The sequence below is a fragment of the Sphingomonas trueperi genome, assembly GCF_011927635.1.
Lineage (GTDB): Bacteria > Pseudomonadota > Alphaproteobacteria > Sphingomonadales > Sphingomonadaceae > Sphingomonas > Sphingomonas trueperi.
On record NZ_JAATJB010000003.1, the window covers coordinates 1 to 57,671 of the forward strand.

The 57,671-nt window shown below is 67.8% G+C and carries 44 protein-coding genes and 1 tRNA gene (1 of these 45 running past the window's edge); 16 read left to right on the forward strand and 29 right to left on the reverse strand.

The window, feature by feature from the left end; translation table 11 throughout:
- Nucleotides 1-313 precede the first annotated feature (313 nt).
- The 11 genes from GGR89_RS05835 to GGR89_RS05885 form a co-directional block, all read right to left on the reverse strand.
- Nucleotides 314-1,546: a tyrosine-type recombinase/integrase gene (locus tag GGR89_RS05835; protein ID WP_125977732.1), complete on the reverse strand. Its 1,233-nt coding sequence runs from the start codon at nt 1,544-1,546 to the stop codon at nt 314-316.
- Nucleotides 1,547-1,742: 196 nt separating this feature from the next.
- Nucleotides 1,743-1,818 (reverse strand) — tRNA-Thr (locus tag GGR89_RS05840).
- 186 nt (nt 1,819-2,004) lie between these two features.
- On the reverse strand, nt 2,005-4,683 hold the full coding sequence (locus GGR89_RS05845) for a TonB-dependent receptor (RefSeq protein ID WP_241213574.1): 2,679 nt from the start codon (nt 4,681-4,683) through the stop codon (nt 2,005-2,007).
- A gap of 77 nt (nt 4,684-4,760) precedes the next feature.
- Nucleotides 4,761-5,765 carry a glycosylasparaginase gene (locus GGR89_RS05850; protein ID WP_125977736.1) on the reverse strand — a complete coding sequence of 335 codons (1,005 nt, stop codon included), beginning with the start codon at nt 5,763-5,765 and terminating at the stop codon, nt 4,761-4,763.
- A gap of 245 nt (nt 5,766-6,010) precedes the next feature.
- Nucleotides 6,011-7,933, reverse strand: coding sequence for an alpha-L-fucosidase (locus GGR89_RS05855; RefSeq protein WP_125977738.1), 1,923 nt, complete (start codon nt 7,931-7,933; stop codon nt 6,011-6,013).
- The gene (locus GGR89_RS05860; RefSeq protein WP_125977740.1) at nt 7,930-10,134 is read right to left on the reverse strand and encodes a hypothetical protein; all 2,205 of its coding nucleotides are present in this window, start codon (nt 10,132-10,134) and stop codon (nt 7,930-7,932) included. The genes GGR89_RS05855 and GGR89_RS05860 overlap by 4 nt, the downstream gene beginning before the upstream one ends.
- On the reverse strand, nt 10,134-12,455 hold the full coding sequence (locus GGR89_RS05865; protein WP_125977760.1) for a GH92 family glycosyl hydrolase: 2,322 nt from the start codon (nt 12,453-12,455) through the stop codon (nt 10,134-10,136). Before GGR89_RS05865 ends, GGR89_RS05860 begins: the two co-directional genes overlap by 1 nt.
- Nucleotides 12,455-13,894: a glycoside hydrolase family 125 protein gene (locus tag GGR89_RS05870; RefSeq protein WP_206434334.1), complete on the reverse strand. Its 1,440-nt coding sequence runs from the start codon at nt 13,892-13,894 to the stop codon at nt 12,455-12,457. Before GGR89_RS05870 ends, GGR89_RS05865 begins: the two co-directional genes overlap by 1 nt.
- Nucleotides 13,891-16,452, reverse strand: a complete 2,562-nt coding sequence (locus GGR89_RS05875; protein ID WP_125977742.1) for a glycoside hydrolase family 3 C-terminal domain-containing protein — start codon at nt 16,450-16,452, stop codon at nt 13,891-13,893. Before GGR89_RS05875 ends, GGR89_RS05870 begins: the two co-directional genes overlap by 4 nt.
- A complete protein-coding gene (locus tag GGR89_RS05880) occupies nt 16,452-19,040 on the reverse strand; it encodes a beta-mannosidase (protein WP_125977744.1) in 2,589 nt (862 codons plus the stop codon). The genes GGR89_RS05875 and GGR89_RS05880 overlap by 1 nt, the downstream gene beginning before the upstream one ends.
- Entirely contained in the window at nt 19,037-21,358 is a 2,322-nt protein-coding gene (locus GGR89_RS05885; RefSeq protein ID WP_125977746.1) for a beta-N-acetylhexosaminidase, read from the reverse strand. The genes GGR89_RS05880 and GGR89_RS05885 overlap by 4 nt, the downstream gene beginning before the upstream one ends.
- A 254-nt stretch (nt 21,359-21,612) precedes the next feature.
- On the opposite strand from GGR89_RS05885, the gene GGR89_RS05890 reads away from it, so the two are divergent.
- The 3 genes from GGR89_RS05890 (at nt 21,613) to GGR89_RS05900 (ending at nt 26,157) form a co-directional block, all read left to right on the forward strand.
- Nucleotides 21,613-22,350 (forward strand): GntR family transcriptional regulator, encoded by a 738-nt coding sequence (locus tag GGR89_RS05890; RefSeq protein ID WP_125977764.1) that lies wholly within the window; start codon nt 21,613-21,615, stop codon nt 22,348-22,350.
- A 34-nt stretch (nt 22,351-22,384) separates the two neighbouring features.
- The gene (gene galA / locus GGR89_RS05895; protein WP_125977748.1) at nt 22,385-25,270 is read left to right on the forward strand and encodes a beta-galactosidase GalA; all 2,886 of its coding nucleotides are present in this window, start codon (nt 22,385-22,387) and stop codon (nt 25,268-25,270) included.
- A gap of 116 nt (nt 25,271-25,386) precedes the next feature.
- Nucleotides 25,387-26,157, forward strand: a complete 771-nt coding sequence (locus GGR89_RS05900; RefSeq protein ID WP_125977750.1) for a J domain-containing protein — start codon at nt 25,387-25,389, stop codon at nt 26,155-26,157.
- Nucleotides 26,158-26,251: 94 nt separating this feature from the next.
- Here GGR89_RS05900 and GGR89_RS05905 read toward each other — a convergent pair whose 3' ends face one another.
- Complete coding sequence (locus GGR89_RS05905) at nt 26,252-26,695, reverse strand: hypothetical protein (RefSeq protein WP_125977752.1); 444 nt, start codon at nt 26,693-26,695, stop codon at nt 26,252-26,254.
- 143 nt (nt 26,696-26,838) lie between these two features.
- On the opposite strand from GGR89_RS05905, the gene GGR89_RS05910 reads away from it, so the two are divergent.
- Nucleotides 26,839-27,189, forward strand: coding sequence for an STAS/SEC14 domain-containing protein (locus GGR89_RS05910; RefSeq protein ID WP_125977754.1), 351 nt, complete (start codon nt 26,839-26,841; stop codon nt 27,187-27,189).
- 16 nt (nt 27,190-27,205) lie between these two features.
- On the opposite strand, the gene nagE is transcribed toward GGR89_RS05910, so the two are convergent.
- From nagE to GGR89_RS05950, 8 genes are all read right to left on the reverse strand, one after another.
- Entirely contained in the window at nt 27,206-28,921 is a 1,716-nt protein-coding gene (gene nagE, locus GGR89_RS05915; RefSeq protein WP_125977756.1) for an N-acetylglucosamine-specific PTS transporter subunit IIBC, read from the reverse strand.
- Nucleotides 28,918-31,398 carry a phosphoenolpyruvate--protein phosphotransferase gene (gene ptsP / locus GGR89_RS05920; protein WP_167712788.1) on the reverse strand — a complete coding sequence of 827 codons (2,481 nt, stop codon included), beginning with the start codon at nt 31,396-31,398 and terminating at the stop codon, nt 28,918-28,920. The genes nagE and ptsP overlap by 4 nt, the downstream gene beginning before the upstream one ends.
- An 86-nt stretch (nt 31,399-31,484) precedes the next feature.
- Entirely contained in the window at nt 31,485-32,618 is a 1,134-nt protein-coding gene (gene nagA, locus GGR89_RS05925) for an N-acetylglucosamine-6-phosphate deacetylase (RefSeq protein WP_125977966.1), read from the reverse strand.
- A complete protein-coding gene (locus tag GGR89_RS05930) occupies nt 32,615-33,664 on the reverse strand; it encodes an SIS domain-containing protein (protein ID WP_125977968.1) in 1,050 nt (349 codons plus the stop codon). Before GGR89_RS05930 ends, nagA begins: the two co-directional genes overlap by 4 nt.
- Before the next feature lie 65 nt (nt 33,665-33,729).
- A complete protein-coding gene (locus GGR89_RS05935; RefSeq protein WP_125977970.1) occupies nt 33,730-34,464 on the reverse strand; it encodes a copper homeostasis protein CutC in 735 nt (244 codons plus the stop codon).
- A 45-nt stretch (nt 34,465-34,509) separates the two neighbouring features.
- Nucleotides 34,510-35,424: a hypothetical protein gene (locus GGR89_RS05940; protein ID WP_241218075.1), complete on the reverse strand. Its 915-nt coding sequence runs from the start codon at nt 35,422-35,424 to the stop codon at nt 34,510-34,512.
- On the reverse strand, nt 35,367-35,714 hold the full coding sequence (locus tag GGR89_RS05945) for an MmcQ/YjbR family DNA-binding protein (RefSeq protein WP_125977972.1): 348 nt from the start codon (nt 35,712-35,714) through the stop codon (nt 35,367-35,369). Before GGR89_RS05945 ends, GGR89_RS05940 begins: the two co-directional genes overlap by 58 nt.
- Nucleotides 35,707-37,026 (reverse strand): replication-associated recombination protein A, encoded by a 1,320-nt coding sequence (locus tag GGR89_RS05950; protein ID WP_125977974.1) that lies wholly within the window; start codon nt 37,024-37,026, stop codon nt 35,707-35,709. Before GGR89_RS05950 ends, GGR89_RS05945 begins: the two co-directional genes overlap by 8 nt.
- Nucleotides 37,027-37,276: 250 nt before the next feature.
- Here GGR89_RS05950 and ubiM point away from each other — a divergent pair, with 250 nt between their 5' ends.
- The 3 genes from ubiM (at nt 37,277) to GGR89_RS05965 (ending at nt 39,658) form a co-directional block, all read left to right on the forward strand.
- Nucleotides 37,277-38,449, forward strand: a complete 1,173-nt coding sequence (gene ubiM / locus GGR89_RS05955; RefSeq protein WP_125977976.1) for a 5-demethoxyubiquinol-8 5-hydroxylase UbiM — start codon at nt 37,277-37,279, stop codon at nt 38,447-38,449.
- 201 nt (nt 38,450-38,650) lie between these two features.
- Entirely contained in the window at nt 38,651-39,262 is a 612-nt protein-coding gene (locus tag GGR89_RS05960; protein WP_125977978.1) for a PadR family transcriptional regulator, read from the forward strand.
- Nucleotides 39,263-39,334: 72 nt separating this feature from the next.
- The gene (locus GGR89_RS05965) at nt 39,335-39,658 is read left to right on the forward strand and encodes a DUF2218 domain-containing protein (RefSeq protein WP_125977980.1); all 324 of its coding nucleotides are present in this window, start codon (nt 39,335-39,337) and stop codon (nt 39,656-39,658) included.
- Between the two features lie 62 nt (nt 39,659-39,720).
- On the opposite strand, the gene GGR89_RS05970 is transcribed toward GGR89_RS05965, so the two are convergent.
- On the reverse strand, nt 39,721-42,237 hold the full coding sequence (locus GGR89_RS05970) for a TonB-dependent receptor domain-containing protein (RefSeq protein WP_125977982.1): 2,517 nt from the start codon (nt 42,235-42,237) through the stop codon (nt 39,721-39,723).
- A 224-nt stretch (nt 42,238-42,461) separates the two neighbouring features.
- On the opposite strand from GGR89_RS05970, the gene GGR89_RS05975 reads away from it, so the two are divergent.
- Entirely contained in the window at nt 42,462-43,745 is a 1,284-nt protein-coding gene (locus tag GGR89_RS05975) for a sensor histidine kinase (RefSeq protein ID WP_125977984.1), read from the forward strand.
- 1 nt (nt 43,746) lies between these two features.
- Here GGR89_RS05975 and GGR89_RS05980 read toward each other — a convergent pair whose 3' ends face one another.
- Nucleotides 43,747-44,898 carry a glycosyltransferase family 4 protein gene (locus tag GGR89_RS05980; RefSeq protein WP_125977988.1) on the reverse strand — a complete coding sequence of 384 codons (1,152 nt, stop codon included), beginning with the start codon at nt 44,896-44,898 and terminating at the stop codon, nt 43,747-43,749.
- 95 nt (nt 44,899-44,993) lie between these two features.
- Here GGR89_RS05980 and GGR89_RS05985 point away from each other — a divergent pair, with 95 nt between their 5' ends.
- Nucleotides 44,994-45,212, forward strand: coding sequence for a hypervirulence associated TUDOR domain-containing protein (locus GGR89_RS05985; protein WP_125977990.1), 219 nt, complete (start codon nt 44,994-44,996; stop codon nt 45,210-45,212).
- A 300-nt stretch (nt 45,213-45,512) separates the two neighbouring features.
- Here GGR89_RS05985 and GGR89_RS05990 read toward each other — a convergent pair whose 3' ends face one another.
- Nucleotides 45,513-47,018 (reverse strand): S10 family peptidase, encoded by a 1,506-nt coding sequence (locus GGR89_RS05990; RefSeq protein WP_125977994.1) that lies wholly within the window; start codon nt 47,016-47,018, stop codon nt 45,513-45,515.
- A 73-nt stretch (nt 47,019-47,091) separates the two neighbouring features.
- Nucleotides 47,092-47,592: a GNAT family N-acetyltransferase gene (locus GGR89_RS05995; RefSeq protein WP_125977996.1), complete on the reverse strand. Its 501-nt coding sequence runs from the start codon at nt 47,590-47,592 to the stop codon at nt 47,092-47,094.
- 280 nt (nt 47,593-47,872) lie between these two features.
- On the opposite strand from GGR89_RS05995, the gene GGR89_RS06000 reads away from it, so the two are divergent.
- Both GGR89_RS06000 and GGR89_RS06005 read left to right on the forward strand, forming a co-directional pair.
- The gene (locus GGR89_RS06000) at nt 47,873-48,496 is read left to right on the forward strand and encodes a CAP domain-containing protein (protein ID WP_241213671.1); all 624 of its coding nucleotides are present in this window, start codon (nt 47,873-47,875) and stop codon (nt 48,494-48,496) included.
- A gap of 402 nt (nt 48,497-48,898) precedes the next feature.
- Nucleotides 48,899-49,180 carry a hypothetical protein gene (locus GGR89_RS06005; protein ID WP_125977998.1) on the forward strand — a complete coding sequence of 94 codons (282 nt, stop codon included), beginning with the start codon at nt 48,899-48,901 and terminating at the stop codon, nt 49,178-49,180.
- A gap of 328 nt (nt 49,181-49,508) precedes the next feature.
- Here the strand turns inward: GGR89_RS06005 and GGR89_RS06010 are convergent, their stop codons facing one another.
- From GGR89_RS06010 to radA, 3 genes are all read right to left on the reverse strand, one after another.
- On the reverse strand, nt 49,509-50,132 hold the full coding sequence (locus tag GGR89_RS06010; protein ID WP_125978000.1) for a L,D-transpeptidase family protein: 624 nt from the start codon (nt 50,130-50,132) through the stop codon (nt 49,509-49,511).
- On the reverse strand, nt 50,132-50,752 hold the full coding sequence (locus tag GGR89_RS22010; RefSeq protein ID WP_209092153.1) for a hypothetical protein: 621 nt from the start codon (nt 50,750-50,752) through the stop codon (nt 50,132-50,134). The genes GGR89_RS06010 and GGR89_RS22010 overlap by 1 nt, the downstream gene beginning before the upstream one ends.
- A 366-nt stretch (nt 50,753-51,118) precedes the next feature.
- Nucleotides 51,119-52,498, reverse strand: a complete 1,380-nt coding sequence (radA, locus tag GGR89_RS06020) for a DNA repair protein RadA (RefSeq protein ID WP_125978306.1) — start codon at nt 52,496-52,498, stop codon at nt 51,119-51,121.
- Nucleotides 52,499-52,602: 104 nt separating this feature from the next.
- Here radA and GGR89_RS06025 point away from each other — a divergent pair, with 104 nt between their 5' ends.
- From GGR89_RS06025 to GGR89_RS06045, 5 genes are all read left to right on the forward strand, one after another.
- Complete coding sequence (locus GGR89_RS06025; protein WP_125978308.1) at nt 52,603-53,181, forward strand: CvpA family protein; 579 nt, start codon at nt 52,603-52,605, stop codon at nt 53,179-53,181.
- 124 nt (nt 53,182-53,305) lie between these two features.
- On the forward strand, nt 53,306-53,740 hold the full coding sequence (locus tag GGR89_RS06030; protein WP_126002865.1) for an iron-sulfur cluster assembly scaffold protein: 435 nt from the start codon (nt 53,306-53,308) through the stop codon (nt 53,738-53,740).
- The gene (locus tag GGR89_RS06035; RefSeq protein ID WP_125978312.1) at nt 53,740-55,521 is read left to right on the forward strand and encodes a cation:proton antiporter domain-containing protein; all 1,782 of its coding nucleotides are present in this window, start codon (nt 53,740-53,742) and stop codon (nt 55,519-55,521) included. Before GGR89_RS06030 ends, GGR89_RS06035 begins: the two co-directional genes overlap by 1 nt.
- 15 nt (nt 55,522-55,536) lie before the next feature.
- Complete coding sequence (locus GGR89_RS06040) at nt 55,537-55,878, forward strand: DUF423 domain-containing protein (protein ID WP_125978314.1); 342 nt, start codon at nt 55,537-55,539, stop codon at nt 55,876-55,878.
- The gene (locus GGR89_RS06045) at nt 55,875-56,234 is read left to right on the forward strand and encodes a hypothetical protein (RefSeq protein ID WP_125978316.1); all 360 of its coding nucleotides are present in this window, start codon (nt 55,875-55,877) and stop codon (nt 56,232-56,234) included. The genes GGR89_RS06040 and GGR89_RS06045 overlap by 4 nt, the downstream gene beginning before the upstream one ends.
- 45 nt (nt 56,235-56,279) lie before the next feature.
- On the opposite strand, the gene GGR89_RS06050 is transcribed toward GGR89_RS06045, so the two are convergent.
- Both GGR89_RS06050 and GGR89_RS06055 read right to left on the reverse strand, forming a co-directional pair.
- Nucleotides 56,280-56,423 carry a DUF2256 domain-containing protein gene (locus tag GGR89_RS06050; RefSeq protein WP_125978318.1) on the reverse strand — a complete coding sequence of 48 codons (144 nt, stop codon included), beginning with the start codon at nt 56,421-56,423 and terminating at the stop codon, nt 56,280-56,282.
- Between the two features lie 4 nt (nt 56,424-56,427).
- On the reverse strand, nt 56,428-57,671 hold the 3' portion of the coding sequence (locus GGR89_RS06055) for a M1 family metallopeptidase (protein WP_167712790.1). The gene runs 634 nt beyond the window's last position; 1,244 of the gene's 1,878 nt are visible here — the last part of the coding sequence; its start codon lies off the right edge, out of view; its stop codon occupies nt 56,428-56,430.

Genomic DNA, 57,671 nt, shown 5'->3' on the forward strand with positions numbered 1-57,671 from the left:
CGAAGCCGAAGAGCAATATTATGCTGCCGCGGACAACCTCGATATGGCAGCGTGACTCACAACCCAACGCCTCCGGCAGACCCGGCGCGGTTCAGAATGAGGGCAATAGTTGGTTGAGAGACCCACCCAAAAGAGTGCCGCGACTCCGGCCTAAAAAGTACCAAATTGGTTCATCGGGCGAGGGTTCGTGTCCGGGTTTCGGACCAGATTTTTTGGTGGGCCACGAAGGGGCCACGGATCGCAGGTTCCGCCAAAACCCACGCTTTTCTGCGGGCTGCAGCGCCAGATGTGAGTCCTGTAAGCCGCAAAGCATCTAACAAGCCATCACCTCAGGAAAAGGCAGGATAGTCGCCCCGCTGCGCAGGCTATCCAGCAGGTCCGACCACCACTGTGCCATCGCCACGCGTTCCTTCCAGTGTCTGCCGCGATGGTAAGCCGCGCGGACCCTGTCGCTGTCGCCGTGCGCCAACGCGCGTTCGATGGCGTCGTAGGACCATTTGCCGGATTCGTTCAGCAAGGTGCTCGCCATCGCCCGGAAGCCGTGTGCCGTCATCTCGTCGCTGGAGTATCCGAGGCGGCGAAGTGCAGCGTTGAGGGTGTTGTCCGACATCGGCCGCGTGCGAGACCGCATCGATGGGAAGACATAGCCATTGGACCCGGTGATCGAGCGGATCTCAAGGAGGATGGCGATCGACTGAGTCGAGAGTGGGACATGATGTGGCTTGCGCATCTTCATCTTCTCGGCCGGGATGGTCCACACGGCGGCGTCCAAGTCGATCTCCTCCCACCGGGCATGGCGCAATTCCCCAGGGCGGACGAACACATGGGGCGCCAGCTGCAGTGCCCATTTGGTCATTCCCTGGCCTTCGTAGCTGTCAATGGCACGCAGCAGCTTCCCGACATCCTTCGCTTCGGTGACGGCGCCATAATGCGTGACGGTCGGCGTCAATAACGCGCCACGCAGATCCCGTGTCGGATCGGACTTTAATCGGGCAGTGGCGATCGCGTAGCGGAACACGGCGCTCGCCAACTGGAGGGTGCGCCGTGCGGTCTCCAGCTTGCCGCGCTTCTCGATCTTCCGGATCGCGGCTAGCGCATCGATCGGCTCGATCTCGTGGATCGGCATCTTGCCGATCGAGTTGTCGAGCAGGCTGAGGAGATATTCGCTGCGTGACGCGGTTGCAGGAGCCCACGCCCGGTCACCATCACGCCGTCTCTTTGAGCAGTATTCGTTGGCGACACGGGTGAAGGTAATTTCCGCAAGCGCTTCCTTCCGGAGCTTCTCGCGATGCCGCTCTAGAGCGGGGTCTTTCCCTTCTGCCAGAAGTTCTCGGGCGTCGTCGCGCAGATTGCGCGCGTCGCGCAGGCCTACCTCGGGGTAAGCGCCGAAACTGAGCTTCTTTTCGACGCCGTGGCGCTTGTACTTCATCCGCCAGAGGCGGGAGCCGGACGGCGACACGACGAGAAACAGGCCTAGCTCGTCGTACAGCTTGTAGGCCTTGTCGCGAGTCTTGGCCTTTCGAATTGCGATATCGCTCAGCGCCATGGTTCGGGCCTTTCGTAGCGAAGCCCGACCGGGTGGGGCCTCATGCCAAATTTTAGATCCGCAATCCTGGGAAAAGGGCCCCACTTGGCCTTGCGCTTCAGTGGAACTGAACGAGCGATCACGAACCGGACGGCCAAAAAATACCGCAGATTTCTGCGGTTTACAAAGCCGTATGGGATTTCCTGGGATCGAAAAATGGTGCCGGTTGCAGGAATCGAACCCGCGACCTTCGGTTTACAAAACCGCTGCTCTACCAGCTGAGCTAAACCGGCCCTGGCTTGCTGCGAAGCGAGGCTAAACCCGCATCTGCGCGGTTTGTCGCAGCGGGTCAAGCGGGAAGGGCCTGACGGCGACCGCGCCTGCAACACGGCTCCCGCCGGCAGGTGCTGGCGGAGCGCTGTCGATACGCTCGATGGGCTGCGCTCCCAGGGTTTTACCCCGAGAACGCAGCGCATCGGTTACATGCGGAAGCTAACGCTTGCCGCAAACACTCGACCGTTCTTGTAGAAGGCGGTCGGAGCATCCTTGGTGCCGCTGTACGAATAATAGGTTTCGTCCAGCAGGTTTTGTGCGTTGACGCTCACCGTCACCTGCTCGGTCAGCTTGTACGCGATCGAAGCGTCGAGCTGGTGGTAGCCGTCGGTGCTGTCGACCGAGTTGAGGCGGCCGATGCCGGTGAAATAGTGGCTGCGCCAGTTCCAGCTCACGCGCGCCTGGAGCGGCCCCTTTTCGTAATAGGGGATCACGTTGATGGTGTGGCGCGACAGATAGGGCAGGTTGAGCACGTTGCCGTCAGCGTCCGATCCAGCGTCGTCCTTGGCGTAGGTATAGTTGGTCTGGATGCCGAAGCCGCCCCAGATCGGGGTCTGGAACGCCACCGACACGCCGTTCACGGTCGCGTCCGATGCGTTGACCGGCAGGTTCACCTGATAGGTCGCCAGCTGCCCGGTCAGCTGGTTCAACAGCGTCTGCACGCTCGTCTTGGAAACGATGTACGAGCTGATCTCGCGGCGGAAATATTCCACCGAGAAGAGGCCGCCCGGACGGAAATACCATTCCGCCGAGAGCTCGTAGTTGCGCGATTCATACGGCGCCAGGTTGGGGTTGCCGCCGCCTGCGGTTAGCTGGGTATCGTTGCGGCTGAACGAGCCGGCCAGTTGATTGTAGCGCGGACGGGCGATCACGTCGGCAATGCTGCCGCGAACCAGGAAAGTCGGCGTGACCTGATAGGCGACGTTGATGCTGGGCAGGAACTTCAGATAATCCGTCGTGGTCCGCGTCGGGATCGGTGTGGACGAACCGTTCAGGAAGGTCGCATAGTCCGAGATGTCCTTGGTATAGACCATCCGATAACCGACATTGCCGCGCACCGGGCCGCGCTCGAAATCGAGCTGGGCATAGGCCGAGCCATTCTGTTCGCGGACTCGGTAGGACGAACCATAATCACGCCCTGCGTCGACATAGATGCCGCTGTTCAGCGCATCAATCACCGCGTCGCCCGTCAACGTGGCAAAGCGGTTCGAATTGCCGGTGGCGTTGAGGCCGTCGAACAGGCCTTCCGGCGACAGCACATATTTGTAGTTCGCTAGCGTGATCGGGCTGGTGAAGTATACGCGCGAACCGAACGCATCGAGGCGGTTGATGTGATCGGAATATTTCACGCCCAGGCGCACCTTGGTGAAGATGCTGTTGTCCACGTCCGCCGCCATGTCCAACTGGCCATAGCCTTCCTCGTCGAGCGTCTGGCTGCGGCCGATGCCGCCGATCTGATAGGCGTTGATCACGCTGCCGTCAGGCAGGGTCGTCGGCCGCAGGTCGCTGCGGAAGAAGGCGTTCGGGTTGGTCGGATCGGTCGCGAAGGTCACGTCGGAGCTGTTCGCCGAATAGGCGTAGCTGAACGGCATGTTGCTCTGGACGTTGAACAGATACTCCGGATCGGTGCCGCCCGTCGCCTTCGTCCAGCCGCCGTTCGCGCTGAGCGTGACCTTGCCTACCGTCCAGTCGGCGGCAAGGTTGACGCTGGAGGTGCGGACTTTCGTCTTGCGATAGTTGTTGTCCAGCTGGGCGCTGGTCGACGGCAGCGTCGTCGATCCGAACGAGGCGTTGGTGATCAGCCCGTTCGAAACCGTTGCCGAGTTCAGCGCACCGGTGGCCCAGCCCGGCACGACATATTCGGACTGGCTGAAATTGTTGTAGGTGCCGTCGATGTGCAGCCCGGTGAGGGTCAGGTGCAGCGCGTCCGACGGATTGTACTGCACGGCAACCTGGCCGCCGATGCGTTCGCGGGTCTGCTTGAAATAGGCATGGTTGATGCCGTACGGATAGCGCGCATTGGCGAGATCCTGCAGCGAGCCGCCGGTGATCTGCGCGTTCGGGTTCTTCAGCGAAAGATTGCCGTTGGCGTCGGTATTCAGGAAGTCCTTGCCCGAGGCATAGCCGAAATATTCGATGCCGGCACGCGCCAGCGAATCCTTGTCGTAGGTCGCGGCTGCGAGAATGCCGAAATTGCCGGCGTCGTTATGCCAGCTGTAGAGCAGCGAACCGCGCGGATTGCCCAGGTCGGACCGGTCGTTGTACGAATAGCCAGCCGAGCCGATCAGCGTGTTCGGCTTGAGGTCGAGCGGCTTGCGGGTGTGCACGATCACGGTGCCGCCGAGGCTGCCCTCATCGATGCGCGGCTCGGGCGACTTGAACACTTCGATGCGCTCGACGATTTCCGGCGCAAGCAGCGAATAGTTGAAGGTGCGCGATGTCACGTCGCCAGGCGCACCACCCCAGTCTGCGGATGCGATGTTGTGGCCGTCGATCAGGATGCGGTTCAGCGCCGGATCGGTGCCCTGGATGGCGACCTTCTCACCGATGCCGAACTGGCGGTCGATGCTGACGCCCGGAATGTGCGACAGCGATTCCGCGACATTGCGATCGGGGAACTTGCCCACGTCCTCGGCGGTGATGACGTCGACGACAGCATTGGCGTTGCGCTTCACCTCGATCGCGCGACGAAGGCTGCCGCGGATGCCGGTGACGACGATTTCGTCGCCGCCGCTGGCGCCCTGGCCGCCGTCCTGGCCTTGTGCAGGAGCCGGTGCAGAATCCTGCGCGAACGCCGGAGCGGCGGCCGCGAAACTGGCGATCAACAGGGCCGCAACACAGGACGAATCCTTAAATCCTAGCAACTTACTACGCATAAACCCTATGTCCCTTTTTTCTGAAACTACGATGCGACGGTGGCGGCCTGCCCAAGGCTTGCCGCCGTATGCACGGATGTTTGCCCCCCAAGATCGGTAACCGCATAAGTAAAGCCCGGCTGGAGCGCGAAGGCGCCGACCCGGCCGTGGCGGTCGATGGCGAGGAACGCGACCTGCGCGTCCTTCACGGCATCGCCGCGCAATTTTGCGATGTGCAGCACGGCCTCGCGGCAGGCGGCCATCGGATCCATGCCCGCGCGCATCGACGAGACGACGCGCGCCGAACCGGCGATCCGCGTCACTTCCTCGCCCACGCCGGTGGAGGTCGCGGCACCCACATCGGGCTCGACCATCAGGCCGCACCCGGCCTGGGGCGAATCCCCGACGCGGCCGCGCAGCTTGAAGGCCATGCCCGAGGTGGTGCAGGCGCCCGCCAAGCGGCCATTGGCATCACAGGCGACAATACCAATCGTGTCGTGGTCCAGCGCTGAGCCGCGCTGATTTTCTATATTGGCTACAGGCTTGTACTGGGCAGTCTTAAGCCATTCGCGCCACGCCGCCTCGGCCTCGGGCGTCAGCAGGCGGGTCTTGGGGAACCCCTGGTCGAGTGCGAACTGGCGCGCGCCTTCGCCCACCAGGAAGGTGTGCGGGGTCTTCTCCATGACGCGGCGCGCCACCGAAATCGGGTGGAGGATGTCCTCCAGCGCGGCCACCGCGCCGACATTGCCGCGATCGTCCATGATGATTGCGTCGAGCGTTACACGGCCGTCGCGATCGGGATAGCCGCCCAGGCCCACCGAGTGGTTTTTCGGGTCTGCCTCGGGCACCCAGCCGCCGGCCTCGACCGCGTCGATTAGCGAGCCGGTCTTCTTCCACTGGGCATAGGCAGCGGCGTTCGCGGCCGCGCCGAAGTCCCAGGTCGAGACGATCAGCGCGCGCGGCGCCGATGCCTGCGCGATCGCCGCGCCCGCGGGCAGCACGGCTGCACCCGCCAACCCCAATTTCAACGCCTCGCGCCGATCCAGTCCCATCGATGCATCCCCATGCAGCGCCGTTGCGCCGCTCTCCTCGTTGCACGCGACGTCACATTGCTGTCACCGCGCAGAAGGGATGCTGTCATAGGTCCCATCGGTATACAATACCAAATAAAGAAACTGGTTTTATATATGACAGCCGATGGTCTCATCCGTTACGTTTTTTGAGTCCAATGTTGCCCAAACGCAACGGGCCGGAGCGCAGCACCCGCGCCCCGGCCCGCTTGCAGCCCGTAATCGACTCAGCGCGGCGCGGTGAAGCCGCCGATCTCGGCGATGGCGAGCTTGGGCTCGGCCAGCGCGGTCTCGGCGAAGCGGAGGCGCAGATAGCGGGCCGGGCGCGCCTGCGCAAAGCCGATGCGCTGGGTGGAAAGCGCATAGGCGATGTTGCTGAACTCGCCGCCCGCGGCAGGCTGCCAGGCCTTGCCGTCCATGCTGACCTCGGCCGTATAGCCCTTGGGCGGGGCGGCATCGGTCATCACGTGGCGCGACGGCGTCAGGCTGAAGCCGGCCAGCGCGGTCTCGCTGCCGAGATCGATGGTCACCTCCACCGGTGCGCCGGGCTTGGGGGCGGGCACGGTCCAGATCGTGCCGGGGTCGCGATCGAGGAGCTTTTCGGCGCCGGTGCCGGGCGCGCTCACGATCTTCCAGTTGCGCGTGTCGATCACCGTCGGGTCCGACGAGACGATCGGCGCGACCGGCACCGGCGCGACCGAGCGGAACAGCGCAAACTCGCTGATCGCGGGGCAGGCGGGCGCCTCGAGGATGCGGAGCCGGACGCGACGCGGGGCAATCGGCTGGGGGAGCCGCAGGATGCGCTGGGCCGAGATGCATTGCTTCTCGGCGAGCTGCTGCCAGGTGCCGTCGATCTCGGCATCCACCGCGAACCGCGCCACGCGGACGCCGAGCGGCAGATATTCGCGCAGCCGGATCACGTCGAAGCGGGTGCCGGGCTTGAGGTCGAGCGTCAGCGTCGGCGTCGTCGTGCCGTCGGGGGTGGACCAATAGGTCTCACGGTTGCCGTCGAGGACCCGCGACGCTGCGAAGGCCGCGCCCCGGGTGGCGCTGGCATGCGCGACCGCGCCCTTGGCGAGATCGGTCGCGAAGGTAGCGCGGATCGCGTCGCCGAAGCTCTTGAGGATCTTCACGTCCTGGTCGGCGATGCGGCCGCGGCGATCGGGCGGCAGGTTGAGGTTGAGATTGGTGCCCCGGCCCACCGACTCGTCATAGAGCTGCACCAGCCGTTCGGGGCTCTTCACCCGCGAATCCTCGTCGGCATGGTAGAACCAGCCCGGCCGGATCGAGACGTCGGTTTCCGCCGGCCACCAGAGCGCGCCGCCGCGCACGCCCGAATTGCCCTCGCTCTGGACATAGGGGTGGTTGGGCATGGTCGGCCAGCAGGGATCGCCCGCCACGCCGTCCTCATTGCCCACCCAACGGATGTCGGCGCCGAGCGGATCGAAGGTGCAGGCATCGGGCTGGAGCTGGTGGACCAGCGCCACGATCGACGGCCAGTTGTAATAGGCCGGGGCGTCGATCTTCCGCGTCTCGCGCGCGCCGCCATAATAGCCGTCGCCGCCATTGGCACCGTCGAACCACACTTCGAACAGTTCGCCATACTGGGTGCAGAGCTCGGTCAGCTGGGCGCGGTAATAGGCAATGTAGGCGGGCCGGCCGTACTCGGGATGGTTGCGGTCCCAGGGCGAGAGATAGACGCCGAAGGCCAGCCCGGCGCGCTTGCACGCATCCGACATCTCGCGGACGATATCGCCCTGGCCATTCTTATAGGGGCTGTTGCGGATGCAATGCTCGGTCAGTTTGGTCGGCCACAAGCAGAAGCCGTCATGGTGCTTGCACACCAGGATCAGGCCCTTGAGCCCGCCCGCCTTGGCCGCCGCGACGATCTGATCGGCGTTGAAATCGCTGGGGTTGAAGGTCTTGGGATCCTCGTCGCCATAGCCCCATTCCTTGTCGGTGAAGGTGTTCATCGAGAAGTGGATGAAGGCATATTGCTCGCGCTGATGCCATTTCCACTGCCGCGCCGACGGCGTGGCGCCATAGGGCTTGGGCGCGGGCGTCCTGGCGGCGGCGCTGGTCGCGGCATGGGCGAGCGCCGGGGTGGCGATGCCGGCGGCGACGAGCGCGCGGCGGGAAAGGGTCGTCATTTGCGTTCTCCGGAGAGGGGTTCGGGGATGAGCCAGGTCTCGGCGACCTGATGGCCACGGCCGCTGCCGCCCATGCCGGCAGGCCGCGTCCAGGCGAGATCGAGCGTGCTGCCGCGCGTGGCGGCAGCGGGGATGGGGATGTCCACCGTCATCGGGTTGGTCTTGCGATCGAGCGGCGGGTGAAGCTCGATGCTGCCATTGGCGACGAGGCGCATCGGTAGCCAATAGTCCTCGCCGGCATAGGTGGCGACGAGGCGGTAGCGGCGTTTGGGGTCGAGCCCGGTATAGTGGAGCCGCAGCGGGGCGTCGTACAGGCTTTCGGCATAGCTGATCCACGACATCCGCCAGCCCTGGTTTGGCGTGCGATCGGCGATGCCTTCCACGGCGCCGTGGAAGCGCAGTGGATCGGCGATGGCGCTGCTGCCGCGGGCGAGGTGGGGCGCGTTCCAGGGATCGCCGAGATCGTCGTAGAGCGCGCCTTCCTTCGCGCGCGCGTAGTCCGCGAGCTGCGCCGGGGTGCGGGTGGCAAGCTGCTTTTCGATCCACACGCGGTCGTTGAGATCGACATCGACGCGGTCGAGATTGGCGCCGCGCTCGACATTGGAGGCGCCGTACAGCTTTACGCTGAGCTGGAGCCTTGCGCCCTGCCACAGCCGCTCGGCGAGATCGAAGAGGCGGGTGCGCAGCGCGGGCACGGGCGCGGGATCGGCTTCGGCCAGCCTTGTGTGTGCCGTCGCGGCATCGGGGGCGGCAAGGGCGGCGGACTGGCGGGCGCGGGCGGCGATCAGGCGGTGGCGGACGATCGCGTCGTAGACCGCGCGGTAGCGGAGCGCGTCGACCCGCCAATCGGCCCACGTGGCCGGCTTGAGACCGTCCACCAGCGCCAGCGTCGCATCGATGCTGCTGTTCGCGGCGGGATCGCCCGTCCAATTGTCTTCGAGTGCGAACAATGCCTTTGCCGTTTCGGGATCGCCGACGAAACCGGTGGCATAGTCCCGCGCAAACGCTTCGGGCGTGGTCTGCGGGTCCCAGCCGAGGCGGAACCAGAGGAACTGGTTCGCATCGTCGTTCACGCCTTCGGAATAGGTGACGAAGCCGCTGCTGCCGGGATCGAGATGGCGGAACAGCGACGTCATCGCGCGCGGGCGCGGGTTGATCGGCTCGCGGCCCTCGGTGAGCGCGAAGGCGGGGCTCCAGCGATCGACCGGCACCTGCGCGTGCATGGTGTGGGCGATGTCGGGATAGAGCAGCAGCTGGTAGCCGGCGGGCAGATGGTGCCGCTGGACGGCGGCCGGGTCGCGCGTCTGGGGCCCGGCGAAGATGCCGGTCAGCCAGCGCGGGCGGCGCGCAAGTTGGGCGTAGAAGGCGTCGAGTCCCGCCGCGTCGAAGCCCTGCGTCGAGATCCACACGCCGGCGGCTGGATTGCGTGCGTGCAGGGCGGCGGCTTCGTCGGCGACCAGCGGGAAGAGCCGGTCCGGCGCGGCATGGCCCGGATCGCCGCCGGGGACGTAGAGCGCATCCACTCGCGGCAGTGCGCCGAGCAGCGCGCGGAAGCGGCCCAACTCGGCATCCCGCTCGGCCTGCGTGTCATAGTCATGCAGGTTCGGGTAATAGAGCGCGAAGTCGATGCCGAGCCGGTGCGCGATGTCGCCGATCCCGCGCAGCGTCTCCAGCGGCGGGGCGGGGAAGAGCGGGCTGGTGGCATCGTCGTCGGAGACCGGCGCGATGACCTGGACGCCGCTGGCGCCCCACAGCGCGAAATCCTCGATCCGGCGGCGGAACATCGCCAGCGTCCAGGCATCATAGCTGTTGTTCTTGGCGCGATAGCCGATCTGGGTGAGCCGCACCGGCCGCGCCGGCGCGCTGTCGTAGTGCAGTGGCCGCGCGCCGGTCCGCAGATACCAGCCCGCGCCATAGACCAGCCCGCGCGCGCCCTGCGCGGTGATCACCAGCGTGTCGCCGATCCGGCGGACGGCAAAACCTTCGCGCGGCAGGTACCTCGGCGCGACCTTGCGCCATGCCGCCCGCCGAGAAGCGGGGAGGGCTGCCTCAACATTGTCTCGCGGCGCCAGCAGCACCCGCGCGCACGGCGTGTGCCGCTCCTCCAGCCGCGCACGCAGCAGGTCGGCCGCCACGGCGCCGCCGGAGCCGGCGGCGACGCAGGATGCCGTCGTCGTCAGGAGCGCGGCGGCGAGCAACATCAGGCGGGCGTGCGGCCGTTGGAGGGCGGCCGATCGGCCGGCGCGCGCCCGAACGCTGGGTTCGGCTTTGCCGACATGGTGAAGCGCAGCGTGCCGCCTTTCACCAGATCGGCGTGCGCGATCCAGCTTTTGGTCCACGGCTTGCCGTTCCAGGTGACCGCCGCGACGTAGGGCGTGTCGGCGCGGTTGCCCGGCGCCTCGATCACCAGCTTCCGCCCGTTGCCGACCGTTACCTCGGCCCGCTCGAACAGCGGCGAGCCGAACACATAGGCCGCCTCGACCGGGTCGACCGGATAGAAACCCAGCGCCGAGAAGACGAACCAGGCGCTCATCTGGCCGCAATCGTCGTTGCCGATGATCCCGTCGGGGTCGTTCCTGTACATCTCTACGCACAGCCGCCGCACCATCGCCTGGGTCTTCCAGGCCGCGCCGACATAGGCGTAGAGATAGGGCGCGTGCTGATCGGGCTCGTTGCCGTGCGCGTACTGGCCGACCAGCCCCGAAATATCCGGCGGCGCGTTGTCGGGCAGGGTGGAGGGGGCGTTGAACAGCGCGTCGAGCTTGGCCTCGAACTTGGCGTCGCCGCCCATGTGCCAGATCAGCCCATAGACGTCGTGCTGGTTAAGGAAGGTCGCCTGCCAGCCATTCGCCTCGGTATAGTCGCGCCACCAAGGCTTGGGCATATGGCCGAGCTGGATGGGGTCGTAGGGCGTCCACCAGCTGCCGTCGGCGAAGCGCGGACGTGCGAAGCCGATGCTGCTGTCGATCACGTTGCGCCAGTTGCCCGAGCGTTCGCGCAGCCGCGCGGCATCGCCCTTTTCGCCGATCGCTGCGGCGAGATGGGACGACGCCCAGTCGTCATAGGCATATTCCTGCGTCCGGCTGACGCTCTCGAACCATTTATCCGCAGGCACATAGCCCATGCGATCGTAGAGATCGCGGCCCTTGCTATTGTCCTTGTCGGGCGCGGTGAAATCGAAGCTGCGGCGGCGAATCGCGGGCCATGCGGCGGCATAATCGGCCTCGATCCCCTTGGCCTGCGCCTCGGCGAGCGGCACGACGCCGTGCCAGCCGATCATCGTGCCAGTTTCCTTGCCCTGGAGCGGCCAGACGAGCGGGCCATAGGGTGACTGGGCGGTCTGCCGGATCATGTCATCGACCAGCGACTTGGTGCGATCGGGCGCGATCAGGGTGAGGAGGGGGTGCAGCGCGCGATAGGTGTCCCACAGCGAATAGGTGCTGTAGGCCGCGCCGCCCTTGGGCACGCTGTGGATCTGGCCGTCCATGCCGGGATAGCGGCCGTCGACGTCGGAAAACAGCGTCGGGGCGAGTTGGGCGTGGTACAGCGAGGTACTGAGGATGGTACGCTGGTCGGCGGTGCCGCCCTCGACCTTGATGGCGTCGAGCGCCGGTTGCCACCGGGCGGTGGCATCGCGGCGGGTGCGATCGAAGTCCCAATGTCTCGCTTCGGTGACCAGACTGGCGCGGGCACCCGCGACGTCGACGCCCGAAAGCCCGCAACGCACGAGAATCGGGGCCTTTCCTGCGTCCGCATAGTGCAGGACGGCCTTGAGTCTCCGACCAGTGACCCGGCGGCTGCCGGCGGGCTGCTCGGCATCGTCATCGCCGTAGAAGGTGATGCGATCGGGCTGGCGCGAGAGCTGGAGCGCGAAGAAGATTGTGCGGCCCTTTGCCCAGCGGAAGACTTGTCGCCGGCCGGTGATCGTGCCGTCGGCCTCGACTTCCATCAGCGCGTCGGCGATCAGCGGCGGGCTGTCCGAACTGTCGAGCACCAAATGCGACAGATCGAGGAGGATATGCCCGGCGCCGGCCGGGAAAGTATAGCGATGCCAACCGGTTCGCTCGGTAACGGTCAGCTCCGCGCGCACGCCGTTGTCGAGCGCGACATGGTAATAGCCGGGCTCGGCATGCTCGTCCTGATAGCGCTGGCGATAGCCGGTCTCGGGCTTTTCGCGGGTGCCGGGCTGCAACACCACCGGTCCCCGAGCGGGGACAACGAGCAGATCGAGCATGTCGCCGATGCCGGTGCCCGAGAGGTGGGTGTGCGAGAAGCCGAGGATCGAGCCGTCGCTATGATAATAGCCCGAGCAGGTCTCCCAGCGCTCGACCCCCGTATCGGGGCTCAGCTGCACCATGCCGAAGGGCAATGTCGCCCCCGGATAGGTGTGGCCCGTGCCGCCGGTGCCGATGAACAGATTGGGTGCAGTGCGGCGCGGCGATGTCGCCGCGGCGGAACGCGGTAAAGCAGCGGCGGCAAGGCCGATCGCGCTGGAGCCGAGCAGATGGCGGCGGGAGAGGATCACAATGCTTCCTGAAGCAGCTTGGGTTGGACCGCAGCGAGATGGACCAGCAGTTCGCCGAACAGGCCATTGGCCCAGGCGAACCAGTCGCGGGTGAATTTGGACGGGTCGTTCTGGTCGACCGCCTCATGGATGAATCCCGTGCCCGCGTCGCTAGTGCTAAGCATTCGCAGAATATTGCGAAGCGTTCGCACATCGCGGTCATAGCTGAAACCGCGCATGATCAACGACATCGGCCAGACGTGGCCAAGTCCGACATGCGGTCCGCCGATGCCTTCGACGACCTTGCCGCGCGACCAATAGGGATTGGTCTCGCTCCAGCACGCCGCGGCGGTGCGCTGCCATAGCGGGTCGCTCCGATCGACGCAGCGGAGATAGGCGAGGCTCGAGAGCGACGGCACATTGGCATCGTCCATGAAGACCGCGTTGCCGAAGCCGTCCACTTCGTACGCTATCACCTCGCGCCCGTCGCGCAGCCGCATCGTGCCATATTCGCGCAGTGCGGCCTCGATTTCACCGGCGAGGGACATCGCGTCGTTCGCAAGCGCGGAATCCTGACGCGCTGCCATTGCAAGTGTGGCAAGTTCGCGCAGCACGGTCACCGCGAAGTGATTGGACGGGATCAGGAACGGATAGATGCACGCATCGTCCGAGGGCCGGAATCCGCAATGGATCAGCCCCACCGGGCGGCTGGGCGGGCCATAGCCGTCGAGCATCAGCGTTTCGGTCGGACGATCGCTGCTGCGCTGAAAGCGATAGGGGCCGGGACCATGCTTGCGCTGCTGCTCGCGGAAGGTGCGGATAATGGTGCGCGCGGATTCCGCCCACTGCGCGTCGAACGGCGAGGTGTCGCCGGTCGCCTTCCAATAATCATGCGCCAATCGAATGGGATAGCAGAGGCTGTCGATCTCCCATTTCCGCTCGGCGACGCCCGGCTTCATCTCGGTCTTGTCGTGCAGCGCCCAGCTCAGCTTGGTGTGGGCGTGCGGATCCGCAAGGAACGCGTTGGCATAGGGATCGAGCAGGATGCACCGCGCCTGGCGGGCGATCAGGCCCTGATAGAGCCGGCGCAGATCGGCGTCTTCTCGGGCGAGGTGCAGATAGGGCCGCACCTGCGCCGAGCTGTCGCGCAGCCACAGCGCGTCGATGTCGCCGGTGATGACGAACGCATCGGGCTTGCCGTCCACCACGCCCATCTTCACCGTGGTATCGAGCGTGTTGGGATAGCAGTTGCCGAACATCCAGCGCAGCTTGGGATCGGCGATCTTGCTGGAAACACGCGCGATTTCGCGTTCGACCGCCTTGCTGACGAAGCGCCGGTCGGCCGGCGCGGGGCGCTTGCTGATGAAGTCCGGCTTGTCCGCAGCGAAGGCGGGCGTGGCGGCGAGCGAGAGGCCCGCGCCGAGCAGGGTGCGACGATCGATTATTTTGGCGATCATTTCGGCAGCACCTGCGCGTCGCCGTTCAGGGTGAATTCGGCCCATTGGCCTGCGCCATCGCCCGGCTGGCCGCCGCCGATCCACACGCGATAGGTGCCCGGCAGCACCCGGCGGGTGCCGTCGCGCGCGACGCTGCTGATGCTGCGCGGATCGAGCGTGAACGAGAGGCTCGCCGATTTGCCGGGCGCGAGCGAAGCGCGCTGGAAACCCGCGAGCTGGCGCTGAAGAACGGGCGTGGTGAACCCGCCTGGTTTGCCCGCGTCGGGCGTGACGACATAAACCTGCGCCACTTCCTCACCGCTGCGGTTGCCCGCATTGGTGAGCCTGGCGCTGACCTGCACCGGCTGGCCGATGCCGGCCGCCTTCACTGTGACATCGGCATAGGCGAACTTGGTGTAGCTGAGGCCATGGCCGAAGCCCCAGAGCGGCTTGCCGGTGAAGTAGCGATAGGTGCGCTCCTTCATGCCATAGTCCACGAACGCCGGCAGGTCGTCGACCGAGGCGTAGAAGGTCAGCGGCAGGCGGCCCGAGGGATTGTTCTTGCCCGCCAGCGTCTCGGCGATCGCGGTGCCGCCTTCTTCGCCCGGATACCAGGCTTCGAGGATCGCGTCCGCGAGGCTCGGATCGACCGCCACCGGGCTGCCGCTGGTGAGGACCAGGACCAGCGGCTTGCCGGTCTTGCGCAGCGCCTTGAGCAGTTCCAGCTGCGGGCGGGGCAGCGCGATGTCGGTCCGGTCGCCGCCGACGAAGCCGGGGATCGAGACGCTGAGCGCCTCGCCCTCGAGGTCGGGCGACAGGCCGAGCACCGCGACGATCGTATCGGCGTTCTTCGCGACCTCGAGCGCCTGGGCGAGCATCGGCTCGGCCGGCGGCTGCCACATCAGGCGGACGCCGAAATCCTCGCTGCGATGGTCGATTTCCATGCGGAAGGGCACGGGACGACCGTCGCTCGCCACCTTCATCGAGACGCGCGCCTTGCCGAGCGGGCCGTCGTGCAGCAGCTTGCCGTCCACCCACAGCCGCACCGCGTCGTGCGTGGTGCAATCCTTCCAGCAGGGGGGAATGTCGATCGCAAGCTCATACTCGCCCGCGCCCGGGGGCGTGAACTCGCCGCTCCAGCGCACCGCGAAGCCGGTGGGATTAAGCCCCGGCAGCGGCGCGGCGCGGGTATAGTTGAAGTCGATCCGACGGTCTTGCCGCGTGGCGACCGGCGCGCCGCTCACCGTCGGCGAGGCGAAATACTCCGCCTTGAGCCCCGGCTTGCCGTCGGCGCGGAAGGCGGTCTCGGGCATGATCACCGCGCCGGCCTCGGCCAGCTGCGAGCCTTGCGCGTACAGGACGCGCTCCGTGCCGAACTGGCGGCGGATGCCGTCGAGCGGGGTCACCGGGTCCTTGGCGGTGCCGTGGTAATTGCCCTCCAGCACGCCGAGATCATCGGCATTGGCGCCGATCACCGCGATGCGCCCGCCGGTCGTGAGCGGCAGGCGGTCGCCGTCATTCTTGAGCAGCACGATCGCCTTGCGCGCGGCCTCGAGCGCTAGCGCGCGCTGCGCCGGGGTGCCGCGTTCGCTGGGCTTGATCTTGCTCCACGGATTGGCGCCGCCAAAGGCGATGCCGAGTGCGCGGCGGGCGTCGAGCGCCCGCTTCAGCGCCACGTCGACCTCCGCCTCGCTGACCAGCCCGCGCTTCACCGCCTGCGGAAGCGCGGCATAGGTGTTGCCGCAGTTGAGGTCGTTGCCGCCCTTGATCGCGACCGCGGCCGCCTCGGCGGCGTCGAGGGTATAGTGGTGGAAGCTGTGGATGTTGGCCACCGCGTCGCAGTCCGACACGGTGAGGCCGGTAAAGCCCCAGTCCTTGCGCAGCTTGTCGTTGAGCAGCCCGCCCGATGCGCAGGCCGGGGTGCCATGGATCGAGTTGTACGCGCACATCAGCGACTGCGCCTTGCCTTCGATGATCGCGAGGCGGAAGGCGGGGGTGTAGGTCGATTCCAGGTCCTGCGGGCTGGGGTCGACGTCGAAGCCGTCGCGGCCCGCCTCGGGCCCGCTATGCACCGCGAAATGCTTGGGCGTGGCGAGTACCTTGGGGTGTGCCGGGTCCGGCCCCTGCAACCCCTGGATGAAGCCGATCGCGAGATGGCCAGCGAGGAAGGGATCCTCGCCGTACGTTTCCTGGCCGCGGCCCCAGCGCGGATCGCGGAAGATGTTGATGTTGGGCGACCAGATCGACAGCCCTTCATAGATCTTGCGATCGGCGCTGACCGGCTTGGCGTTGAACTTGGCGCGCGCCTCGGTGGCGACGGTATCGCCCACCTTGTGGAGCAGCGGCACGTCCCAGGTCGCGGCGAGGCCGATCGCCTGCGGGAAGACCGTGGCGTAGCCGTCGCGGGCAAGGCCGTGCAGCCCCTCGTTCCACCAGTCATAGGCGGGAAGGCCGATTATGGGATCGGCGGGCGCGGTGCTCTGGAGCTGCGCGGCCTTCTGCTCGATCGTCATCTTGGCGATGGCGGCGGCGACCGGATCGGGGTCGCCAGCGAGGAGAAGCAGGGGAAGGAGGGGCATCAACGGGGTCCCAGCGTACGGAGGGTAAGGGCGCGGGCGAGCGTGGCAGCATTCGCCTCGGACGTGATGGTGAGGGTGCGGCTCTCGCCCGGCAGCAGGTCGAAGCCGTTGTCGCTCGGCTGGGCGACGGTGGCGCCAAAGTCGAGCATCACCGCGCGGGCGAGCGCGCCGGCGGTGACGGTCACCTGCTTGCCCTGCCAGCGGACGGAGAGACGCGGGGCCGGATAGGCCATGTCCTTGGGCAGCAATCGCTCGAGCATCACGCGCGAGACCGGCTTGCCGTCGATCCACAGCTCGGCGACGGCGTAGCTGTCGGCGGGCGCGGCGGTGCCGAACAGGTCGGCATCGGCGATCGTGGCGAGTTCGAGCGCGCCCGGCGACAGATCGACCTTTTCGGCCTTCGTGCCCAGCGGCTTGCCGTCCATGGTGAAGCCGCGCACCCGCCATTCGGCGGCGATCAGCTTGGTCGCGTCGGACACGGCGGCGAGGCGCGTCGCGCTGTCCTTGTGCTCGGCGACGATCGCCTGGGGCGCGAACATCCGGCGCGCCTCGTACTGGAGCAGCTTCCATTGGCCGTCATAGTCGATGCTCGCCCAGCTGATCGCGGGCCAGGCATCGTTGAGCTGCCAGTAGAGCGAGCCCATGGTGATCGGCGCGCAGGCGCGGTGGTGGCGCGCGGCCATGCCGATCGCCTGCATCTGGTTCACCTGGGTGAGGTAGACGAGATCGGCGAAGTCGGCGGGCTTGCGCAGCCGCTGGTCGAGATAGAGCTGGAGGCGGCTATTGCCTTCACCCGCCAGGAACTTCTGATGCGCCTTGAGCACCGGGCTGTCGATCGCCAGCGGACCGTTGCCCGCGAAGCCGCGGATCGTCGACAGGTTCGGCATCGCCTGGAAGCCGTACTCGGACATGAAGCGGGCGCAGCCGCTGAGATAGTTCTCGACCGGCTTGGAGCCCGACCAGACATCCCAGAAATGGCGGTCGCCGGTGGCGTCGGTGTCGACCGGGCCGGTATAGTCGTTTGAGGGCGAGCCCGGCCAATAGGTGGTGCCGGGCGCTTCCTTCAGCACCGCGTCACGCAGCGTGCGGTCGAACAGCACGGCCATGCCGGCGCCGATCCGCTCCTGTTCGTCGGCGCCGACCTTCTTCTTGAACGCCTTGCGATCGGACCAGTTTTCCCAGCCCGACAGGATCTCGTTGCCGCCGTTCCAGCCGATAATCGACGGATGCGGCTGGAGCCGGGCGACCTGTTCCTCGGCCTCGATGCGGACATTCTCGCGGAACGCCGGGTCGGGCGGGGTGACCGAGCCGCCGAACATGAAGTCCTGCCACACCATCAGCCCGAGCTCGTCGGCCGCGGCGTAGAAGGCGTCGTCGAGATAGTATCCGCCGCCCCAGACGCGGATCATGTTCATGTTGGTGTCGCGCGCGTCGGTGAGCATGCGGCGCATCCGCGCTTCGGACACGTTGTTGGGGAACATGTCGAACGGGATCAGGTTCGCGCCCTTGGCGAAGATCGGCAGCCCGTTGACGCGGAAGCCGAAGCCGCCGCCCTGGGTGATCAGCTCGACGGTGCGCAGGCCGATGCGCTGCGACACGCGGTCGCTGACCGCGCCGTCTTCCTCCAGCACGGCCTCGACCTTGTAGAGCGGCTGCGCGCCGTAGCCCGCCGGCCACCAGAGCTGCGGCTTGGCCAGCGTCAGCGGCACACTGACCGCGTTCTCGCCCGCGGCGAGGGTGAGCGTGCGGCTCGCCTCGACCGTCTGGCCATCGGGGCCGGTGATGCGGGTGCGGACGGTGACGGCACGCGCGCGGTCGCCGAGCAGCTTCCAGCGCGCGACCAGCCGCGCCTCGGCGGGGTTGAGCGCTTCCTGGTCGACGCGGAAGCCGTCGATGCGGGCATCGTCCCACGCCTCCAGCCGCACCGGCCGCCACAGGCCGATCTTGACGATACGCGGCGCCCAGTCCCAGCTGTAATCATATTTGGGCTTGCGGATATAGGGCGAGGTCTGCTTGCCCTTGGGCTCGTCGCCGAAGGCGGAATCATATTCGCCGGGAAGCGGGAATTTTTCCGCCAGCACCCTCGGCTGCAGCGTCTTGATCGGCGAGGCGATGGTGACGACCAGCTCGTTCGCACCGGCCTTGAGCGCCTGCTTGGCGTCGACCCGCCAGCGGCGATGGGCGTTGTCGGTCTCGATCAGCTTGCGGCCGTTGAGCGTCACCGTGGCGAAGGTGTCGAGCCCGTCGAACACCAGGTCGAGATGGTCGCGCGCCAGCATCGCCGGGGTGATGGTGAGCGTGCGACGGAACTGCCAGCGGGTGAGGCCGGCCCATTGGATCGGCGCCTCGTTGATGCCCTTGTAGGGATCGGGCACGCGCTTCGCCGCGATCAGATCCTGCTGGACGCTGCCGGGCACCTTGGCGGGGAACCAGGCGGCTTCCTTCGGGTGCGCCCTGGCGGCGTCCGCGTCGCTGGGGTCGATGCGGACCTGCCAGGCGCCGTCGAGCGACACCGACTGGCGCGGATCGGCCCAGGCGGGGGTGACCAGTGCGAGGAGCGGGAGGAGGGCGAGCGCGCGGGCCTTCACTTCGCATTCTCCGTCAGCACGACGCGCTCGACCGTGTAAAACGGGTCACTGAGCGGTGAGGTAAACTGGAAGCAGAGATCCTCGTCGCCGCTCAGCTTGGGCAGGCTGCCGGAGAAGCGGAACTGCTGCGGCGCCTTGGCCGGATCGGGCAGCACGAAGGTGGCGACGACGATCGGCTTGACCGAAGGATCCTTGGCGGCGGCGATGCAGCGCGCGCGGACGATCAGCTCGCCGTAGGTGCTGACATTGTAATGCGCCCGCACCTTGTTGAAGTCGTGTGCCAGGCCATAGTTGCGCGGCGTGCGGGCGACATCGACCGTGAAGCCGGTCGCCACGTCCAGCGGCGCGGCCGGATAGGCGGTGCAGGTGTCGAACAGGTTGACGTTGAACACCGGCGCATTCTCCTGCGCCTCGGAATTGAGCGGCACGCGCAGGCCGAGCGCGCCCTTGGGGCAGGCGACCATGTCCGAGCTGGTGCGGGTGAGCAGCGCGGTGCGGCTGGTATCGAAGATACGCGGCGTCGCGGTGGCTACGCCCGCAGCGTCGAAGGCGGCGGCGGTGATCGTCGTGCCCGGCTTGAGCGTCAGCGGCGCCTTGTAGACCGGCGACTTGGGGCTCGGCTGCTTGCCGTCGAGCGTGTAGCGGATCGTGCCGAACCCGGTCTGGGTGGTCAGCGCCACCTTGGCCTGGTTGGCCCGCAGCGCTTCGCCGCGGGTGCCCTGGAGCTTGTAGTCGACTGCGAAGGCGCTGTCGGCGACTTCCATGCCCGAACGGCGCCAGCGCGCCATCTGCGGCTGGAGGCGCTGCACGAAGCCGCCAAAATCGCGCTTGTCCTTGCCCGACCAGGTGATCTCGGCGATCGCCGCCGCGCGCGGGAACAGCATGTGCTGCACCTGATAGGGCGTGATCAGATATTCGCTCCACGCATTGCCCTGTGCGCCGAGTACATGGCTGGCCTTGGCCGCGTCGATGCCGGCGGGCATCGGCTCGTATTTGTAGACATCGGCCAGCGTCTGGATCGACAGGCGGCCCGGCGGCTCGTCGCGGCGGTCGCTCTGCAGGCTGTCGAGATAGAGGGTGGGGGCGGGGGTCAGCACCACGTCATGCCCCTGGTTCGCGGCTTCCACCGCGCCCTTTTCGCCGCGCCACGACATCACCGAGGCCGATTTCGGCAACCCGCCTTCGAGGATCTCGTCCCAGCCGATCAGCCGGCGGCCATGCTGTTCGAGATAGGCGCCGAACTGGTCGATCATCCAGCTCTGCAGCCCGTTCTCGCCCTTCAGGCCGAGCGCCTTGATCTGTGCCTGCACTTCCGGCGAGCGTTCCCACTGGTCCTTCACCGCCTCGTCGCCGCCGAGGTGGACATAGGTACCGGGGAACACCGCCATCAGCTCGTCGAGCACTTCCTTGACGAAGGCGATGCCCTTCGGGCCCGGGTTGAAGAGGTACGGATTGACGCCCCAGTCGTGCGACACCTCGGGTTGGTCGCCGAAGATGCCGAGCTCGGGATAGGCGGCGACCAGCGCCTGGGCGTGGCCGGGCAGGTCGATCTCGGGGACGATGGTCACGCCGCGCTCGGCGGCATAGGCGACCAGCGCCTTGAGCTGCTCCTGCGTGTAGAAGCCGCCGACCTTGGGGCCGGGCGCGCCGCCGGTGCTCGGCGGGGTGCGCCAGCCGCCGATCTCGGTGAGCTTCGGATAACGCTTCACCTCGAACCGCCATCCCTGGTCGTCGGTGAGGTGGAGGTGGAGCGTGTTGAGCTTCACCGAGGCCATCTGATCGACCACGCCATAGACGAACTCGATCGGCTGGAAATGGCGGGCGACGTCGAGCATCAGCCCGCGCCAGCCGAAGCGGGGGGCGTCCTCGACGCTAAGCGCCGGCAGCTTCACCGGCTTGCCGAAGCCATGGTCGGGGCTGAGCAGCTGGGCGAGCGTCATCGCACCATAGAGCAGCCCGCGATCGCCCGAGGCGGCGATGCGCACGCCCTTGGCGTCGACGGTCATGCGATAGGCTTCGGCGCCTTGGATGCTCGCATCGCGCTCGAAGCGGATCGCGCCGCTGGTGCCCGTGGCGCCCAACGTCAGGCCGCGCTCCACCTTCACATGCGCGGCGAGCAGCTTGGCTGCGGCGGCGGCGGCGGTGTCGCTTGCCGGCGCGGCGATTGCGGTGCCGTTGCCCACGGTGAAGCTGCCCTTGCCCAGCGTCACGCTGGCGGGGAGGGGGGTGAGCGGCGGCACGGTCTGGGCGAAAGCGGTCGAGGACAGCAGCAGCGCCGCCCAGCCGGAATGCCTTGCCGTTTTCAGGAACGCACGCATCGGAAACTCCCCTCTTGTCGCGGCCGCCGAACGGGGCCGGAGCAAGGGTGTAACCAATTTAGATCCTATCGGGCAACAGGCTTGCGCACACGGACATAGTTCTTTGCATTTAGCCTCTTGACCTATGCCGTTGAGGCTGTTGGTATCATCGTACCAATGTAAGTCCGTAGGATCGCGTGTACGCGCTGCGGGAAACCTGCCGTAGATACGGTTGTCGGGGCTTTGGCAACGGTGTCGGGCAAGGGGGAGAGATGATGACGTTTTCGGACCAGATCGGCCGGTTTCGCGAAGGCAACCCGTCGCCGCTCTATCTGCAGCTGCAGCAACTGATCCGCGAGGCGATCAGCGGCAAGATCCTCAACCAGGGCGACGCGATCCCGCCGGAGCGCGATCTGGCCGTCGAATATGACGTGTCGCGCATCACCGTGCGCAAGGCGATCGGCGGTCTGGTCGAGGAAGGGCTGCTCACGCGCCGCCGCGGTGCGGGCACCTTCGTCGCCGAGCGCGTCGAGAAGAGCTTCTCCAAGCTTTCCTCCTTCACCGAGGACATGGCCGCACGCGGCCGCGCCGCCAGCAGCAACTGGATCGCGCGCTCCACGGGGCAGGTCACGCCCGAGGAAGCGATGGCGCTCGGCCTGTCGCCGGGCGCGGCGGTGCTGCGCTTCTCGCGCATCCGCTTCGCCGATGGCGAGCCGATGGCGCTCGAATTCTCGACCATCGCCGGCTACTGCTTGCCCTCGGTCGATGCGGTGGGGGACTCGCTCTACACCGCGCTCGAAGCCGCCGGGAACCGGCCGGTGCGCGCGCTCCAGCGCTTGCGCGCGGTGCCGTTCCTCGGCGAGCATGCCAAGATGCTCGGCGTCGATCCCGGCCATGCCGGCCTGCTGATCGAGCGCCGCGCTTTCCTGCGCGACGGCCGCCCGGCCGAAGTGACACGCTCCTATTACCGGGGCGATGCCTATGATTTCGTGGCGGAACTCAGCGACGTCTGAGCCGCCTGCCTGCCTGATTTTTGGAGATTGCTGCATGGATCGTCGCCAGTTGCTGCTCGGCAGCGCGGGGTTGGGGGCGCTTGCCTCGCTGGGACTGCCCGAGGCCGAGGCGGCCGCGCGCGCGGTGGAGGGCGACGCCTTTCCGATGCCCGCGCCCAAGACCGCATTGATGCCGCGCCTGCCCGACGGCGACCCCACCCGCACCCGCATCGAGCGCGGCTGGCGCTTTTATCAGGGCGACGTGCTGCCGGCGCCGCTCAAGGACCATGACGATACCTATGGCAGCGTGAAGGCAGGCAACGCCCGCGGTGCCGCCGCGCGCGATTTCGACGACAGCGAATGGGCCGAAGTGCGCCTGCCGCACGACTGGGCCTCGTTCCAGCCCTTCGAACAGACCGCCAATGTCTCGCAGGGTTATCGCAAGCGTGGGATCGGCTGGTATCGCCGCCGCCTGACGCTGGATCCTGCCGATCACGGCAAGACGATCGAACTCCACCTCGACGGCGTCGCCACCAACGCCACCGTATGGGTGAACGGCAGCGTCGTCGCGCACAGCTGGTCGGGCTATGCCAGCATCCTCATCGACATGACGCCGTTCGCGCGCTTCGGTGACGAGGACAATGTCATCGCCATCCGCGTCGATGCCGAGGCGATGGAAGGCTGGTGGTACGAAGGCGCCGGCCTCTACCGCCATGCCTGGCTGGTGCGCCGCGGGCCGGTGTCGATCGTCACCGACGGGGTACATTGCGATCCGCGCAAGACGGAGACCGGCTGGAACGTGCCGGTGACGGTGACCGCCGGCAATATCGAGCGCGCGCCGGTGGCGGTCGCGGTCGAGGCCGAACTGCTTGATCCGAGCGGCAAGCGGGTCGCCTTCGCCACCACCGCAGGCAGCGTGCCGGTGCTCGACCGCGCCGAGCTGGCGATGACGCTGTCGCTCGCCAACCCCAAGCTCTGGTCGGTCGAGACGCCGACGCTCTACACCGTCCACACCCGGCTGCTGCGCGATGGCAAGCTGATCGATGAGCGGCGCACGCCCATCGGCTTCCGCACCGTCCGCTTCGATGCCGACAAGGGGCTGTTCGTCAACGATCACCCGGTCAAGCTCAAGGGCGTGTGCATCCACCAGGACCATGCCGGCACCGGCGTGGCGCAGTATGACGCGCTGCTCGGCTGGCGGCTCGAGCGGCTCAAGGCGATGGGGTGCAACGCGATCCGCATGTCGCACAACGCGCCGACCGCCGAGCTGCTCGACTGGTGCGACCGGATGGGCTTCCTCGTCATGGACGAGAACCGCCACTTCAACCCGGCCCCCGATTACCTTGCCCAGCTCAGCTGGATGGTACGGCGCGACCGCAACCATCCCAGCGTGATCCTCTGGTCGGTGTTCAACGAAGAGCCGATGCAGGGCACCGAGGCGGGCATCGAGATGGTCCGCCGGATGGAAGCCGCGGTGCGCAAGCTCGACGACAGCCGGCCGGTCACCTCGGCGATGAACGGGTCGTTCTACAATCCGCAGAACGTCTCCTCGGTCGTCGACGTGATGGGGTTCAATTACTATCAGGGCGAGTATGACAAGTGGCACGCGCTGAACCCGACGCGGCCGAGCACCAGCTCCGAGGATACCAGCGCCTTCGAGACGCGCGGCGCCTTCGCCAGCGATCCCGCCAAGCATGTCATCACCTCCTATGACGACGAGGCGGCACCCTGGGGCAATACCCATCGCAAGGCGTGGCAGCTGATCGCGGCGCGCGAGTTCATCGCCGGCGGGTTCGTCTGGACCGGCTTCGACTATCATGGCGAGCCGACGCCCTATGAATGGCCGACCGCGTCTAGCTTCTTCGGCATCATGGACCTGTGCGGCTTCCCCAAGACCGCGTTCGGCATCCACAGCGCCGCCTGGATCGACGATGCGCCGGTGGTGTGGCTCGCGCCGCACTGGACCTGGCCGGGCAAGGAGGGGCAGAGCATCAAGGTATTCGTTGCCTCCAATGCCGAGAGCGTGACGCTGCTGCTCAACGGCAAGGCGATCGGCACGCAGAAGGTCGATCGGCTGCAGGGCAATGAATGGCAGCTGCCCTATGCGCCCGGCCGGCTGGAGGCGCAGGCGCTGCGCGGCGGCAAGGTCGTCGCACGGATGGTGCACGAGACGGTCGGCAAGCCGGTCGCGTTGCGGCTCACGCCTGCACGCACGGTGATGGCCGGCGACGACGAGGACGTGCAGCCGATCACCATCGACGCGGTCGACGCCAAGGGCCGGCACGTGCCGACCGCAAACCTGATGACGCACTTCTCGGTTGAGGGCGCGGCGATCATCGGTGTCGGCAATGGCGATCCGAACAGCCACGAGCCGGAGAAGGGCAATGCCCGCTCGCTGTTCAACGGCCTCGCGCAGATCCTGGTGCAGGCGGGGACCGGCCGCGGCAAGATCACCGTCAAGGCGAGCGCCGAGGGGCTGAAGCCCGCACTGCTGACCATTGACCGCGCTGACATCGCCCCGCGCGCGCAGGTGGGCGTCACCCCGCCGCTGATGGTGCTGGGCGACTGGCGCCGCTCGGGGCTCGTGGCCGACAAGCCCAGGCCGGGCCTGGTGCCCGACAACAACAGCTGGGCCTTCCTGCGCAGCGCGATGCCGACCCCGGCCGAGCCGCAGCCGGGCTGGCGCGTCTACAACAACCGTCTCACGCCGTGGAAGCGGATCGCCACGGGCGGCGGCACGCTGCGCTTCGCCAGCGTCGGCGGGCGTGCGGAATTGTGGGTCGACGGCAAGAAGCTGGCCGAGAAGACCGATGCCGCGCCCGCACCGCTGGAGGCGGCCTTCCCGGCGGGGAGCGGCCAGCGCACCGTCGAGCTGATCGTCCAGGCGCTGGCGGGGCAGGCATCGGGGCTGCTCGGTAAGGTTACCCTCACGCCGCGCTGACCGGATCGGGGTGGGGCGGTCGGGCCGGAACTCGATCGCCTCACCGCGCGCTTAACCATGGCCGTTCACGCCCGGTTGGTGGAGGCTCGATAGGGCTGCCGCTCCAGGGGGACGGCATGAATCTTCTCATCGGGTGGCTGGTCGGCGAGCGCGTCGGGCGTGCCTTTCGCGCGCATGATTTCGCGCGCGGCAATGCGCTGTGGGGACTGTTCCTGTGGTGGGCGGTCGGCTGGCTCGGCGCGACCGCGGCCTTCTACAATCTCGGCAAGGCCTGGGTGCTGCCCGGCTGCATCGGCGCGATGGGGGGCGCGCTGCTGCTGTGCCTGCGCCGGCCGCTTGCCTCTGGGGTCAAGCAGGCGATGCTCAACGCGATCGGCTATAGCGCGCGCTGGGTGATGGCGATCAGCGCCGGCTATGTCGCGCTGCGGATCGTCTGCGCGGCGATCTATGGCGAATTGCAGGCGCATGGGCTCGCCGGGCTGCCCTGGCAGAGCCTGCAATTCGCCTCGCTGCTGTTCGTCGCCGGGGGCAGCGTGGCGATTGCGGTTACGGGGATCTTCGCCGCCGACCGGCTGCGGCTGGCGCGCGAGGGCAAGGCGCGGCTCGGCTGGCGCGAAGCGGAGCGGCAGGCCTCGGACCGCGCGCAGGCCGCGGCAACGCCGCCGGTGGTGGCGGAGGCGTGCTGGTGGGCCGTCCTCGAAGTCGCTCCGGATGCGAGCCGCGCGGAGGTCGAGGCGAAGGGCCGCGCGCTGCTCAAGCAATATCACCCGGACCTCTGGGTTTCCGCGCCGCGCCACCTTAAGGCACAGGCCGAACACCAGACGATCCGCATCCTCCAGGCGCTCGCGGCGGCGCGGGCGGCGCGGAAGCCAGACTGCCCGGCTTGATCAGACCGTTTCATTCCGGGGCGGCCAGTCGACCCGCCGAGAGACGTGGATATACCGACGCTTCTGACCTTGACGCCTTCGGCTGCCGCCAGCTTTAGAATTCGAGCTTGAGCTCCTCGTTCAGCGCCAGAGCGGACCAGCGGCGAGAAAGGTCATCAAGCCGATCTCGAATCGCTTCCACATCCTCCGCCGAAATCGGTGCAACGCTGTGCCCCCGAGCTTCACACGCATGCTCATAGGTCGCAATCAAGTCCGTGACGGGCACACGACCGCCCCACATCTCGGCTTGGAATGTCTCGACCAAGCGCTCGATTGCGGCTTCGCTGTCGCCACCCTGCGCTGTGAAATCAGCCCGAAGTCCATCCTGCACGAGCGACAGGAACCCTCGATGCGCAAGCACGCTCTCCACCGCATAGTGAGCCATGTCGTGGGGGATGATTCCCTGCTTCGGGCAGGAGATTGTTTCCGAAACGCCGTCTTCCCTCACAACGGTGAGTTCATCAAATTTCCCGGCGCGCTTCACGAAGATCAGTTCCACAACGCAAAGCTATCAGCGTACCGAGCGATTTCCAGCATTTTCAGCTTGGGCGCTGCCCGCCGGCTTTTTACCAGAAACGGCTGTTCCCCTCGCGATATGCCGACTGAGCGTTGGCAAAACCATCTGCTGATTCGTCGGCGGCGATGTACACGATCCGTTTCCAGCCCGAGCGCAGCCTGCTCGACATCGCCTGGCATCGCATCTTCCTGCCCGATCAGGTGCCGGATTACGCCCGGCAGTCCCTGCAGCAGTTTCTCGCCCAGGGGCTGAGGCCGGGCTATCTGCTCCGCATGGACATGCGCGAAAGCGCCGTGCAGCCGTGCGACACGCTCGACTCCTTCGCGCGCAGCTTTCGCGATTTTCCCAAGGCCTCGCGCATTGCGGTGATGACGCAGCCCTATCTGCGGGCGTTTGCCAATGCCGATGCCGGGCTGAACTGGCTGCTCGATGCGCCGGCCAGCACGCCACAGGCGGACCAACGCCACAGCATCTGAACACGGCGCTGCAAGGTCAACCCCGCAGCGTAGCCAGAACCGCGTCGTCGCCGAGCAGGTGGATCACCGTGGCCGAGGGGCGGGCGAGCCCGCGCAGGCCGAGCGCCAGCAGCGCGTCGCCATCCACCTCGGCCGGGCTGTCGAGTTCGACGCGCAGGCGGTTGTCGTGCGCGCTCACCGCGCGGACGTTCGCCGCGCCGCCCAGCGCCGCCAGCGCCGCCGGCTGGAGCGCCACCGTCGGTGCGCTCGCAGGGGGCACGGCCTGTGCGGCAGGCGCCGACACGCCGCCGCGCGCGGTCGCGTCGCGGATCTCGACCGCCACCACATCGGCGATCGGGCCGAGCACCACCTGCAGCGCGCGCTCCGAGGGGCGCAGGATGCCGTGCGCGCCGAGTGCCTTGAGCGCGGCATCGTCGACCACGGACTGGTCGGCGACGATCAGGCGCAGGCGGGTGGTGCAGGCGCCGATCTCGACCAGATTGGCCGAGCCGCCCAGCGCGCGGGCGAAGGCCTCGCCGCGGCTCGACGGAGCGACAGCGCCCGCGTCGGCCACAACCGGCGCCTCGGCTTCGCGGCCCGGAGTCTTCAGGTCGAAGCGGCGGATCGCCCAAGCGAAGATGCCGTAATAGAGCGCGAAATAGACCAGTCCGACGGGGATCAGCAGCAGCGGCTTGGTCGCCTTGCCGAAGTTCAGGACGTAGTCGAACAGCCCTGCGGAGAAGCCGAAGCCGAGCTTCACGCCGAGCAGGTCCATCACCACCATCGCCACGCCGGTCAGCACCGCATGGACGACGTAGAGGGCGGGGGCGAGGAACATGAAGCTGTATTCGATCGGCTCGGTCACGCCGGTGAGGAGCGAGGTGAGCGCGAGGCTGAACAGCAGGCCGCCGACGGCCTTGCGGCGCTCGGGGAGTGCCGCGCGGTACATCGCGAGGCAGGCGGCGGGCAGGCCGAACATCATCACCGGGAAGAAGCCCGCCATGAACGCGCCCGCGCTGGGATCGCCCGCGAAGAAGCGGCGGAGGTCGCCCGTTGCGCCGTTGTAATCGCCCTGGACGAACCAGAACACGTTGTTGAGGATATGGTGCAGGCCGGTCACCAGCAGCACGCGGTTGAGCACCCCGAAGGCGAACAGGCCGAAGCTGCCCGCACCCGCAATGCCGTGGCTCAGCCCGTCGACGCCCGCGCTGATGTGCGGAAAGCCGACGCCGACGATGACGGCGATGGCGAGGCCCGCCAGCCCGCTGACGATCGGCACGAAACGACGACCACCGAAAAAGGCGAGATAGGACGGCAGCTTGATCGCCGAAAAGCGGTTGTAGAAGCCGCCGCCGATCAGACCCGAGGCGATGCCGATCGGCACGTCGAGCCGGGCGACCGCCTTGGCCTTCCATGCCGCCACCGCCAGCGCCGCCTGGTCCTTGTCCAGCCCGGCGCCGATCGTGTCGGGCACCGCGAGCAGGCTCTTGCCCGCCTCGGTTGAGACGAGGAAACAGACGATGCCGGCAAGTGCGGCGGCACCGTTGCCGTCCTTGGCATAGCCGGTCGCCACGCCGATCGCGAAGAGCAGGCCGAGATGCGAGAACAGCGCATCGCCGGCCGCGCTGACAAAGGCGATGTTGAGCAGGTCGGGCTGGCCGAGGCGGAGCAGGAGCCCTGCCACCGGCAGCACCGCGATCGGCAGCATCAGCGCACGGCCGAGCGGCTGGAGCGTTTCGAGGATCTGCTTCATGCGGTGAATTCCCGGGCAAGGCGGCGGACATCGGCGGCGGTGGCGCAGGCCAGCGCGGCGGTGGCATGGGCGCGGGCGCGCTCGATCGTGAGGGTGGCGAGCAGCGCCTTCACTTCCGGCACCACCGACACGGTGGCGGAAAGCTCGGTCACGCCGAGGCCGACCAGGATCGGCACCGCCAGCGGATCGGAGGCGAGGCCGCCGCATACGCCGACCCAGCGGCCCTTGGCGGTCGCACCCCGGCAGGTATCGGCGATCAGGCGCAGCACCGCCGGGTGGAGCCCGTCGATGCCGCTGGCGACCGCCGGATTCCCGCGGTCCATGGCGAGCGTGTACTGGGTCAGGTCGTTGGTGCCGATCGACAGGAAATCGGCTTCGGCGGCGAGCAGATCGGCGGTGGCCGCCGCAGCGGGCGTCTCGACCATGATGCCGAGCTCGACCGTCTCGCCGATGCCCAGCTCGCCGCGCAGCCGATCGAGCACGGCGCGCACCGCGCGCAGTTCGCCGACGCTGGCGATCATCGGCAGCATGATCCTGGCGACGCCGATCGGGCGCACGCCGAGGATCGCGCGGAGCTGGTCCTCGAGCACCTGCGGATGGGCGAGGCCGACGCGGATGCCGCGCAGGCCCAGTGCCGGATTCTCCTCCGCCGCGATCGGCAGATAGGGCGCGGGCTTGTCGCCGCCGATGTCGAGCAGGCGGATGATCAGCGGGCGGCCCTGCAGCGCGTCCGCAATTGCCTGATACTCGGCGGTCTGTTCGCCGACGCTGGGCGGCGTGTCGCGATCGAGGAACAGGAATTCGGTGCGCAGCAGCCCGCTGCCCTCGGCGCCCGCCGCGACGGCGCGCTCGGCATCACTCACCGAGCCGAGATTGGCGAACACTTCGATGCGGGTGCCGTCGGCGAGCCGGGCTTCCGCCCCCGCTGCCGCGCGGGCAGCGGCGAGCGCGGCCGTGCGGGCATTGACCCGGGCCCGCGCCTCGCTGCGCTGGGCCTCGTTCGGGGCGACGCGGAGCGTGCCGGCGCCGGCGTCGAGGATCAGCGTGTCGCCTTCCTGCACGGTACGCAGTGCCGATCCCATCGCGACCAGCGCCGGGATGCCGAGGCTGGCGGCGAGGATGGCGACGTGCGAGGTCGGGCCGCCGCGCACGGTAGCGAAGCCGCAGACCTGCGCCGGATCGATCGCGGTGACCTGCGAGGGCAGCAGGTCGTCGGCGAGCAGGATCGTGCCTTCCGGGAACACCAAGGGCGCGTCCTGCACGCCTTCGATCGCGGAGACGACGCGGCGCTCGAGATCGACCATGTCGTCGGCGCGCTCGGCGAGATGCGCATCGCCGTTCTGGCGGAGCAGCTCCGCCTGCGGGCGGATCGCTTGGCGCCAGGCCTGGCCGGCGCTGGCGCCGTCGAGCACCGCGGCGCGCGCCGCTTCCAGCAATTCGGGATCGTCGAGCATCGATCGGTGCGCGGAAAGGATCGAGCGCATCGGCCCGGCGGCGTGGCTGAGGTCTGCCTCGATTGCGCGCACCACCCTGGCGATGCCGTCCTCGAGCCGCGCGCGCTCCAGGCTCGCGCCCTTGCCGATCGGGTCGATCGTCAATTCGGGGAGGCGGAAGAAGCGGGCGGTGCCGATCGCGAGGCCCGGCGCGGCGGTGACGCCGGCAAGCACGCCGGGCTCGTCCGAAACCGGCGCGGCGACGGGGGCGGGGGCAGGGGCGGGCGCAGGCGCCGAGGCGGGATCGGCCTTCTCGCCCATGCCGCTTTCGATCAGCGCGGCGAGCGTCGCCGCGGCTTCGTCGGCGCGGCCGCCCTCGGCGGTGATGCGGATCGTGTCGCCCAGCTTGATGCCCAGCGTCATCAGCCGCACCGGGCTGCGCGCATCGGCGCTCTGCTCGCCCTTGGTGATCGTCACCTTGGCGGCGAAGGGGACCAGCACTTCGCGGAGCTTCGCGGCGGGGCGGGCGTGGATGCCGTGCGCGAGCGGAACCACCACGGTGCGCGTCGCCGTCTCGCCGACGATCTCGGTGGCGGCTTCGACTGCCGCTCCGGCGCGCTCGACCGTGAAGATCGGCTCACCCGGCGCGACCAGCCCGCTGCCGCGCTTGCCCGTCAGCGTAAGGCCTTCCTGGCCAATCAGCAGCACCGGTGTCACCACCGAGGGCGCGTCGCAGACCACGCAATCGAGGTCGAAGCGGATCAGCACGTCGCCCGCGCGGACGTAATCGCCCACCTTCACCTGCGGATCGAAGCCGGCGCCGGCCAGCTGCACCGTATCGATGCCGATATGCATCAGCAGCTCGATGCCGTCGCCGGCGCGCAGCGTGATCGCATGGCCGGTCGGCTGCAGCACCGTCACTTCGCCGTCGCAGGGCGCGTAGAGGCAGCCCTCGGTCGGGTCGATCGCCACGCCGTCGCCCAGCATGCGCTGCGCGAAGACGGGATCGGGAACCTCCTCCAGCGGCAGCAGCCAGCCGGCCATCGGCGCGCCGATGGCAAGGGCCCCGGCCGAGGCGTCGTCATGGGAAGAGGGCGGCGCGATCGTGCTCAGGGCGGGTCTCCGTGCGATCAGGGGAAGCGGGTTGCGCCGATCCAGCACCCGGCGGGCTGGAAGTCGCGGGTCATCTGCACCCAGTCGGCGCGCAGCCCGGGGGCGAGGGTGCCGCGCTCGTGCGACAGGCCGAGGAAGGCGGCGGGGCTGGTAGCGGCCATCATCGCGGCATCCTCGGGCGCGGTGCCGATACGGGTGACCATGTGGCGGAACGCGCCGGTCATATCGAGCGCCGAGCCCGCCAGCGTGCCGTCGACGCCGAGCAGCCGCCCGCCTTCGACGCGGATATGCTGGCCGTGCAGGTCGAACGAGGTCATGTCCGATCCTACGTTCGGCATGGCATCGGTGACCAGCAGGAAGCGGTCGTGCGGCCGGGCGGCGAGCGCGATGCGCAATGCCGCGTCGTGGACGTGGAAGCCGTCCGGGATGATCCCGCAATAGGCGGTCTGGTTCTCCAGCGCCGCACCGACGACGCCGGGCGCGCGGTGGCGCAGCGGCGACATCGCGTTGTACAGGTGGGTCACGCCGGTCATGCCGGCCTCGAAGGCGGCGACCGCGGTCTCGTAGGTCGCGTCGCTATGGCCGATCGCGAGCAGCACGCCTGCATCGGCCAGGCGGCGGACGTCGGCGAGGTCGACCATCTCCGGCGCCAGCGTCACCAGCACCTTGCCGCGGCGCGGGCGGCCGAGCAGCTCGACCATGCCGGCGTCCAGCCCGCGGAACTTGTCCGCATCGTGGATGCCCTTGCGCGCCTTGTTGAGGATCGGGCCCTCGATATGCACGCCGACCACGCCGGGCACCCCCGCCTCGATCGCGGCATCGGTGGCGTCGAGCGCCTTGGCGATCACCTCGGGCACGTCGCTGATCAGCGTCGGCAGGAAGGCGGTGGTGCCGAACTTGGCATGCGCCGCACCGATCGCGGCGATGCCCTCGACGGTGGTCGCGTCGTTGAACAGCACGCCGCCGCCGCCGTTGACCTGGACGTCGATGAAGCCGGGGACGATCCAGCCGCCGTCGAGGTCGATCGTGTCGGTGCCGCTGCCTTCGGTGGCAATCGAGACGATGCGGCCCTGATCGACCTGGATCACCGCTTCCGGCAACGTGCCGGCAGCGGTGACGATCTGGCCGTTGACGAAGCGAAAACTGCTCATCGAGTCTCGGTTACCTTGCGGAGATACAGCGGGGCGTCGGGGTTGTTGCCGCGCGCCAGCGAGAGCGCGTTGACCATCGGGTAGAAGCTCTGGACCATCAGGATCGGCTCCAGCGCGGCGTGGCCGGCGAGCACCGGCAGCGGCGAGGCGTCGCCGGCCTTGGCGTCGGCCAGGCAGATGCGCGCACCACGCTCGGCGAACTCGGCCGAGGCCTCGCGGACGCTGTCACCGGCGGTATCGGAGGTCGCGAAGGCGAGCACCGGGAAGCCGTCGCCGACGATCGCCATCGGGCCGTGGCGCACCTCGGCGGCGCTGAACGCCTCGGCGTGCAGGCTGCAGGTTTCCTTGAACTTGAGCGCGGCTTCCTGCGCGACGGCGAAGCTGTAGCCACGGCCGATCACGAACAGGTTGGTCGCGTCGCGCAGCGTGTCCACGACCGGTGACCAGTCGAAATCGCGCGCCTTTTCCAGCTGTTGGGGCAGGGCGGTGAGCGCGGTGGCGAGCGCCTCGTCCTGCGCCCATTCGGCGACCAGCGCGGCGAAGGCGGCCAGCGCGGTGATATAGGACTTGGTCGCGGCGACCGAACGCTCGGGGCCTGCCTTGAGGCCGATCGTGGTGTCGGCCATTGCGGCGAGCGGCGATTCCTCGTCGTTGACGAAGGCGACGACGCGCGCGCCGGCCTGCTGGTAGGCCTTGACCGTGGCGAGCAGGTCCGGGCTGCGGCCGCTCTGCGACACGGCGATGCACAGCGCGCGGGCGGTGGAGACGGGCGCCTCGAACACCGACGCGACCGAGGGCGCGGCCGAGGCGACGGGCACGCCCAGCATCGTTTCGATCAGATATTTGCCATAGGTGGCCGAATGGTCGGACGAACCGCGAGCGCAGGTGACGACCAGTGCGGGCGGGTCGGCGCGCAGCTCGCGGGCCAGCGCGGCGAGCGCCGGGCCGTTGGCGTCGAGCAGGCGGCGGACCGCGGCGCCGGCCTCGGCAGCCTCGGACGCCATCAGCGTCGCACCGCCTGCGGGCTTTTCGATTTCAGCGATCATGGTCCCCACTGCTTCCTGGCTATGATGAAACCAGGGATAAGTTACATATTGGTATTGTTCAAGCGCTAGCTGCGCGCGTCGAGCAAATTACGCAGGGTAGAAACTTTCGCGGGGTCGGTGGCGAGGCGCGGGCCGGCCTGGAAACCGAACGCGATTTCGCGGGTATCGGCGCTGGCCTGCGGGCTGCGGCACGAGGCATGGACCTCGCGCACGCCGGTCTCCAGGATCGCCGGCAGCGTCGACGCGTCCACGCCGCTGCCGGCCAATATGGTGATTCGGTCGCCGGCGGCCTGTACCAGCGCGGCGATCGTGTCGCGCCCGTCGATCGCCTTGGGTGTGCAGCCGGAGGTGAGGATCCGGTCGAAGCCGAGGCTGATCGCTGCTTCCAGTGCCGCCAGCGGATCGGGGCAGAGGTCGAAGGCACGGTGCAGCGTAAGCGACAGGCTGCGCCCGGCATTTCGCGCGACCGACACCCAGGCCGCGAGCATCTCCGCATCGAGCTGCCGGTCGGTGCGGCTGGCGCCGATCACCACGCCGGCCAGCCCCGCCTCGGCGGCGGCGCGAATGTCGGCGGCGACCAGCGCGGCTTCGGCGGCGGTGTAGACGAAGTTGCCGTCGCGGGGGCGGGCGAGCAGATGCACCGGGATCGGCGCGGTCGCCGCCGCGGCAATCAGCGATTCGGGTGGTGTCAGTCCGCCTACGGCCAGCGCGGCGCAAAGCTCGATTCGGTCCGCGCCACCGGTTACCGCGGCATCGATTCCGGCGACATCTTCCACGCAGACTTCGAGCAATCGACGCATAAGGTATTCGTCCCCGGGGCCAAGGTTCTAGAAAAGTCCTATTCCTCAGAGCACGCCGAAGGTCCAGCCCTCCGTACGGGCAAGATCGGGCGTGAGGCCGGCCGGAGTCCACAGTCCCGGCTGCCCGGCGGCCACGCGCAGCCAGGCGGCGCTGAGGATCGCGTCGGTCGCGTGATCGTCATGGCGCGGCAGCGGCGCATGCGGCGCCGAGCCGAAGGCGGCGAGCATCGTGTCGAGCGTCTCGGCGTCACGAATCTTCGAGATGCCCTTGCGCATCCCGGCGAGTCGCGCGGCGAGCGAGGTGTAGATCTCCACCAGCACCGGGCCGGTATCGGGCAGCGGGTCGAACGGCCACAGGCCGACCCGCCCGCGCAGGCGGTGGAGGACGCGCATCCCGGTGAGGCTCGACTTGCCGACCTGGCTCGCTCCCACCAAATTGAAGCAGCTGTACGGCGAGAGCGCCATTGCCTCTTGCCCAACCTCGCACACTCGGAAGCGCCCCCGTCCGCCGGGGAACAGGTCGCCGCAATCGCCCATCTGGCGGAAGTGCCGCCGTGCCTCCACATGCTGGACGAAGCTGGTTGCGGCGAAATGCGGATCGGGTGTGGACAGGCGGTCGACCAGTGCCCAGAGCGCTGGGCCGTCCGCCGGACTCTCCGCCCAGCCGGGAAAATAGGCGCCGGCGTCGGCGAAGGGAAAGGCAGGGGAGAGATCGAGCCCCACCAGCGCGCGCGTGCCACTATCGGCAAGGCCCTCCAGAAAGCCGAGAATATCGGCGCGCGACCAGGGCCGGTCGATCAGCACCGGCGCGGTGTCGCCCGCGCGGGCGTGTGCAACGGCAAGCCCCTTGGGCCGCTCGACTGCCTGACCGGACCAGTCGATCGCAATGAAGTCGGTGAAGGTCAGGGGCGAGTCCCCAGCCCAGCGGTGAGGCGCTGCGCCTTCTTCGCCCGATCCCACCAGGCGCGCTGGATATAGAGCTGGATCCGCTCGCGTGCCGGGGTGCCGTAGCGAACCAGCAGCATCGGGTAGTTGCGATAATGGTCGGTCTGCCAGAAGGTCTCGGGATCGGTCTCGAGCAGCAGCACCTTCTCGTCCTGCGCGACCATCAGCCCGAAGCTGCCCGGCTGCCTGGCGTGGGACATCAGCCCCTTGCCGTTGATCTTGGGGCAGGGCGTGCCCCACCAGGGCGCCATCGCCACGTCGGGCAGCGTCAGCGCGAAGGCGCAGGCATCCTCCCAATCATCCATCGCGCCGTTGCTCGCGCATCGCCGCCCACCAGGCGAGCCGCTCCGCCACGCGCTTCTCGTGGCCGCGATCGGTGGGGGTGTAGAAGGTCTGCGGCTCCATCTCCGCCGGCCAGTAATTGTCGCCCGAGAAGCCGCCCTCGGCATCATGGTCATAGGTATAGCCGGTGCCATAGCCGATCTGCTTCATCAGCTTGGTCGGCGCGTTGAGGATGTTCTGCGGCGGCATCAGCGAGCCGGTTTCCTTCGCCACCTTCCACGCCGCCTTCTGTGCCTTGTAGGCGGCGTTGGATTTGGGTGCTGTCGCCAGGTAGAGACATGCCTGGACGATCGCCAGCTCGCCCTCGGGCGAGCCGAGAAAGTCGTACGTATCCTTGGCTGCCATGCACTGCACCAGCGCGTTGGGGTCGGCCATGCCGATATCCTCCACCGCCATGCGGACCAGCCGACGGAGCAGGTAGAGCGGCTCTTCGCCGGCGGTGAGCATCCGCGCGAGATAATAGAGCGCCGCCTGCGGATCGGAGCCGCGCACCGATTTATGCAGCGCTGAGATCAGGTTGTAATGCCCCTCGCGGTCCTTGTCATAGACCGCGACGCGGCGCTGGAGGAAGGCCGAGAGCCCGGCGGGATCGAGCGGCGCCTCAAACTGCACCGAGAACAAGGTCTCGGCCTGGTTGAGCAGGAAGCGCCCGTCGCCATCCGCGCTCGCCACCAGCGCGTCGCGTGCCTCGGGCGTCAGGGGCAGGGGGCGTTCCTCCAGCGCCTCGGCACGATCGAGCAGCTGGCTCAGCGCTTCGTGATCGAGCCGGTGCAGGATCAGCACCTGCGCGCGGCTGAGCAGCGCGGCGTTGAGCTCGAAGGAGGGGTTTTCGGTGGTCGCGCCGACCAAGGTGACGGTGCCGTCCTCGACATAGGGCAGGAATCCGTCCTGCTGGGCCCGGTTGAAGCGGTGGATCTCGTCCACGAACAACAGGGTGCGCTTGCCGATCCGGGCATGGTCGCGCGCCTCGGCAAACACCTTCTTGAGGTCCGCGACGCCCGAGAACACCGCCGAGATCGCGACGAAGCGCAGCCCCACCGCATCGGCGAGCAGCCGCGACATGGTGGTCTTGCCGGTGCCCGGCGGGCCCCAGAAGATGATCGAGCTGAGCTTGCCCGCCGCGACCATCCGCCCAATCACGCCCTGCGGCCCGGTGAGATGCTCCTGCCCGACCACCTCGTCGAGCTTCTGCGGGCGCAGCCGGTCGGCGAGCGGGCCGCCGGCGGGGGTGGCATCGGCGGCGGGTTGTTCGTGGGTCGCAAAAAGGTCGGCCATTGCGGCCAAGATAGGCGGCTGGGATGCGATTTGCATCCCGCTGGTTGATCGGGCGCAAGGCTTGGCGGCGCCTGTCCAGCCAAACCCTTCGTCATCCCGGCCAAAGCCGGGATCCATTCGCCGATCCGGTGCAGCAGGAGCCGACGCGCTACAGCGTCTGGATACCGGCTTCGCCGGGATGACGGCGGGTGGTGGGGAAGCGGCCCCCGATCGCCACAAAGCGCGATGGGGGAGGTGTGGAGGATCGGGCATGGACTGCGACGTCGTCATCGTCGGGGGAGGGCCGGCTGGCCTCGCCTTCGCGCGCTCGCTGGAAGACAGCGGGCTGAGCATCGTGCTGCTCGAGCGCGCGCCGCTGGAGGCGCTGGCGTCCCCACGCTTCGACGGGCGCGAGATCGCGCTCACCCACGGCTCGAAGCGGATCCTCGAGGCGCTCGGCGCCTGGGGGCGGCTGCCGGCAGACGAGATCGCGCCGATGCACGCGGCCAAAGTGCTGAACGGCGATTCGCCCTTCGCGCTCAACTTCACCGCGGGGGGTGGGGCGGACGACCAACTCGGCTATCTGGTGCCCAACCATCGCATCCGCGCCGCGCTGTACGAGGCGGTGAAGCACCAGCCCGGGCTGCGGCTGGTGACCGGCGCGGAGGTGGTCCATGCCCGCTCGGGCGCCACCGGGCCGCGCGCGGAGGTGCTGCTCTCCTCGGGCGAGGTGGTACGGGCGCGGCTGCTGGTGGTCGCCGATTCGCGGCTATCCAAGACGCGCGAGGCGCTGGGGATCGAGACCGACATCAACCCGCTCGGCCGTTCGATGATGGTCGTGCGGGTACGCCACGAACTGCCGCACGGTGCGACCGCGCTCGAATGGTTCGACCATCGCCAGACGCTGGCGCTGCTGCCGCTCAACGGGAACATGGCCGGCGCGGTGCTGACCCTGCCCGAGGAGGCGGCGCGGCGGGTAGCGGCGTTCGATGATGCCGCGCTCGGCCGCGACCTCGCGCGGCGCTTCCGCCAGCGGCTGGGGCGGATGGAGGTGGTGAGCGATCGCAACGTCTATCCGCTGGTCACCACCTGGGCGCATCAGTTCGTGACTGGCCGCGCGGCGCTGATCGGCGATGCGGCGGTGGGGATGCACCCGGTGACCGCGCATGGCTTCAACCTCGGGCTGAGCGGGCAGGCGCTGCTCGCCGCCGAGGTGCGGGACGCGGTGCGGCGGGGGATGGACCCGGCGCTGCCGGCGGTGCTGCGGCGCTTCGAGAACGGCCACCGCGCGGCGTGCAAGCCGCTCTATACGGGGACCAACCTGCTGGTGCGGCTGTTCACCGACGAGCGGCTGCCGGCGCGCGCGATGCGGCACGCGGTGCTGCGGCTGGGGGCGGGGCTGCCCTTCGTGCGGCCCACCGTGCGCGCGATGCTGACGCACTGATTTCGTTTTCAAGCCCCTCCCCTTCAGGGGAGGGGCTTGGGGTGGGGCAGTGTCTCACCGAGACCAACGTTCGTTCTGGAATCCCTCCACCCCCAACCCCTCCTCCAAGGAGGGGGGCTAAGAAAACCCAGAAACCCCTTGCACAGTCGCTTTCAAGATATATCTTGTGCGCATCACGACTCGCACAGGATGCACAACGCTATGGTTTTCCATTTCGGCCGTCATGGCCATCATCATCATCATCATCACGGCCACCAGTTTGGCCCCCGCGGACGCGGCGGCTGGGGCGGGGGCTTTCCCGGCGGCTTCGACATGGCCTTTGCCATGGGCGAGCGGGGTCAGGGCGGGCGCGGCCGGCGCATGTTCGGCGGCGACGAGCTTCGCCTGATCCTGCTCAAGCTGATCGAGGAGGCGCCGCGCCACGGCTATGACCTGATCCGCGAGATCGAGGCGCGCTCCAATGGCGCCTATGCGCCCAGTCCGGGCGTCGTGTACCCCACGCTGACCATGCTCGACGACATGGACCTGATCGCCGAGCACAAGAGCGAGGGCGCCAAGAAGCAGTTTGCGATCACCGCGGCCGGCACCGCGCATCTCGCGGAGAATGCGGCGGAAGTTGAAGCGCTGTTCCAGCGGCTGGCCGATCTCGGCGAACGCCATGCCCGCACCAGCGGCGGCCCCGTCCGGCGCGCGATGCACAACCTCAAGACCGTGCTCGCCGCCAGCGTGTTCGACGAGGAAGTCGATCCCGAGCGCCTGCACGCGATCGCCGAGATCCTCGACGAAGCCGCGCGCAAGATCGAGCGGCTGTAGGAAACGATGCCCCGGATCGAGGTGTTACGCCGTCGGCTGGGGCTCGTCCCCGCCGCGGCCAAGGAGAGAAGAATGACGATCGCCCCGTTCACCGCCCATGCGCTGGTGCCGACCGAACATGCCAGCCGCTACCTCCAGCAGCTGTGCAAGCATTGGCAGCACAATCTCCAGGTGGAGTTCACCCCCGAGAACGGCACGGTGATCTTCCCCAAGGACGCGCGCGGCGCCGATCACCCGGGCGACGCGGTGGTGACCTTCGACGTCGCGGAGACGGGCCTGGAGATCCGGGTCGATGCCACCTCACAGGAGCAGTTGGAAGGGCTGAAGGGCGCGGTCGCCCGGCATCTCGATCGCTTCGCCTTCCGCGAGGGCGAGCTGACGTTCGACTGGCAGTAAGCCACGAAAAGGGGGCGGGAACCGCGTGGTTCCCGCCCCCTTTTTTGTGTGGGTCGTCCGGATCAGAAGCTGAAGCGAACCGAAGCAGTGACCGTGCGGCCGTTGAGGGTCTGCGCGGTGACCACGCCCGAGGCCGGGATCGCGGCCGAGTTGACCGAGACGAAGGCCAGCTTGTCGAACACGTTGTAGACGTTGAGGCCGATCTGCAGGCCCTTCACCGGGCGAACCTGCACGAACGGGCTGACGATCGTGTAGCCGGGCTGCTTGAGCAGGTTGCCGTCCTGCGCGAAGCTGCTGGTGGTGCCGATCAGGTTGGTGCCGATGGTGAAGCGCTTCACCTCGAACTGCGGGGTCGCCTGGAAGATCAGGTCCGGCTGGTGGCGCGGAGTGTTGCCGACCAGCGTCTTGTCCGCCTTGTCCGCATCGATCTTGGCCTTGGTGTAGGTAGCACCCAGGCGCAGGCTGAGCGGGCCATGCTCGAAAAGGCCTTCGAGCTCGACCCCCTTGGCGCTGTAGTCGCGGTCGATCTGCAGCACGACGGTGCCGCCGCTGGCGTCGGCGCCGATCTGCAGGTTCTTGTCGGTGGTCGATGCCCAGAAGCCGGTGGCGAACAGCGTCACGCCATCCTTGCGGAACTTCACGCCCGCCTCGGCCTGCTTGACCGGGCCATAGGCCATTGCCGGGTCGGTCAGCGCGCCCGAGTCCGGGTTGACCGCCGGCGAGAAGAACAGGCGCTCGGCGCTGGCCCGCGCGCCGCGGCTGTAGCGGGCGAAAACCGATAGCGGCTCGGCGATGCGATAGTTCACGCCGATCGAGTAAGAGGCGTATTTGTAGCTATAGTCCGCCAGGCCCGGCTGGGACAGCGGCAGCACCGCGACGCTGCGCTCGGGCGGCGAGATCGCGCCGTCGCGGTTCATGTCCACCGGCGCCACGCCGACGCGGTTGCCGCCCAGATCGGCGCCGTACAGCGTGCCGCTGACCTTGCCGAAGTCATAGCGCAGGCTGCCGCCGACCGACAGCGCGCCGATCTGGTAGTTCACCGAGCCATAGGGCGCGAACACGCGATACTGCAGATCGTAGCGCCTGCGAAAGGCAGCGGTGCCGCGAATGCCATAGGCCAGCACGCCGCCCTGCGTCACCGGTACGCCGCCGGCGGTCAGTACGTCGACATAAGCCGAGTTGCCGCCCGGGGCGATGTCGAACACGTCGTTGATCAGGTGCAGGTTCTGCACCATCGCCTGCGAAGACGCATAGAAGCCGGCCGTGGTGGTCAGTTTGCCCTCGCCGACATTCCACACGCGGCTGCCGCGGAAGTCATTGGTGAAGTTGTCGAGCTTCTCGAGGTCCGAATGGATTTCGAGGCCATACATCAGCAGGCCGTTGCCGTTCAGCGTCGCCGGGTTGGCGATGGTCTTGCCGGCATCGGGGCCGGTGGCGTAGCGCAGCGTCGCGCCGGGGCCGGCAAAGACCGGTGCCAGCGCCGCGGCGGGCAGCAGCGCCATCGAGCTGCTCTCGTTATAGGTACCCGAGATTGCGGCGTAGCGCATGCGATTGCTGAACGTCCAACCGGCGATGTCGAACTGCGCCTCCAGTCCGATCGACGCGACCTTGCTGCGATTGCCCTCACGCAGATCGAGGTTGGTCACGTTGTTGTTGCCGTCAAGCGCGAGGATCGAGCTCTTGTAGCGCGAATAGAGCGTGTCCTTGCGCGGATCGAAGCCCGGGATCGTGCTGTACGTCGGGTCGGCATTGGTGCCGCGCACCGCCACCGGCACCATCGCATAGTTGGGCTCGCGGTCGTCGAGATACTTGCCGTACAGGCGGACATAGCCGTTGCCGAACGTCTTGGTGACGTTCAGCTTGATCTGGCCGCCCTTGAACGCGTCATAGCCGGTCGCGCGCGGGCCTTCGCCCTGGCGGTAGAAGCCGCCGACGTTGAAGCGCACCGTCTTGCTCAGATGGCCGCCATAGTTGAAGTCGGCCCGGCCGAGTTCATGATCGATGCCCGAGGAGAGCTGCAGCGTGCCACCGTCTTCCTCGCCGGTCTTCGAGAGGAAATTGACTAGGCCACCGGGCGAGTTCGAGGCGAAGGTCGAGGCGGAACCGCCGCGGATCGCCTGGACCTGCGAGAGGCTGAGATCGGTGCGCAGGAACGCAGTGGTCGAGGCGAAGTGGATGTCGCCGAACTCGAGCACGGGCAGGCCGTCTTCCTGGATCTGCAGGAACTTGGAGCCGTCTGCGGCCATCGGCAGGCCGCGGATCGTGACGGCGGTCAGGCCGTCGGTGCCCGCCGTCTCGGCGCGGATGCCGGGCATGTTGCCCAGCACTTCGGCGATCGAGCGGGTGCCGATCTTCTGGATCTGCTCCTCGTCGATCGAGCTTGCCGAAATCGCCGAATCGAGCAGATCGCGCCCCTTTGCGACGCCGGTGGTAAAGGCCTGCTTCTGCGGCTTCGCCTCGGCCGAGTCGCCATGGTGCGCGGTGGGTGCTTCGGTGCCGGTGGACGCCTGCTGGGCATGTGCGGGCAGCGCGATCGCTGCGGCGGAGAGCGCCAGCGTCAGGCGGAAACGAGTGTTCATCACAACCCCATTTGTCTCGATTGTTTCTGCGGACGCAGTGGGGTCATGCGGGTTAAGGCATTGAAAGGGATAGGGTAGGTACAAGTACGTGCCGGAGTCGTACGGAGTGGGAACGTTTGCTTCTACGCCGACGGAAAATTTTGGCGGTGCGTTCAAATCGAGCATTTGCGCGTATATTCTCGGCAGACGAGAACGGCACCGCGCCGACATGGGAGAGTGGGGCAATGATCGAAGCGCGCATCGAGGCACGGCACGCGAATAGAACGGCACCGGACGAAGCGAGATTGCTGGGGCTGTTGGCGGACTGTGCCGGCAAGATGCTCGGCGCGTCCGATCCGACGGCGATGATTGACTATCTGTTCGAGATGGTCCGCGACGAGTTGCTGCTCGACGTGTATTTCCATTATCGCGCCGAACCGGATCACCTGCTGGCGCTCGAGGCCAGCGGCGGACTGTCCGAAGCCCAGAAGATGGCGGGTGCGCGACTCCAGTTCGGTCAGGCGGTATGCGGCATGGTCGCGCGCGATCGTACCCCGCGCGTCGTCGCGCAGGTGCAGGGCAGCGACAACCCCATGACCAACTTCATCCGCGACGTCGGGCTCGACAGCTATGCCTGCACGCCATTGCTCCACGGCGAGGTGCTGCTCGGCACGCTCGGCTTCGGCCGGCGCAGCGGCGTGCCGTTCACCGAGATCGAACTGCGCTTTCTGCGCACCATCTGCAGCTATGTCGCGGTGGCGAAGAACCGTCTGCTGGTCGAGGCCGAGATGCTCGCGGCGATGAAGGCGCGCGACGCGCTCGACAAGGCACAGCGCGCGCTGATCGGCAGCATCTCGCGCAGCGGCGCCGAGGAGGAAGCGGCGACGGCGGCGATGCTCGCGCACGAAATGGTGCAGCCGTTGTCCGCCGCGTCGAACTATATCGCGACGGTGGAGATGGCGTTGCGCGGCACCGGCGGCCCCGACGTGCTGCGGCAACTAGCCCGGGCGCGCGCGCAGATCAGCCGCTCGTCGCAAATCGTGGCGCGCACGCGGGCGCTGGTCGAGCGCGGCGAGGTGGATGCGGAGTTCGTGATGGCCGCGACGCTGTTCGAGGAGGCGCGCGAACTGTTCGAGGCTGTGTGGAGCGGCCCGTCCCCGCAGATCGACGTGGAGATCGAAGAAGGACTGGGCGCGCTGATCGCCGATCGGGTGCAAATCGGGCAGGTGCTCGCCAACCTCCTGCGCAACGCCGCGCAGGCGCTGCGGGCTACCGAGGGTGCGCGAATCCTGCTCTCGGCGCGCGCCGCCGAGGACGGGGTGGAGATCGCGGTGGCCGACAACGGCCCAGGCTTCCCCGGCGGGGTGATGCCCGAGCGGGGCCGCTCGACCAGCGGCGGGCAGGGGATCGGCCTCACCGTCACCCGGCGCATCCTGGAGGCGCACGAAACCGCACTGGAACTGCAGCGCCCGGCGACGGGCGGCACGCGATTGCGCTTCGTGCTCGCGGCGCGCGAGACCGTGGCGTAGCTCAGCGCCCGCGGCGGGCGAGCACCTCGAAATAGCTCTCTAGCACCGCGTGGTTCACCCGGTCCCACACATAGGCCTGGGCCTTTTCGTGGCCCGCCGCGCCGGCCGAGGCGGCAAGCGCCGGATCCTCGATCAGCCGCGCGATCGCGCCGGCATAGGCATCGACGTCGCGCGGCGGCACCAGGAAGCCGTTGACGCCTTCCTCGACCAGGTCGATCGCGCCGGTCGCGCGTGCGGCGACGATCGGCACGCCGCACGCCATCGCCTCCGAGGTGACGTTGCCGAACGTCTCGGTGACCGAGGGGTTGAACAGCACGTCCATCGAGGCGACCGCGCGGGCGAGATCGTCGCCGCGCTGGAAGCCGGTGAACACCGCGCCGGGCACCTGATCGGCGAACCATTGCCGCGCCGGGCCTTCGCCGATCACCAGCACCTTGTGCGGTACGCCGCGCTCGGTCAGCCGGTTGCAGACCCGCGCGAAGATATCGAGGCCCTTTTCCAGCACCAGCCGGCCGAGAAAGCCGACGGCGAACTCCCCGTCGCCGATGCCGAGCGAGCGGCGCCAGGCGAGGTCGCGGCGGGCCGGGTTGAACCGCGCATGATCCACCCCGCGCGACCAGATCCGGATCGGGGTGGTCACGCCCCAGCCGCGGATGAGATCGGCGGTGGAATCGCCAGGTGTCACCACCTGGTCGACACGATTGTAGAAGCGGGTCAGCAGCTTGATGATCACCGGCGCGACGAAGCCGAGATGATAATAGGCCGGGTAGGTCTCGAACCGGGTGTGGAGCGAGGCGAGGGTGGCGATGTCGTGCTTGCGCGCCCAGCGCACCGCGCCGTGGCAGAGGAATTCGGGCGCCGAGACGTGCACCATGTTGGGGGCGAAGGCTTCGAGGTCTTCGCGGATGCTCTTGGGCAGGCCGGTGGCGAACTTGTACTCCGCGCGGCCGCCCGGCACCGGCCAGGCCGGCACGCTCACCAGCTCGCCGGTGGGCGCGAAAGCGGGGGTGTCCGTGGTCGGCGAATAGATGCGGACCGTCACGCCCTGGTCGAGCAGATAGCCGACGAGCTTGTTGAGCGCCTGGTTCGCGCCATCGCGAACATAATTGTAATTGCCGCTGAAAAGGGCGACGCGAAGATCGAAGGGTTGCATTTGGCTTGGGGCCTTAATCGCGTGTCGCGGGGCGGGCAAGCGGACGACTTGTCCCAGTGCCGGAACATGGTTCCGGATGGTGCGATTATGTCGATATGAGCAAGCATTTCGCGAAGGGCGCCGCGGTGCGCTGGACCTGGGGCGGTCACCAGGCGAACGGCAAGGTCGCCGAACGCTTCGAGCGCCGCGTGCAGCGCACGATCAAGGGCGAGAAGATCGTCCGCAACGGGACCAAGGGCAATCCGGCCTATCTGGTCGAGCAGGAAGATGGCGGCCGGGCGCTCAAGCTGGAGAGCGAGCTGGAGGCGGGATGAGGCTCTGAAGTCGTTCATCTTCATGAGCTGGGCAATTGCACATGCCCAGAATACGACGTCATCCCCGCGAAGGCGGGAATCCATTGGCGCTGATGGTGGGGTTCTTTTCCCAAGCGCTCAGCGCAATGGATTCCCGCCTTCGCGGGAATGACGACGGTTGTTTGAAGCCGCAGACCCTTGGCTTCCTATGCGATAGCCGTCACTCCACGGCGGGGCTGTGTCTCACCGAGACCGACCAGCGTTCTGGAATCCCTCCACCCCAACCCCTCCTCCCAGGAGGAGGGGCTTAGGTAGCTGACCTCACCGCACATACAGCACCCGGGCATCGGCCTTGAACGCCTCCGCGCTGGCCTTGCGCGAATAGAACATGTGCCCGCCGGGATAGACACCCAGCTTCACCCGCTGCTCCACGCCGAAGCGCGGCATCTGATCGATGATCAGGCGCGATCCGAAATAGGGGCAGGACAGGTCGTTATAGCCATGGACGATCAGCACCCCCATCTTGGGATCGTTCGCCACCGCCTTGCGCAGGTCGCTCACCGGCGCGTCGTCGGGCGTGCCGCGGTCCCAGGCCGCGTTCACCGAGAAGGACAGCGCATTGTAGCGCGCGCTCGTCTTCCAGCCCACTTCGCGGGTGATGAAGTCCACCATCGCGCTGGTCGTCGGCGCGATGATGCCTTCCAGGATCGGGTCGCCCGACTTGCGCTCGGCGGCATTGGGGAAGGGATCGAACGCATCGACGTTCGAATCGTACACGCTGCCGATCTTGCCGTCGTCGCGGTGGATTTCGCGCAGATAGGTGCCTTCGTCGACCCGCCCGTCGAGACGGCGGACCAGCTTGGGATCGAGGCCGGTCAGCTCGGTCACCTTGTCGCTCAGCCGCGCGGTCGCCTGCGGGTCGGAGCGGCCGGCGAGCAGGTCGGTAGCGAAGCCGCTGCGGGTATAGGCCTCGACGCCCGCCATCGCCTGCGGCGTCAGCTTGCCAATGCGCTCGAGATGCCCGGCGGCCATCGAGGGGAGGGTGATCATCCAGGGGAGCGGCGACAGCGCGTCCGAGCCTGCGGTCGCGGCCGGATCGAGATAGGGCGAGACCATCACGATGCCGTTGACGCCCACGCCCAGCTGGGTCTGCAGCTCATAGGCGATGCGCGGCGCGCGATAGCCGCCATAGCTCTCGCCCATCACGAACTTGGGCGCGCGCAGCCGCTCGTTCTTGACCAGCCAGTCATAGACGATGCGCGACAGGTACTTGATGTCCGGCTCGTTGGCGTAGAAGGCCTTCTTGGTCGTCTCCTCGTCGACCAGGCTGCGGCTGAAGCCGGTGCCGATCGGATCGATGAAGACCAGGTCGGTCATGTCGAGCCAGCTGGCGGGATTGTCGACCAGCAGCGGCGCATCGGACGGGGCATCGCCCTTGTCGCCGAACTGCACACGCTTCGGCCCCACCGCGCCGAGGTTGAGATAGACCGAGGAGGCGCCGGGACCGCCGTTGAACGCGAAGGTCACCGGCCGCTGCGCGCCGCCGCCGGGCACGACATAGGCGGTGTAGACCACCTCGCCGATCTTCTTCCCCTTGGCATCATAGACCGGCAGCTTGCCGACGGTCGCCTGGTAGCGGACCGGCTTGCCGCCGATCACCGCGGTCTGGGTGATGGTCTTGTCGTCGGGCAGCGGCGGAAGGTCGCTCTTGTCGGCCTTGTCATCGCTCTTTTCGGCGGCCGCGCCAGCCTTCTTGTCCTGTGCGGGTGCCTGCGGGGCGAGGAGCAGGGCAGCGAACGACGCGGCGATCAGGGTGCTGTGGCGCAAGAAGAGGGTCCCCCCGGAGATGGTTGATGCCGCAGCCTAGCGGCGCCCTCGCGCCGAATCCATGGGCTGCACCTCACAAAGGGCGCCACATCCACTGCGCGGCCGGGCCATAGTTCGCCACCTTGGCGACGAGGGCGGGGGAGGGGGTGGCTGCCTCGAAGCCCAGCCGACGCCAATAGCCCGCCGCGCCTTCCACCGCGATCAGTTCGGCACGAGTGAGGCCCGCGGCAACGGCGTCCTTGAAGGCCGCTTCGACCAGCCGTCGACCGATGCCCGTCCCGCGCGCGGCAGCCGACACGGCCAGGTCGTGCAGATACAGCGTGTCGCCGGTCGTCGCGGGGTCGAGCACGGCGCCCACGGGCGGGGGCGATTCGTGCGTCCAGCCATGGGCTAGCAGATAGGCGAGGAGGGCACCGTCGTGCTCGGCCGCCAGGTTGAACGGCGCGGCGACATGGAGGCGGCTGGCGAACGCATCCTCGGGCTCTACGAGAAAGGCGGGATAGGCCTGCGCCTGCAAGGCCAGAGCCTGGGGAAGGTGGCGGGGCCGCAGCGGGCTGAGGATCGGTGCCGACATGCAACCGGCTGTGCCATCCCGGACGCACCAGGGCCAGCGCGAGAGCGCTTCCGGCGGATTTCAGGCATCGGTGAAATACCGTAACGACTTTGCTACTTACCGGTAAACGGCCGCGAATCTATAGTTAACGTACGGTTATCCGTACCCGATAACTATAGTGCTGAACCAGTTATTTCCACCATATGCGACAGAAGAACCGCACTTGTTCGGCTGACAACAGCCGGTTGGTGCGGAGCCTGTTGTGTCTTCTGTGCGTTTACTGTGTTGCGGTATCTTGTCTGTGGGGGCGTTGCTGATCGGCGCGGCAAATGATCTGCCGAGCCTCGAAGACCAGGTGCTCGATCGGATCAACCATCTGCGTGCCGATCCGGCTGCCTATGCCGACCGCCTGCGCCAGCTGCGGCCACATTTTCGCGGCAACACGCTGTACCTGCCCGGGCGGCCGCGCGGGTTGATCACGCGCGAAGGCGTCGATGCGGTGGAAGAGGCTATCGCGTTTCTGGAACTGCAGACCCCGCTGCCGCCGCTGAGCCGAGCCGAGTTGCTGGGTCTTGCGGCGCGCGACCATGCCGTGATCCAGGGGGCGCTCGGCACGCGCGGGCATTTCTCGCCCGACGGTGCCTCGCCCGGCGATCGCGTCCAGCGCCGCGGCGGCGGTCGACTGGTCGGCGAAGACATCTCCTATGGCTATGCCGATGCCGACGAGGTGGTGCGACAGCTGGTGATCGATGACGGCGTGCCCGATCGCGGCCATCGCGACCTGCTGTTCAACCGCGATCTTCGCTATGCCGGCGTCGGCTGCGGCAGCCACAGCGCCTATGGCCATATGTGCGTGATCGACGTGAGCCGCACCCGCAACGGCATGTCGGTATACGCCACGCTGGCGCAGAACGAGGGGCGGTAAGCGAGCGTAGCGAGCGCTGCCTGGCAGGGGGCAGGGCGACCAAGCGAAGTTCGTTGTCCGCGCGGGCAAGCCTCGTTCGAGTATCGTCCAGCACCGCTACAAGGACTTCAACGGGCATTTGCGCTCCCACGACGACACGATATCGTCCGTTCATCACCCCGCCGCTGGCGCGAGGCTGCTTCTAGCCCGATACGCTGAAGTTCGCCTCCGCGTCGGCATGCGCGGTTATGATCTCACCGTTTTGCGTGGCGCATGATCGCGCCGTTGCTGGCCGCGAAGCCGCGAGGCGTTCCGCGCATCGTGTGTTGAACGGCATCTTCCGGATGCTACGATCCGAGGCGCCCGGGCGCGATCTGCCCGCGCGCTATCGCTCTCCTACCCCTGCCATAGCCGCGTCGTGGGATGAATGCAGATTACTGTCTCGGCCGAGTACGCACGGGGCGCACGACCAAGATCTACGTCGTCGATCCGCCGCGCCGTCCGATCGGGCGCGGCCTGACCGTCGGACATAGCGGCGGCGGACAGATCGCCGCCAGTCCGCCCACCGCCGTGCTGGTGGACAAGGCCCACGACGCCGATCGCACCCGAGAGATGCTCCAGGATCAGGGCGTCCGCTCACCTCCCAGCGGACAGCACTCGGCGCCGGAAGCGGTGCTTCAGCAAGGGTCTCAACCGCGAGCGTAAACTGGTCGAGCGGTTTTTCTCCAAGCAGAAGCCCTCCCTGGCTTGCGAGACTGTGCCAAATCGGGTGCCGGCAGACTTGATCATGCCCGACGTGATGGGCCGGTCCCTCCGGCTGTTGCAACAACTGCGGCAGGTGAACCAAGCATGGCCGCGCACGTCGGTCAGACGTACCGTTGCCGATGTACGGGGGTTGCGCGGTCCCTTTCCGGCCAGAAGCGTTTTCTACTCCGGCAGGCCGATTCGCTCTGGAACGACCTGCCGCCCGAGCGCGGGGCGGCAACGCAGCGAGCATGCGCGAGGTGCGCATCTGCTCAGCCGCGCGCCGAGATCAGCGCACCACCGTCACCAGATCGCCGCGCTTGACGATGCCGAACAGCCGCTGCGCGAAATCCTGCGGTACGCCGATGCAACCATGCGTCGCCAGACCCTGGCGGACGTTGCTGCCATGGATCGCGATACCGTCGCTGGTCAGCCACAGCGTATAGGGCATCATTGCGTCATAGGTGTTCGAGCGATGGTTCTTCTCCAACCCCCGGATCGGGAAGTTGCCGATCGGCGTCGGCGTCTCGTCCTGGCCGTAAAGGATCACGCTGGTGGCGATCTCGTCCTCGCCGCGGAACACCGAGAGGATCTGGCGCGACAGGTCGATGCGCAGCCAGATCCTCCCCGGGGGGACGCCATGATCGTTCCAGGCGAACTCGCCGAACTGCATGTGATCCGGCACCCGCAATAGGCTTCGGATCACCCGCGTGCTGCCGTCGCCGATCCGCAACTGCTGCTGATCCCCGTCGGAGAACCGAATCCGTTCGGTACTTACCGCCGGGATCATCCGACCTGCCGGGCTGGCCTGCTGGACGTGCCGCGGGACGAACGCCTTGGCGGCCAGCGTCACCAGCAGCAGCGAGGCCGCGCCCAGCGAGATCCAGATACCGAGCTTCGGACGACCGCGCATCAGGCCTTGGCTTCGATCCGATTCCGCCGGCGCATCTCGGCGCCGACGAGCCCGAACGCGGTGACGAGCATCAGCCATTCCGCCGGCTCCGGAACCGCAGGCGGCGTCGGCGTCGGCGTGGGAGCCGGCGGCGGTGGTGGGGGGGGCGTGGGCGTCGGTGCCGGCGTCGGGGTGGGAGTGGGTACCGGCGTTGGTGTCGGCGTCGGGGTGGGCGCCGGCGTCGGGGTGGGGGTCGGCACCGGCGTTTCGATGCCGAGCGGCGGCGCACCGCCGCCACCGCCGCCGCCCGTGCCGCTGGGCACAAGCGAGTTGCCGGTGAAGCTTGCCGGACCCGGCGCGGGAACGACGTCTGCAAACGGCGACAGCGAGTCGAAGCTCGAGGGGAGCCCGGCCAGGTCGATCGGCGGGGCATCCGCCGGCAGCGGCAGCGATGCCGGCACCGGTGCCTGATCGGCGGAGAGATCGAAGGCCTTGGGCGTCGCCACGCCATTCTTGGCCAGCGAGTCGGGCGTCAGCGCGTCGCGCGGGTTCTTGGCGACTCGGCTATATTTACGCTTGCCCTTCAGACTGTGTGCGCCAGCTTCGCGAACGCCCGGCGAGCGCGCGGACAGGACCGACAACGCCTTTGAGGCGTCTTGCACTGCAGCAGCAACCACCGGCACCGCGATCCCGGCGGAGGTCGCTGAAAGAAGCGAAATGGTTGCCGCAGAAGCGCTTAGCCTGCGAAGTGCCCGTGATCCGAAGCTTTGCTTGCCCTTTTTCAAGTTACTGCTCCCGCCCCCTGTTGCTCGCAACTGCGAAGAGCCCCCTTAACTCTTTTGCAACTACGGCAGATATTGACGACAATAAACGAAGTCGCAGCTAAATAGTTCCTTCGAGCCATGACGGCAACAGCTTAAGGGGTTGCCGTATCCCGACCTGTTCGCAACTGTATCAAAACGGCCAGGATTGCACCAGCATAATTACGCATTCGTGCAGATATGGAGCTATTTGCCCAAGAGCTGATCGACCAAGCTATTGAGATTCCTGTAGCCGGATACACGCAACGGCAGAGGATCGCCAGCCTTCGCGTGCGGTGCGGCAGGTGCCAGCGCGCGTTCGAAGCCCAATTTGGCGGATTCGCGCATCCGCAGCGCAGCATGCGCCACCGGACGGATTTCGCCGGACAGGGCGATTTCGCCGAACACCACCGCATCGGCCGGAATCGGCCGCTCGGACAATGCAGAGACGAGCGCCGCCGCCACCGCCAGATCGGCGGCGGGATCTTGCACGCGGTAGCCGCCGGCGATGTTGAGATAGACTTCGCAGGCCGAGAAGCTCAGCCCGCAGCGCGCCTCCAGCACCGCCAGTACCATCGAGAGGCGCGGCGAATCCCAGCCGACCACCGATCGCCGCGGCGTCGCGCCCGAAGCCAGCCGCACGGTGAGCGCCTGTACTTCGACGAGCACGGGCCGCGTCCCCTCCAGCGCCGGGAAGACGACGGTGCCGGTGACGGTCTCGTCGCGCTGGGTGAGGAACAGCGAGGAGGGGTTGGCCACCTCCGCCAGCCCCTCGGTCTGCATCGAGAAGACGCCGATCTCGTCGGTGCCGCCGAAGCGGTTCTTCACCGCGCGCAGGATGCGGTAGAGATGGCTGCGCTCGCCCTCGAAGGCGAGCACGGTGTCGACCATGTGCTCGAGCACGCGCGGGCCCGCGATCGAGCCGTCCTTGGTGACGTGCCCCACCATCACCAGCGCGGTGCCGCGTTCCTTGGCGAAGCGGATCAGTTCCTGCGCGCTGGCGCGGACCTGGCTCACCGTGCCCGGCGCGCCTTCGATCAGGTCCGAATGCATCGTCTGGATCGAATCGATGATCAGCAGGTCGGGCGGGGTGGTCATGCTCAGCGTCGTCAGGATGTCGCGCACCGAGGTGGCGGCGGCGAGCTGCACCGGTGCCTGGCCGAGGCCCAGGCGCCGCGCGCGCAGCCGCACCTGGTCGGCGGCTTCCTCGCCCGAGACATAGGCGACCGAGAGCCCGCGGCTGGCGATCTTGGCGGCGGCCTGGAGCAGCAGCGTCGACTTGCCGATGCCGGGATCCCCCCCGATCAGCGTCGCCGATCCCTCGACAAAGCCGCCGCCAAGCGCGCGATCGAACTCGGCGATACCGCTCGGCATCCGCTCGGGCAGGGCGACCTCGGCGTCGAGCCCGGAGAGCAGGATCATCCGCCCGCCCGATTGCAGATGGTGCTTGGCCTGGAACGGCGTGGCGGGCCCGCCGGCTTCCTCGACCAGTGTGTTCCACTCCGCGCAATCGGCGCATTGCCCCGCCCATTTCGAGGTCACCGAGCCGCAGGCCTGGCACACATAGCGCTTCTGGAGTTTTGCCATGGGCATGCTGTAGCGCGACGGAAACGAAAAGGGAACGGGTGCCGCGGTGGGGGGCTCCGCACGCCGCCTCTTTTCCCGGTGCGCCACACTGCTATGGAGCGCGCATGACCGGGCTCGACATCGTCACGCTTCTCATCATCGCAGGCGCCGCCATCCTCGGCTTCCTGCGCGGCTTCACCACCGAGGTGCTGGCGTTCCTCGCCTGGATCCTCGTGGTGGTGGCGGTGAAGTTCTTCCATGCCGGGCTCACGGCCATATTCGCGCCGATGATCGGCACCGAGGGCGGGGCGGCGGTGCTCGCCTTCGCGCTGCTCGCCGGGGGCAGCTATTTCGGCGGGCGGCTGATCGCCAACACGCTGGGCGGGCAGATGCGCAACTCGGTGCTGGGGCCGATCGACCGCGCACTCGGCGTCGGCTTCGGGGTTGCCAAGGGGCTGATCCTGGTCAGCATGGGCTTCCTGGTGCTGATGCTGGTGCTCGACACGTTCGAGGGCGGGCGCACGCACCGGCCGAAATGGATCACCAAGTCGGTCACCTACCCGCTGCTCGACACCACCAGCGCCGCGATCGGTGATTTCGTCGACCGGCGGCGGAAGGGCGAGCCTGTGTTCGGCGGCGACAATGCGAGCGTGGGTTCGGAGGACATGGGCGAGGTCCGGCCGCGGAAGCGCAAGGCGGATTGACCTGCTGCCCTCCCCTTGGAGGGGAGGATCGAGTCTGCCGAGGCGCGAGCCGCCGGCGCAACCCATACGAAAGGCGGGTAATTGGCGCTCGCAACTGCGGGAAGGCTACCCTAGATCAAAGGGCATGAACGCCCCGCTCTACAATATGGAAATCCTGCGCCTCGCCGCCGCGATCCCGCATCACGCACGACTGGAACGGCCCGGCGGCACGTCCGAGAAGCGCTCGCCGGTGTGCGGGAGCCGGGTGACGGTGGACATCGCCGTCGACGAAACGGGCAAGGTGGCAGAGGTCGGCATGCTGGTCCGTGCCTGCGCGCTGGGACAGGCATCGGCAGCGCTGATGGGCGAGGCCGTGGTCGGCCGCACCCCTGCCGACATTGCCGTAGCGCGCGACCAGCTCACCGACTGGCTTGCCGGCGAGCGCGAGGTGCCGCCCGAATGGCCGGGCATGGCATTGTTTGTCCCCGCGCTGCCGCATCGCGGCCGCCACGCCTCGATCCGCTTGGCCTTCGAGGCCGCGGCCGAGGCGGCGGCGCAGGCGGCGGAGGCACGGGTCTGATGGAGCATGCGTCCGACGGTTCGATTCTCGCCGACGCAGTGCCGATGCTCGGCTTTGCGCTGTTTTTCGTGCTGCTGTTCCGGCGGCTCGGACTTGGTGCAACGCTGGGCTTTCTCGTCGCCGGCGCGCTGGTCGGCCCGCACGTGCTGCGGCTGGTCGGCGATGCCGAGGGCAAGATGGGCATTGCCGAGCTCGGCATCGCGCTCCTCCTGTTCCTCGTCGGGCTCGAGCTGAGCCCGTCGCGGCTGTGGCGGATGCGGCGCGACATCTTCGGCCTCGGCTTCCTGCAGGTGGCCCTGTGCGGCATCGCGATCGCGGCGATCGTCTGGGCGGTGACGGGCTCGACGCTGGCCGCCGCGCTGGCGCTGGGACTGCCGATGGGGCTGTCCTCCACCGCGCAGGTGCTGCCGCTGCTGCAATCCGCCGGCCGCCTGCGCACCCCGTTCGGTGAGCGCGCCTTCGCGATCCTCCTGTTCCAGGACCTGTCGATCGTGCCGCTGATCACGATCGTCGCCGCGCTGTCGCGCAACCCGGCCGACCAAGGCGGCCCGCCGGGCTGGCTGCTCGGTCTCTACACCGTCGGCGCGATCGTCGGGCTGGTGGTCGCCGGGCGCTTCCTGCTCCGGCCGCTGTTCCGGTTGATCGGCAATCTCGACGAGCGCGAGATGTTCGTCTTCGCAGGGCTGCTGACGGTGATCGCCAGCGCCGCGGTGATGGAGGCGCTGGGGCTCTCCGCCGCGCTCGGCGCGTTCATCGCGGGCGTGATGCTCGCGGACTCGCCCTTCCGGCACGAGATCGAGGCCGATGTCGAGCCGTTCCGCGCGATCCTGCTCGGGCTGTTCTTCGTCGCGGTGGGGATGACGCTCGACCTCCACGCGATCGCCGAGCGGCCCTTGTTCGTCGCGGGTATGGCGCTGGCGCTGATCGCCGCCAAGGCGGCGCTGATCATGGGGCTGGCGCTGCTGTTCGGGATGAAGCCGCGCGGGGCGTTCGCGCTCGGCGTGCTGTTGTCCCAGGGCGGTGAGTTTGGCTTCGTGCTGTTCGCCCAGGCGCAGAAGGCGCTGCTGATCGAGCCCCAGGCGGCCAGCGTGTTCAGCGCGATCGTCACGCTCTCGATGGCGACCACGCCGTTCCTGATGATGGCCACCAGGCGGCTGCGTGCCGAACCGGTCAGGGCCGGGGCCACGCCCGATGGTCCGCGCCAGGAAGGCGCCAATGCGGTGGTCGTCGGCTATGGCCGCTTCGGCCAGACGGTGGCGCAGATGCTGATCGCGCAAGGGATTCCGGTGACGATCATCGACCGCGACGTCGAGATGATCGAGACCGCGGGCAGCTTCGGCATGAAGGTCTATTACGGCGACGGCACCCGCATCGACCTGCTCCGCCAGGCGGGAGCGGGGGAGGCCGAGCTGCTGATGTTCTGCCAGGACGGCGACGCGATGGACACCGAAGTGGTGGAGGGGGTGCACGCTGCCTTCCCCAACGCCAGCATCTTCGTGCGGGCCTATGATCGCCGCAGCGTGATGAAGCTCAACGGCGCGCCGCTGTCGGGCGTGGTGCGCGAGGTGCTGGAGAGCGCGATCGTGATGGCGCGGCGGGCGATGGACGCGGTGGGGGTCGACGGCGCCGAGATCGACCGGACCGAGGCCGAATATCGCCGTACCGACATCGCCCGGCTCAAGGCGCAGAAGGAAACCGGCGACATCTATGCCGGGCGCGACGGTCTGTTCAGCCAGGCGTCGGCCGCCGCGGCGGCGGTGCAGGATCGTGGCGATGGTTGATCGGGGAATATTCGCATGAACTGGATCGCGATACTGGCGGCGCTTTCGGGCGCGATGGCGGTGGCGGCCGGGGCCTTCGGGGCGCATGGCGCGCAAGGGCAGGCGGTCGAGTGGCTCAAGACCGGCGGGCAGTATCAGCTCGTGCACGCGGTGGCGGCGCTCGTCGCGCTGCAGTTCGGCGCGCGGGGGCCGGCGGCTCTGTTCGTCGGCGGCGGGTTCGTGTTTGCGGGCACGCTCTACCTGATGGCGCTGGGCCTGCCGCGTTGGCTCGGGGCGGTGACGCCGATCGGCGGTGCGGCGCTGATCGTCGGATGGCTGTGGCTGGCTTGGGCGCTGGCATCCAAGGTCGCGAAATGAGCGAGGTGCAGGCGCCCTGGGACGCGGCGCAGGTCCGGCTTTGGCTCGAACGGCGGATCAAGGCCGCGCGCGCGGACCAGGACGTCGCCGACCGCTACGGCCGCGACCGCGAGGACGACTATGACAAGGCTGCCGCCGAGGAATGGGTGTGCGAGCAGCTTCGCCACAGCGACGCGGTCGAGGATCAGGCGCGGCTGGGCGAGGCGGTGAAGGCGCTGCTGGCGAAGGACGATTTCTACCGCGCGGGGGTGCGCAACGACCAGCGTTTCGAGCGCGAGGTGAAGGCCTATCTGCGCAAGCTCACCAAGATGACGAAGACCAACACCGGGTTCGGCAAGACGCTGCGCTATCAGTGATCGTTTTTAAGCCCCTCCCCTTCAGGGGAGGGGCTTGGATTTGAGTCACTTCCCCGTCCGCCGGCACCGCTCCGAACAGTACACAACGCTATCCCAGTCCCGCTCCCACTTCTTCCGCCAGGCGAAGGGGCGCTGGCAGACCGGGCAGGTCTTGCTGGGCAGGTCCCGCTTGGCGACGCCGCGCGGCATGCGATCAGTCCGCGCCGACGATCTTCGCCACGCCCGCCGCGACGGTGGGATGGTAGCGCGCCTTCGAGGCCTCGTAAAAGCGCCGCGCGATCGGCGTGCCCCAATCGCCCTGCGCCATCAGGTCCTTGTAGATCGGGTAGATCAGCAGGCCCCGGCCGACGCTGCCGACCAGCTTCTCGATGCTCGGCACCGCCGGATCATAGCGGTTGGCGATCGCCAGCTCGCCCCAGGCCGAGCGGACATAGGCGTTGTTCGATGCCGACAGCCCCAGCGTCTCGTCCAATTCCTTGAGCCGCGTCGGCGTCTGCTGGCGGTTCAGCCCGTTGAGGAAGCGCAGCCATTGCTGCGTCGCCCAGCCCTGCGGATGCACTGCCGAGACCGGCCCGCCGGCATTCACCGCCGCGAGCGCGGCATCGACCGCCTTGAGCGTCGCCGATTGCACGTGCACCGCATTGTTCGGCAGGCCGGCGGCATAGGCCCATTTGTCGAGCTGGAGATTGGCCTCGAGCCCGGCATCGCCCTTTACCAGATTCGCGCGCAGGTCTGCGAGGAACCCCGCGGTGGTCTGCGGCTGGAAGGCATGGCGGTCGAAATAGCCGCGCAGATAGACGTCCCAGCGCGCGCGGCCGACGGTGCGCTCGATCGTGCGCAGGAAGGTCGAGCCCTTGAAGTAATCGAGCTGCCCGAAGGTCGCACCGGGATCGCCGTGGAGCCGCGTGGTCGGCGCCTCCATGCCGCCGGCATCGGCGATGTCGCGCTGCAGCCCGTCCCATTCGAGATCGGCGTCGGTCGCGGCGCGTTCCTTGCCGTAGACCGCCTCCATGATGCGGTTCTCGAAATAGGTGGTGAACCCCTCGTTGAGCCAGCTGTCCGACCAGGTCGCGTTGGTGACGAGATTGCCCGACCAGCTATGCGCCAGCTCATGCGCCACCACGTCGACGTTCGACTTGTCGCCGGTGATGATGGTCGGCGTCAGGAAGGTAAGGGTGGGGTTCTCCATGCCGCCATAGGGGAAGCTCGGCGGCAGAACGAGCATGTCGTAGCGGCCCCAGCGATAGGGGCCGTAGAGCGCCTGCGCCGCGTCGATCATCTTCTCGACATCGGCGACTTCCTTCGCGGCGGCGGCAAGCATGCTCGGCTCGGTCCACACGCCGGCGCGTGGGCCGACGGGCTGGAAGGCGAGGTCGCCGACCGCGAACGCGATTAGATAGGGCGGCACCGGCTTGTCCATGCGGAAGCGGAAGCTGT

Excerpts from the sequence above, each read along its gene's own strand:
- GGR89_RS06040 (WP_125978314.1), top strand. The coding sequence starts at position 55,537 with ATGAACTGGATCGCGATACTGGCGGCGCTTTCGGGCGCGATGGCGGTG.
- nagE (WP_125977756.1), bottom strand. The coding sequence starts at position 28,921 with ATGAAGCAGATCCTCGAAACGCTCCAGCCGCTCGGCCGTGCGCTGATG.
- GGR89_RS05910 (WP_125977754.1), top strand. The coding sequence starts at position 26,839 with ATGTACACGATCCGTTTCCAGCCCGAGCGCAGCCTGCTCGACATCGCC.
- GGR89_RS05870 (WP_206434334.1), bottom strand. The coding sequence starts at position 13,894 with ATGATCGCCAAAATAATCGATCGTCGCACCCTGCTCGGCGCGGGCCTC.
- GGR89_RS06035 (WP_125978312.1), top strand. The coding sequence starts at position 53,740 with ATGGAGCATGCGTCCGACGGTTCGATTCTCGCCGACGCAGTGCCGATG.
- GGR89_RS05875 (WP_125977742.1), bottom strand. The coding sequence starts at position 16,452 with ATGCCCCTCCTTCCCCTGCTTCTCCTCGCTGGCGACCCCGATCCGGTC.
- GGR89_RS05930 (WP_125977968.1), bottom strand. The coding sequence starts at position 33,664 with ATGATCGCTGAAATCGAAAAGCCCGCAGGCGGTGCGACGCTGATGGCG.
- GGR89_RS06045 (WP_125978316.1), top strand. The coding sequence starts at position 55,875 with ATGAGCGAGGTGCAGGCGCCCTGGGACGCGGCGCAGGTCCGGCTTTGG.
- GGR89_RS05960 (WP_125977978.1), top strand. The coding sequence starts at position 38,651 with ATGGTTTTCCATTTCGGCCGTCATGGCCATCATCATCATCATCATCAC.
- GGR89_RS06025 (WP_125978308.1), top strand. The coding sequence starts at position 52,603 with ATGACCGGGCTCGACATCGTCACGCTTCTCATCATCGCAGGCGCCGCC.
- GGR89_RS05850 (WP_125977736.1), bottom strand. The coding sequence starts at position 5,765 with ATGGGACTGGATCGGCGCGAGGCGTTGAAATTGGGGTTGGCGGGTGCA.
- GGR89_RS05935 (WP_125977970.1), bottom strand. The coding sequence starts at position 34,464 with ATGCGTCGATTGCTCGAAGTCTGCGTGGAAGATGTCGCCGGAATCGAT.
- ubiM (WP_125977976.1), top strand. The coding sequence starts at position 37,277 with ATGGACTGCGACGTCGTCATCGTCGGGGGAGGGCCGGCTGGCCTCGCC.
- GGR89_RS05980 (WP_125977988.1), bottom strand. The coding sequence starts at position 44,898 with ATGCAACCCTTCGATCTTCGCGTCGCCCTTTTCAGCGGCAATTACAAT.
- GGR89_RS05995 (WP_125977996.1), bottom strand. The coding sequence starts at position 47,592 with ATGTCGGCACCGATCCTCAGCCCGCTGCGGCCCCGCCACCTTCCCCAG.
- radA (WP_125978306.1), bottom strand. The coding sequence starts at position 52,498 with ATGGCAAAACTCCAGAAGCGCTATGTGTGCCAGGCCTGCGGCTCGGTG.
- ptsP (WP_167712788.1), bottom strand. The coding sequence starts at position 31,398 with ATGGCCGGCTGGCTGCTGCCGCTGGAGGAGGTTCCCGATCCCGTCTTC.
- GGR89_RS05885 (WP_125977746.1), bottom strand. The coding sequence starts at position 21,358 with ATGCGTGCGTTCCTGAAAACGGCAAGGCATTCCGGCTGGGCGGCGCTG.
- GGR89_RS06030 (WP_126002865.1), top strand. The coding sequence starts at position 53,306 with ATGAACGCCCCGCTCTACAATATGGAAATCCTGCGCCTCGCCGCCGCG.
- GGR89_RS05970 (WP_125977982.1), bottom strand. The coding sequence starts at position 42,237 with ATGAACACTCGTTTCCGCCTGACGCTGGCGCTCTCCGCCGCAGCGATC.
- GGR89_RS06005 (WP_125977998.1), top strand. The coding sequence starts at position 48,899 with ATGAATGCAGATTACTGTCTCGGCCGAGTACGCACGGGGCGCACGACC.
- galA (WP_125977748.1), top strand. The coding sequence starts at position 22,385 with ATGGATCGTCGCCAGTTGCTGCTCGGCAGCGCGGGGTTGGGGGCGCTT.
- GGR89_RS06010 (WP_125978000.1), bottom strand. The coding sequence starts at position 50,132 with ATGCGCGGTCGTCCGAAGCTCGGTATCTGGATCTCGCTGGGCGCGGCC.
- nagA (WP_125977966.1), bottom strand. The coding sequence starts at position 32,618 with ATGAGCAGTTTTCGCTTCGTCAACGGCCAGATCGTCACCGCTGCCGGC.
- GGR89_RS05860 (WP_125977740.1), bottom strand. The coding sequence starts at position 10,134 with ATGTTGCTCGCCGCCGCGCTCCTGACGACGACGGCATCCTGCGTCGCC.
- GGR89_RS06050 (WP_125978318.1), bottom strand. The coding sequence starts at position 56,423 with ATGCCGCGCGGCGTCGCCAAGCGGGACCTGCCCAGCAAGACCTGCCCG.
- GGR89_RS05855 (WP_125977738.1), bottom strand. The coding sequence starts at position 7,933 with ATGACGACCCTTTCCCGCCGCGCGCTCGTCGCCGCCGGCATCGCCACC.
- GGR89_RS05965 (WP_125977980.1), top strand. The coding sequence starts at position 39,335 with ATGACGATCGCCCCGTTCACCGCCCATGCGCTGGTGCCGACCGAACAT.
- GGR89_RS05950 (WP_125977974.1), bottom strand. The coding sequence starts at position 37,026 with ATGGCCGACCTTTTTGCGACCCACGAACAACCCGCCGCCGATGCCACC.
- GGR89_RS05975 (WP_125977984.1), top strand. The coding sequence starts at position 42,462 with ATGATCGAAGCGCGCATCGAGGCACGGCACGCGAATAGAACGGCACCG.
- GGR89_RS05945 (WP_125977972.1), bottom strand. The coding sequence starts at position 35,714 with ATGGATGATTGGGAGGATGCCTGCGCCTTCGCGCTGACGCTGCCCGAC.
- GGR89_RS05985 (WP_125977990.1), top strand. The coding sequence starts at position 44,994 with ATGAGCAAGCATTTCGCGAAGGGCGCCGCGGTGCGCTGGACCTGGGGC.
- GGR89_RS05890 (WP_125977764.1), top strand. The coding sequence starts at position 21,613 with ATGACGTTTTCGGACCAGATCGGCCGGTTTCGCGAAGGCAACCCGTCG.
- GGR89_RS05900 (WP_125977750.1), top strand. The coding sequence starts at position 25,387 with ATGAATCTTCTCATCGGGTGGCTGGTCGGCGAGCGCGTCGGGCGTGCC.
- GGR89_RS05835 (WP_125977732.1), bottom strand. The coding sequence starts at position 1,546 with ATGGCGCTGAGCGATATCGCAATTCGAAAGGCCAAGACTCGCGACAAG.